Source organism: Acetomicrobium sp. UBA5826, from assembly GCF_002433005.1.
In the GTDB taxonomy this organism is placed as follows: domain Bacteria; phylum Synergistota; class Synergistia; order Synergistales; family Acetomicrobiaceae; genus Acetomicrobium.
In genome coordinates, this window is record NZ_DJHF01000017.1 from 230,686 (window position 1) to 278,086 (window position 47,401).

The 47,401-nt window shown below is 44.4% G+C and carries 49 protein-coding genes and 7 tRNA genes (1 of these 56 cut by a window edge); 4 read left to right on the top strand and 52 right to left on the bottom strand.

Going from position 1 to position 47,401, the window contains the following annotated elements; all coding sequences use genetic code 11:
- From B3N34_RS05545 to prxU, 35 genes are all read right to left on the bottom strand, one after another.
- Positions 1-275: the 5' portion of an amidohydrolase gene (locus tag B3N34_RS05545; RefSeq protein ID WP_286975606.1), read on the bottom strand. The gene continues 1,060 nt to the left of window position 1, outside the view; 275 of the gene's 1,335 nt are visible here — the first part of the coding sequence; its start codon is at positions 273-275; its stop codon lies beyond the left edge, outside the window.
- The gene (locus B3N34_RS05550) at positions 272-1,516 is read right to left on the bottom strand and encodes an adenosylhomocysteinase (protein ID WP_286975609.1); all 1,245 of its coding nucleotides are present in this window, start codon (positions 1,514-1,516) and stop codon (positions 272-274) included. Before B3N34_RS05550 ends, B3N34_RS05545 begins: the two co-directional genes overlap by 4 nt.
- Before the next feature lie 41 nt (positions 1,517-1,557).
- Positions 1,558-2,670: an S-methyl-5-thioribose-1-phosphate isomerase gene (gene mtnA / locus B3N34_RS05555; protein WP_286975611.1), complete on the bottom strand. Its 1,113-nt coding sequence runs from the start codon at positions 2,668-2,670 to the stop codon at positions 1,558-1,560.
- A 27-nt stretch (positions 2,671-2,697) separates the two neighbouring features.
- Entirely contained in the window at positions 2,698-3,942 is a 1,245-nt protein-coding gene (gene xseA / locus B3N34_RS05560) for an exodeoxyribonuclease VII large subunit (RefSeq protein WP_286975614.1), read from the bottom strand.
- Positions 3,917-4,378 (bottom strand): transcription antitermination factor NusB, encoded by a 462-nt coding sequence (gene nusB, locus B3N34_RS05565; protein ID WP_273002815.1) that lies wholly within the window; start codon positions 4,376-4,378, stop codon positions 3,917-3,919. The genes xseA and nusB overlap by 26 nt, the downstream gene beginning before the upstream one ends.
- Positions 4,379-4,396: 18 nt before the next feature.
- Positions 4,397-4,873: a hypothetical protein gene (locus B3N34_RS05570; RefSeq protein ID WP_286975619.1), complete on the bottom strand. Its 477-nt coding sequence runs from the start codon at positions 4,871-4,873 to the stop codon at positions 4,397-4,399.
- 69 nt (positions 4,874-4,942) lie between these two features.
- A complete protein-coding gene (locus B3N34_RS05575; RefSeq protein ID WP_286975621.1) occupies positions 4,943-5,455 on the bottom strand; it encodes an Asp23/Gls24 family envelope stress response protein in 513 nt (170 codons plus the stop codon).
- A 14-nt stretch (positions 5,456-5,469) separates the two neighbouring features.
- On the bottom strand, positions 5,470-5,886 hold the full coding sequence (locus B3N34_RS05580) for a hypothetical protein (RefSeq protein WP_286975624.1): 417 nt from the start codon (positions 5,884-5,886) through the stop codon (positions 5,470-5,472).
- Between the two features lie 2 nt (positions 5,887-5,888).
- Positions 5,889-6,470 (bottom strand): elongation factor P, encoded by a 582-nt coding sequence (gene efp / locus B3N34_RS05585; protein ID WP_286975626.1) that lies wholly within the window; start codon positions 6,468-6,470, stop codon positions 5,889-5,891.
- A gap of 81 nt (positions 6,471-6,551) precedes the next feature.
- Positions 6,552-7,604 carry a flavodoxin-dependent (E)-4-hydroxy-3-methylbut-2-enyl-diphosphate synthase gene (gene ispG, locus B3N34_RS05590; RefSeq protein WP_286975629.1) on the bottom strand — a complete coding sequence of 351 codons (1,053 nt, stop codon included), beginning with the start codon at positions 7,602-7,604 and terminating at the stop codon, positions 6,552-6,554.
- A 5-nt stretch (positions 7,605-7,609) separates the two neighbouring features.
- Positions 7,610-8,647, bottom strand: coding sequence for an RIP metalloprotease RseP (gene rseP / locus B3N34_RS05595; protein ID WP_286975631.1), 1,038 nt, complete (start codon positions 8,645-8,647; stop codon positions 7,610-7,612).
- A gap of 7 nt (positions 8,648-8,654) precedes the next feature.
- A complete protein-coding gene (gene dxr, locus B3N34_RS05600) occupies positions 8,655-9,824 on the bottom strand; it encodes a 1-deoxy-D-xylulose-5-phosphate reductoisomerase (protein WP_286975633.1) in 1,170 nt (389 codons plus the stop codon).
- On the bottom strand, positions 9,821-10,624 hold the full coding sequence (locus B3N34_RS05605; RefSeq protein ID WP_213697781.1) for a phosphatidate cytidylyltransferase: 804 nt from the start codon (positions 10,622-10,624) through the stop codon (positions 9,821-9,823). The genes dxr and B3N34_RS05605 overlap by 4 nt, the downstream gene beginning before the upstream one ends.
- On the bottom strand, positions 10,625-11,320 hold the full coding sequence (uppS, locus tag B3N34_RS05610) for a polyprenyl diphosphate synthase (protein ID WP_286975694.1): 696 nt from the start codon (positions 11,318-11,320) through the stop codon (positions 10,625-10,627). It abuts the gene before it with no gap.
- The gene (locus tag B3N34_RS05615; RefSeq protein ID WP_286975637.1) at positions 11,320-11,958 is read right to left on the bottom strand and encodes a uracil-DNA glycosylase; all 639 of its coding nucleotides are present in this window, start codon (positions 11,956-11,958) and stop codon (positions 11,320-11,322) included. Before B3N34_RS05615 ends, uppS begins: the two co-directional genes overlap by 1 nt.
- On the bottom strand, positions 11,951-12,787 hold the full coding sequence (locus B3N34_RS05620) for a hypothetical protein (protein WP_213697779.1): 837 nt from the start codon (positions 12,785-12,787) through the stop codon (positions 11,951-11,953). Before B3N34_RS05620 ends, B3N34_RS05615 begins: the two co-directional genes overlap by 8 nt.
- Positions 12,771-13,886, bottom strand: coding sequence for a histidinol-phosphate transaminase (gene hisC, locus B3N34_RS05625; protein WP_213697778.1), 1,116 nt, complete (start codon positions 13,884-13,886; stop codon positions 12,771-12,773). The genes B3N34_RS05620 and hisC overlap by 17 nt, the downstream gene beginning before the upstream one ends.
- A gap of 26 nt (positions 13,887-13,912) precedes the next feature.
- Positions 13,913-15,208, bottom strand: a complete 1,296-nt coding sequence (gene murA, locus B3N34_RS05630) for a UDP-N-acetylglucosamine 1-carboxyvinyltransferase (RefSeq protein ID WP_286975643.1) — start codon at positions 15,206-15,208, stop codon at positions 13,913-13,915.
- A gap of 18 nt (positions 15,209-15,226) precedes the next feature.
- Positions 15,227-16,345 (bottom strand): non-hydrolyzing UDP-N-acetylglucosamine 2-epimerase, encoded by a 1,119-nt coding sequence (wecB, locus tag B3N34_RS05635; protein ID WP_286975646.1) that lies wholly within the window; start codon positions 16,343-16,345, stop codon positions 15,227-15,229.
- A gap of 46 nt (positions 16,346-16,391) precedes the next feature.
- Entirely contained in the window at positions 16,392-17,279 is an 888-nt protein-coding gene (locus B3N34_RS05640; protein WP_286975649.1) for a glycosyltransferase family 4 protein, read from the bottom strand.
- Positions 17,280-17,293: 14 nt separating this feature from the next.
- On the bottom strand, positions 17,294-18,391 hold the full coding sequence (gene upp / locus B3N34_RS05645) for a uracil phosphoribosyltransferase (protein ID WP_286975651.1): 1,098 nt from the start codon (positions 18,389-18,391) through the stop codon (positions 17,294-17,296).
- Between the two features lies 1 nt (position 18,392).
- The gene (meaB, locus tag B3N34_RS05650; RefSeq protein WP_286975653.1) at positions 18,393-19,337 is read right to left on the bottom strand and encodes a methylmalonyl Co-A mutase-associated GTPase MeaB; all 945 of its coding nucleotides are present in this window, start codon (positions 19,335-19,337) and stop codon (positions 18,393-18,395) included.
- 41 nt (positions 19,338-19,378) lie between these two features.
- Positions 19,379-20,026, bottom strand: a complete 648-nt coding sequence (locus B3N34_RS05655; RefSeq protein WP_286975655.1) for a hypothetical protein — start codon at positions 20,024-20,026, stop codon at positions 19,379-19,381.
- A 65-nt stretch (positions 20,027-20,091) separates the two neighbouring features.
- Positions 20,092-20,319 (bottom strand): flagellar biosynthesis protein FliR, encoded by a 228-nt coding sequence (locus B3N34_RS05660; RefSeq protein WP_286975657.1) that lies wholly within the window; start codon positions 20,317-20,319, stop codon positions 20,092-20,094.
- 32 nt (positions 20,320-20,351) lie between these two features.
- Positions 20,352-20,537 (bottom strand): hypothetical protein, encoded by a 186-nt coding sequence (locus B3N34_RS05665; RefSeq protein ID WP_286975659.1) that lies wholly within the window; start codon positions 20,535-20,537, stop codon positions 20,352-20,354.
- A gap of 149 nt (positions 20,538-20,686) precedes the next feature.
- On the bottom strand, positions 20,687-21,667 hold the full coding sequence (locus tag B3N34_RS05670; protein WP_286975661.1) for a Gfo/Idh/MocA family protein: 981 nt from the start codon (positions 21,665-21,667) through the stop codon (positions 20,687-20,689).
- An 87-nt stretch (positions 21,668-21,754) separates the two neighbouring features.
- A complete protein-coding gene (locus tag B3N34_RS05675; RefSeq protein WP_286975662.1) occupies positions 21,755-23,089 on the bottom strand; it encodes a bifunctional folylpolyglutamate synthase/dihydrofolate synthase in 1,335 nt (444 codons plus the stop codon).
- Positions 23,079-25,766, bottom strand: coding sequence for a valine--tRNA ligase (locus B3N34_RS05680; RefSeq protein ID WP_286975665.1), 2,688 nt, complete (start codon positions 25,764-25,766; stop codon positions 23,079-23,081). Before B3N34_RS05680 ends, B3N34_RS05675 begins: the two co-directional genes overlap by 11 nt.
- A 56-nt stretch (positions 25,767-25,822) precedes the next feature.
- On the bottom strand, positions 25,823-27,106 hold the full coding sequence (clpX, locus tag B3N34_RS05685; protein ID WP_286975667.1) for an ATP-dependent protease ATP-binding subunit ClpX: 1,284 nt from the start codon (positions 27,104-27,106) through the stop codon (positions 25,823-25,825).
- Between the two features lie 132 nt (positions 27,107-27,238).
- A complete protein-coding gene (clpP, locus tag B3N34_RS05690) occupies positions 27,239-27,817 on the bottom strand; it encodes an ATP-dependent Clp endopeptidase proteolytic subunit ClpP (protein ID WP_286975668.1) in 579 nt (192 codons plus the stop codon).
- Entirely contained in the window at positions 27,783-29,291 is a 1,509-nt protein-coding gene (gene tig / locus B3N34_RS05695; RefSeq protein WP_286975669.1) for a trigger factor, read from the bottom strand. Before tig ends, clpP begins: the two co-directional genes overlap by 35 nt.
- Before the next feature lie 75 nt (positions 29,292-29,366).
- Positions 29,367-29,450 (bottom strand) — tRNA-Leu (locus B3N34_RS05700).
- Between the two features lie 264 nt (positions 29,451-29,714).
- Positions 29,715-29,790, bottom strand: a tRNA-Lys gene (locus B3N34_RS05705).
- A 19-nt stretch (positions 29,791-29,809) separates the two neighbouring features.
- Positions 29,810-29,885 (bottom strand) — tRNA-Arg (locus tag B3N34_RS05710).
- A 330-nt stretch (positions 29,886-30,215) separates the two neighbouring features.
- Positions 30,216-30,869, bottom strand: a complete 654-nt coding sequence (prxU, locus tag B3N34_RS05715) for a thioredoxin-dependent peroxiredoxin (RefSeq protein ID WP_286975670.1) — start codon at positions 30,867-30,869, stop codon at positions 30,216-30,218.
- 435 nt (positions 30,870-31,304) lie between these two features.
- Between prxU and B3N34_RS05720 the strand changes: the two genes are divergently transcribed.
- Positions 31,305-31,991: an AzlC family ABC transporter permease gene (locus B3N34_RS05720; protein WP_286975672.1), complete on the top strand. Its 687-nt coding sequence runs from the start codon at positions 31,305-31,307 to the stop codon at positions 31,989-31,991.
- On the top strand, positions 31,988-32,299 hold the full coding sequence (locus tag B3N34_RS05725; RefSeq protein WP_286975673.1) for an AzlD domain-containing protein: 312 nt from the start codon (positions 31,988-31,990) through the stop codon (positions 32,297-32,299). Before B3N34_RS05720 ends, B3N34_RS05725 begins: the two co-directional genes overlap by 4 nt.
- 81 nt (positions 32,300-32,380) lie before the next feature.
- Here B3N34_RS05725 and B3N34_RS05730 read toward each other — a convergent pair whose 3' ends face one another.
- The 16 genes from B3N34_RS05730 to thrS form a co-directional block, all read right to left on the bottom strand.
- Positions 32,381-33,052, bottom strand: coding sequence for a M48 family metallopeptidase (locus B3N34_RS05730; RefSeq protein ID WP_286975697.1), 672 nt, complete (start codon positions 33,050-33,052; stop codon positions 32,381-32,383).
- A gap of 180 nt (positions 33,053-33,232) precedes the next feature.
- Positions 33,233-33,388 carry a hypothetical protein gene (locus B3N34_RS05735; protein ID WP_286975675.1) on the bottom strand — a complete coding sequence of 52 codons (156 nt, stop codon included), beginning with the start codon at positions 33,386-33,388 and terminating at the stop codon, positions 33,233-33,235.
- A 115-nt stretch (positions 33,389-33,503) separates the two neighbouring features.
- Positions 33,504-33,580: transfer RNA gene (locus B3N34_RS05740), tRNA-His, on the bottom strand.
- A gap of 33 nt (positions 33,581-33,613) precedes the next feature.
- Positions 33,614-33,689: transfer RNA gene (locus B3N34_RS05745), tRNA-Arg, on the bottom strand.
- Between the two features lie 84 nt (positions 33,690-33,773).
- Positions 33,774-36,140: an endonuclease MutS2 gene (locus tag B3N34_RS05750; protein ID WP_286975676.1), complete on the bottom strand. Its 2,367-nt coding sequence runs from the start codon at positions 36,138-36,140 to the stop codon at positions 33,774-33,776.
- A complete protein-coding gene (locus B3N34_RS05755) occupies positions 36,140-36,688 on the bottom strand; it encodes a CvpA family protein (RefSeq protein WP_286975677.1) in 549 nt (182 codons plus the stop codon). Before B3N34_RS05755 ends, B3N34_RS05750 begins: the two co-directional genes overlap by 1 nt.
- A gap of 12 nt (positions 36,689-36,700) precedes the next feature.
- Complete coding sequence (locus B3N34_RS05760) at positions 36,701-36,940, bottom strand: cell division protein ZapA (RefSeq protein ID WP_040348530.1); 240 nt, start codon at positions 36,938-36,940, stop codon at positions 36,701-36,703.
- An 11-nt stretch (positions 36,941-36,951) separates the two neighbouring features.
- On the bottom strand, positions 36,952-37,266 hold the full coding sequence (locus B3N34_RS05765; RefSeq protein WP_286975678.1) for a hypothetical protein: 315 nt from the start codon (positions 37,264-37,266) through the stop codon (positions 36,952-36,954).
- A 16-nt stretch (positions 37,267-37,282) separates the two neighbouring features.
- The gene (gene pheT / locus B3N34_RS05770; RefSeq protein ID WP_286975679.1) at positions 37,283-39,676 is read right to left on the bottom strand and encodes a phenylalanine--tRNA ligase subunit beta; all 2,394 of its coding nucleotides are present in this window, start codon (positions 39,674-39,676) and stop codon (positions 37,283-37,285) included.
- A complete protein-coding gene (gene pheS / locus B3N34_RS05775; RefSeq protein WP_286975681.1) occupies positions 39,676-40,719 on the bottom strand; it encodes a phenylalanine--tRNA ligase subunit alpha in 1,044 nt (347 codons plus the stop codon). Before pheS ends, pheT begins: the two co-directional genes overlap by 1 nt.
- A gap of 36 nt (positions 40,720-40,755) precedes the next feature.
- Positions 40,756-41,412, bottom strand: coding sequence for a potassium channel family protein (locus tag B3N34_RS05780; protein WP_213697749.1), 657 nt, complete (start codon positions 41,410-41,412; stop codon positions 40,756-40,758).
- A 17-nt stretch (positions 41,413-41,429) separates the two neighbouring features.
- A complete protein-coding gene (locus B3N34_RS05785; protein ID WP_349679693.1) occupies positions 41,430-42,704 on the bottom strand; it encodes a TrkH family potassium uptake protein in 1,275 nt (424 codons plus the stop codon).
- Positions 42,705-42,745: 41 nt separating this feature from the next.
- Entirely contained in the window at positions 42,746-43,105 is a 360-nt protein-coding gene (gene rplT / locus B3N34_RS05790) for a 50S ribosomal protein L20 (protein WP_009201219.1), read from the bottom strand.
- Between the two features lie 30 nt (positions 43,106-43,135).
- Positions 43,136-43,336: a 50S ribosomal protein L35 gene (gene rpmI, locus B3N34_RS05795; RefSeq protein ID WP_040348064.1), complete on the bottom strand. Its 201-nt coding sequence runs from the start codon at positions 43,334-43,336 to the stop codon at positions 43,136-43,138.
- A 36-nt stretch (positions 43,337-43,372) separates the two neighbouring features.
- Entirely contained in the window at positions 43,373-43,879 is a 507-nt protein-coding gene (infC, locus tag B3N34_RS05800) for a translation initiation factor IF-3 (RefSeq protein ID WP_286975684.1), read from the bottom strand.
- A 269-nt stretch (positions 43,880-44,148) separates the two neighbouring features.
- The gene (thrS, locus tag B3N34_RS05805) at positions 44,149-46,023 is read right to left on the bottom strand and encodes a threonine--tRNA ligase (RefSeq protein WP_286975685.1); all 1,875 of its coding nucleotides are present in this window, start codon (positions 46,021-46,023) and stop codon (positions 44,149-44,151) included.
- A 186-nt stretch (positions 46,024-46,209) separates the two neighbouring features.
- Between thrS and B3N34_RS05810 the strand changes: the two genes are divergently transcribed.
- Both B3N34_RS05810 and rsmA read left to right on the top strand, forming a co-directional pair.
- A tRNA-Pro gene (locus B3N34_RS05810) sits at positions 46,210-46,287 on the top strand.
- A 96-nt stretch (positions 46,288-46,383) separates the two neighbouring features.
- A complete protein-coding gene (rsmA, locus tag B3N34_RS05815; protein ID WP_213697745.1) occupies positions 46,384-47,220 on the top strand; it encodes a 16S rRNA (adenine(1518)-N(6)/adenine(1519)-N(6))-dimethyltransferase RsmA in 837 nt (278 codons plus the stop codon).
- A 53-nt stretch (positions 47,221-47,273) separates the two neighbouring features.
- Here the strand turns inward: rsmA and B3N34_RS05820 are convergent.
- Positions 47,274-47,348, bottom strand: a tRNA-Ala gene (locus B3N34_RS05820).
- Positions 47,349-47,401: the final 53 nt, after the last annotated feature.

Here is a 47,401-nt window from a genome sequence, read left to right on the forward strand (position 1 = left end):
GCCTCTTCGCCAAGGCCACGCAACAGCGTCATAGCCACATGGGTATGGGCGTTCACGAATCCCGGCAACAGTGCCTTTTTACTTTCACACAAACATTCTTCTCTGGCCTTTATCTTCGTCCCGTGGCCTTTCGGCAATATCGATGAGATACGACCTTTGGACACTGCAACATCACATATTTCCGCCCTCTCACGATCTCCATCCAGTACTACAGCATCCCTAAAAACTATGTCAGCTTCTAAGCAACTTGCGACATTTGGGCTGTAAGTCGTCATTCTTCCCACCTTCCAAGATATTGCTCTTGTTCGGGGGTCATCTCTTCCAGTCTAATACCTAAAGCTTCTAGCTTATAGGAAGCCACTGCCCTATCTATCTCGGAAGGAACTGGGTAAAGTCCAGGTTCGAGATCGTTCTCATGAATATAAAGAACCGATAATAGCTGAAGTGCGAAGGATAGATCCATGATTTCGATGGGATGGCCATCTCCACCGGCAAGGTTTACCAGCCTTCCCTCGACCAACAGATGCAAAGATCTCCCATCATGGGTCGTGTATGTCGTTACGCCGGGGCGCGTTATTGACTTTTTAGCCGCTATTTCACCCAAATCTATACAGGATATCTCGACGTCGAAGTGACCTGCATTTGCCAAAATTGCTCCATTTTTCATGACGGCAAAATGTTCTTTTCTGATCACATTAATGTTTCCCGTGGTAGTTACGAATATGTCCCCTGTTCGGGCTGCAGTAGCCATGTCGGTTACGTTGAAACCATCCATATAAGCCTCTAAAGCTCTATGGGGATCCGATTCGACAATCGTCACTCGCGCTCCAAGCCCCGATGCCCTGGAGGCTACCCCCCTTCCGCACCATCCGTACCCGCATACGACGACTTCCTTTCCGGCAATCAACATATTGGTCAGCCTGCATATAGCATCCCATACAGATTGGCCTGTTCCGTATCGGTTATCGAAGAGATGTTTGCTCAACGCATCATTGACCGCTAGCATGGGAAAAGCCAGGATCCCCTCATTTGACATCGCCTTCAGCCTCTTAATTCCTGTAGTTGTCTCCTCACAACCGCCCTTTATATAAGGCAGGAGATCGGATCGCTCCTTGTGAATAAGCGTCACCAAATCTCCTCCATCATCTATCAATATTTGTGGAGACCAGGCAAGCAGGGCATGCAGGTTACCATAATATTCGTCCATTGTCATTCCGTGCCAGCTGTAAACCCTTATGCCGTTGGCGACCAGCGCTGCGCAAATATCGTCCTGTGTTGATAGGGGATTGCTCCCGGCAGCCATGACTTCGGCACCCAAAGCCTTAAGAGCCATCAGAAGACACGCCGTCTTCGCCTCAAGATGCAGGCAGGCAGCTACCTTGACACCGTTTAAGTGGCGTTCTGGTTTAAATTTCTCTTGAAGAAGCTTTAAAACAGGCATAAAATTCCATGCCCATGCAATCTTTATTTTGCCTTGGTCTGCCAAAGCTGGATTTGCTATTCGGTATTCCTCCATAATATTATCCGCCTCCCAGATTTGTTATTTCGTTGCAAATTTTAACGTCCCTTTCTCCATTTTCCAATTGACTCTTCGGCCTTCTTTATATCTTCCAAACACAAAGACTTGGAAGCCGCTTCAAGTATCGATCTTTTATAAGGTTTCTCTAGTATACCAACTTCTGTTACTATGCCAGAAACCATGTCGTTTGGAGTAATGTCGAAGGCAGGATTCCATACGGAAATATCATCGAGGAAGATTTTTGCACCGCCAAAGGAACGCACCTCTTCGGGTTTTCTTTCTTCTATCGGTATGGCTTCCCCATCGACCAAATCCATATCTATGGTGCTCCTTGGAGCTGCCACATAAAAAGGAATTCCGTGATGACGACATAAAAGGGCCAGATTATAAGTACCTATCTTATTTGCCGTATCGCCATTTGATGCTATTCTGTCGGCACCCACTATTACAAGATCCACTCCGCCCTTTTTCATCAAAAAGGCTGCCATGTTGTCGCATATCACAGTTACATCCAGACCTTCCGTCCATAGCTCCCAAGCCGACAACCTGGCTCCTTGGAGCAAAGGCCTTGTTTCGTCGCAGTAAACCCTTATATCCTTTCCTATAGCCTTGCCCATCTTTATGATTCCAAGAGCTGTGCCCACAGCTCCCGTGGCAAGGGAACCTGCATTACAATGCGTTAGAACATTACAACGTTCAGGCAAAAGGCTTTGACCATAAAAGGCGATTAAGTTCTCTATTTGTATTTCTTCTTGGTGAATTTTGTTAGCTGTTTCAAGCAAATGATCTTTTAGCTTTGCTTCGACCGATTCGCTGCTCGAGTATTTGCAATCTGTCGCCTTTAAAAAACTTGCCGTTGCCTCCTCCATTTTCTTAAGAGCCCAAAACAGATTCACTGCAGTGGGTCTGGTCTTGGAAAGGCGCTCAATGGCACTTTGAACCCCACAAATTCCCCCTTCGGCAGCCAGAACCACTCCATAACCTGCTGCTATCCCTATTGCCGGTGCCCCTCTAACTATCATATCTTCAATGGCTTCAGCAACATCTGTGTAGTGTACACATTTAACGTAAGATATCTCAAACGGTATTTTCCGTTGATCTAACAGATATAATGAGCCGTTCTCCCACTTTATTGGCTCGGGCGTGGACAATTGAAGTCACTCCTTGTTTTCAAATTGTTATTCTTCTTTAAAATAGATGGATGTTATCTCAGCATTGGCCCTTCCGTCTATCATACAGAGGGAAACTTCATCTCCAACCGCAACCTGAGATAGGGAGACAACCGTTTCGCTATCTTTGGAAAGGCAAGTTATCCACCCTCTAGAAAGACATTTTAAAGGTGACAAAGCATCCAGAGAAGCCGCTGCATGAGTCAGTCGCTCTTTCAAAGAGGATATAATCTTGTTCATGTTCATCGAAAGGCTTTGGGTAAGCCGCGTGATCTCAATACCGGAGGGATGAATATAGAGGTTTTTAAGTATGTTTTGTAATCTAGCCAACTGTCTCTCGCACAAATTAGATTCCTGTTGGCATTTATGTAAAACAAGGGAGAACAGCCTGGCCTTCATGTGCCTTATTTGTTTATAAAGCTCTATGCGATCGGGAAAGACGTTTTCTGCGGCCGCCGAAGGCGTAGGAGCACGCATATCGGCAGCTAAATCGGACAACGTCCAGTCGATTTCATGACCTACCCCTGTGACGACCGGAAAGGGGCAGGCCCTAATGCTTCGCACTACTCTCTCGTCATCGAAGGGAGTCAGATCGTCCCGGCTTCCTCCTCCTCTGACCAAAAGCAGGATGTCCAGCTCCTTCGTTGCAGCCAATTGCATTGCCCTAACTATATCCTGTGGGGCTTCTATTCCCTGTACCAACGTAGGAAATACGTATATTCGGCATTGTGGAAAACGTTTTTTTGCGACCTTAATGACATCTTTTACGGCAGCACCAGTTTGTGAGGTCACAACTCCAACCTTATTCGGATAAGGAGGCAACTTTCTTTTGACGCGAGGATCAAACAAGCCTTCCTTCTCCAGCCTTTTTTTTAATTCTTCCTTTGCCCTTGTTTGAGCTCCCTTTCCCAGAGGAAGGATATTTCGAGCATATAACTGATATGCACCTTGAGGAGGATAAAGACCAATGTACCCTTGCACTATCACCTCATCGCCTGCCTGAGGCCAAAGGGGAATGTAGTTAGCATTGCTTTTAAACATCACGCAAGATAATCTGGATTGCTTGCTCCCGATCGAAAAATATACGTGGCCGCTATTATGTCTTTTTATTTCGATTATTTCTCCTTTAACGGCAACGTTCCGGAGAATCGGATCCTTTTCGATCAGATCCTTTATATACAACGTAAGTTCATCTACAGATATTACATTAGATGTCTTTGGCAAATTGTTAAGCAGAGGCATTTCCCTCGACATCTTTGCCATCCCCTTCGACTTCGGCAATGGATCTAACAATCTTGCCCAATACGCCGTTAACAAAACGTCCCGAATCCTCAGTCCCGAAGCGTTTAGCCAATTCTATAGCTTCTGAAATGGCTACGGGTATGGGAACGACCTTGCTATAGACGCCCTCGAACAATGCCAATCTTATAGCCTCAAGATCGACGGTAACCATTCGTTCAGGTCGCCATCCAGTTATATGCATCCGTATTAAATTATCAATTTCAACCCTCTTTCCCCATATCCCCTTGACAAGCCAAATTGCATAATTCACGACCTCTTCCGATTCTCCATCGAAAGGAAAAAGTGCCATGGCTTCGTCGGGCGTTTGGTCATTTCTAAAATCTAGTGCATACAACAATTGTAAAGCTATTTCTCTCGCTCTTCGACGTTGCTGTTGAAGCAAAGACAAGCTATCTTGCCTCCCGTCTTAGTGTCTTCTGTCCATAATAGATGAAAAAAGATCGCTCAATTTACCGCTTATTACTAAACCGGCAATTGCCCATCCTATGAAACCGAATAAAATACAAAGGCCCAGGCCTTTTAAACCAAGTTGCGATATACCTGCTATGATTGCAACCACAGATCCCCAAAAAATTGGATATTTTCTGAGCCTATTCATCAATGCAGGGGCATCGAAGCTTTCTTCTTTGGACGTCCATGAAATCTTTACCTTCAAGCCTAGAGGGACAAAAAGGTTAACTAGTTTATCCTGCAGCTCCTTCTTAACTGCGAGATCTCCGGAATGCGGAGCGACTACGATGACGTTAGCAACACTGTCATCTCCTTGCAACGTAGCCTCTCTGGCTTTATATTCCGGCGGCATTACAGTATTTGCCAAGGAAGTAATAGCCTCCTTCGATAGCCAGAGTTCCCCCAATTTGCCCCGACGCCACAGATATTCCATATCTTATATGGCTCCTTTTAAATATTTAATTTAATCTGCAAATCCAAGTATCCTGTATCGAAGTTGCTGCTATTGGATATTATCCGCATATTGATCCTGTTGCTTATTTTCCGCAAAATGGATTCCCTGCACATGGACATTCACTGCTTTAACGATATAACCGGTATAATTTTCGATCTGGTTTTTTATGGCCTCTTGCACGTCCCAAGCTATATCAGGGATTCTTAATCCATACTTGACCGATATATACGTATCAACCACTACCTCGTTTGGAGTACCTTCTTCGATGGTTATCTTAACTCCGCTAGTTGGTCTTCGCCCCAAGCGCAGATTAGCCACCAATCCAGAACTGGCGGGTAAAACGCCGGAGACGCTTTTTAGAGCCTCAATAGCCATTTGTGATATTACCTCTTCCGCAATAACTACTTCGCCCTGGGGTTGCGCTTCCTCTAAAACTGGCTCTTCCTGAGCCGTTTCTTCTTCAGTGCCATACTCATTGACATTCTGAATTTCGTCATCGTATGTGTCTTTATCGGTGCCTTCCTTCAATTCGCTTAAATTTTTCTCTCTTTCTTCGTCCATAACTATATCCCTCCTTATTTATTTAATCCATCAGGGTCGATTGAAAGGCCGCAATTGGGACATATTAGGAATTCGTTTTCATCAAGAAGCATTGGATTAAACATGAACACCTGCTCACATCCGGGACAGCTCATCGATTCATAATAATCAGGCTCCACGTCTTCCACATCTGCATCTTCTTCAAAGTATTCATATAAGGCATCAACTGCTTCCTCTAAATTATTTAAATCCGTATCGAACTCGGAACAAAGGGATGTAAGTTTTTCGATCTTTTCATCTTGATTTTTAATTTTTACGTGTAAAGATTCTATTTCATTCAAAAGAGCATCAAGGAGCTCTATCCAGGCTTCTTTTACGTCTTTACATGTCTCCGGCACGGAGATTTCAGATAACAACATTTGCATCCTTCGAGCCTTTTCTTCTAAATTCAAGGCTATACCCCCTTGCTCTTATCGCGTTCTAAATATTCGCCGGTACGGGTATCTATAAGCACGACATCTCCAACCTCGACAAACATTGGAACAGTAACAGTCAGGCCCGTCTCCAGAGTCGCCGGCTTTCCTCCCCCTGAAACAGTATCGCCCTTATAGCCCGGAGGAGTATCGATAACTTTCAAGGCGACAGTATTCGGAAGATCCACTCCAACTACATTGCCTTCATAAAGCCTCAACGTAACCTCTAAATTATCGCTCAAATACATCCCCTTGTCACCAAGCAGTGTGGCAGGAATATATATCTGATCGTAATTTTCCAAATCCATGAAGATGTAGTTATCTCCTTCTTTATATATGTATTGGGCCTCCCTTTCGTCAAAGACAACCCTCTCAAACCTTTCTCCAGCTCTAAAAGAGGTTTCGATTATCGTTCCGGAATATATGTTTTTAAGCTTCGTCCTGACTATTGCCCCTCCTCGGCCCATTTTATGATGCTGATAGTCCACAATTTCCCAAATGCTGTCTTCCCACTTTATCATCATTCCCTGTCTAAAGCTATTGGTATCTACAATTTGTGCCATACGCTATCCTCCTAATGTTCAGTTTAGAGTTTTATTGATTTTATCTTATATGTGTTTTACACATTGTCAAGATATAATAATCTATAACAACTCTCTGATGATTGCACTTACCTTCTCTATGCTAAAATCATCCCTATCTATTTGTTCAATCACCTTTCCTTTTTTAAATATCACAATTCCGTTAGGAGTTCCTGCTATTCCCACGTCGGCTTCCTTGGCTTCCCGCGGTCCGTTTACCGCGCATCCCATAACGGCAACAACCAAACCATCCGGAAGCCCCTTTAATAAGGGACTTATGTCTTCCACAATTTTAGCTACATCTAAATGCTTTCTTCCGCACGTCGGACACGAAATGATCTCCACTCCTTTTTTTCTCAATCCAAGCGACCTAAGCAAGGCGTAACCGGCCTTTACTTCCTCTACAGCAGGAGCGGACAAACTTATCCTCATCGTGTCCCCAAGGCCTTGCGTCAGAAGCAATGCCATACCTGCAGCCGATTTGACCAACCCATCGGGCATTACCCCGGCTTCCGTGATCCCGATATGAAGGGGGTATTTGGGAAAATGCTTGGAAAGCAATAAATTTGCGTTGACCGTTTCGGTTATTGATGTCGATTTACAAGAAAGAATGATATCTTCAAATCCCATGTCCTCAAGCATTTGGAGTTGCTCCTTAACGGCCAAAAAAAGAGCCTTAGCCTTATTTCCTAAAGACTGCCTCATTTGGTCATTGCTTAACGAACCGCTGTTCGATCCTATCCTTATAACGGCTTTTCTCTCCCTTGCCAAGTTGACTATATCAACGAGGCCCTCCTTCGGCATATTTCCAGGGTTAATCCTAATAGCCATACAACCGGTCTCAAGAGCTGCAAGAGCTAGCTTGAAATCGAAATGAATATCAGCCATTATCGGCACTTTCGAGAATTGCAAAATATCCCTAAGGTATGGAAGGCAATTAATATTAGGGAAAGCCACCCGAAGAAGTTCACACCCCTCCTCAGCCAGCGAATCAATCTCCTTCTTACATGCTTCTACATCGGTAATTGGAGTTTTGAGCATACTCTCCACTCGGACGGGGAAACCGCTCCCTATGATTAGGTTTCCTATAGCAACCCTCTTCCGTAGTGTTGACATCTGGATCACCTGTTAAATATCCTAGTTATATCTTGCCATGTGATTAATGCTATTAAGGCAAGAAGCACCATCATTCCTATAAAGTGTACTTTTTGTTCGATGTATTCAGGAACTTTCTTACGAAAGATCATTTCGATGGTGACGAAAAGCAACCTACCACCATCAAGAGCCGGAAAGGGAATCAGGTTGAATAAACCCAGGTTCAAGTTGATTATTCCCAGGAAAAATAAAAATGTCCATACACCGCTTTTAGCTGCCTCGCCCGCCATTTCTGCTATCCCAACTGGCCCGGTAACATCTATCTTCTGCCCGCCTAATGCCCAATTTACAAGGGAGCTGAAAATGTTTTTCGTCATCTCCCATAAATATTTTAGCGAGTATTGAATGGCGGAGAGCCCTTCGTATTTTATCTGCCCAGGTTTTATCCCCAATATATAAGCTCCGGTGACAGGATCGGGTTTTAGCAATACATTCCGAAAGACGAGCCGTCCCACTTCCGGACGCTCCACTTCGATCGTTACCGGATTGTCTGCGTTGCTCTTTAAACTTGTGGCCATTTCCAACCATGTTGTAACTTTTTTGTCGTTTATAGACACAATCGTATCTCCCGGTAGAAGCCCCATCGACTCAGCAGGATAACCGGGCATGAGCTCGCCGATTCTGGCGTGTTCCATGTCTAACACTCCATGGCCCCAGAGGAAGAGGGTGGCAATAACAATTGCGAGTAAAATGTTGATTATGGATCCGGCCGCCAAAATAAGCCATCTTCGTGCGGGGCTTTTGGCGCTAAAGCTCCTTTCAGGATCTTCAACTTCGCCCTCCACAGCCTCTCCCATCCCAGCTAACCGCACAAAACCGCCTATGGGAAATGCCCTTATAGACCAGAGCGTTTCCCCTTTTCTTTTTCCATATACCGCAGGACCCATGCCAAAGGCAAATTCATGGACCTGAACTCCCAGCAACCTGGCCGAAATAAAGTGTCCAAATTCATGGGAAACTACGCACACACCTATTACTATTATGAAAGAAACAAGGGCAAACATTAAATTTTTATCTCCTTTCGCTAAAAAGGCGACATAGTTCTCTAGCTATACGTCGACCAAATTCAACAAGAGAAATCGCTTCTTCCAAGCCGTTTAAATTTGACGGTCCATTATAAGACAAAAGAACTTTTTCCAACAGAGGGAAAATATCAACTATAGAAATTTTTCCTTCTACAAAGGCTTCAACGGCAACTTCATCGGCGCCGACAATTATGGGCGGATAGGCATTCCCCATCTGCAATGCCCTCCTTGCCAGGGAGTAACATGGAAATTTATTTTCATCCAGTCGTAAAAAATCCAATGTCCATTTCTCAGTGATGGCCAATCTATGGAATAGATGCCCTATCTTTAAACGTTTTGGGTACGAAAGGGCAAAGGATATTGGAATCCTCATATCGGGCTCACTTAAAAACATCTTCACACTCCCATCGCTAAACCTCACACAGCCGTGTGCAAGGGAGTCGGGCTGAACTACTGCATTTATCTTTTCGATTGGCAGGGCGAAAAGATAACTTGCCTCTATTACCTCAAATCCTTTGTTAAGTAACGTGGCACTATCTACGGTAATCTTTGAGCCCATGCTCCAAGTAGGGTGTTTCAATGCCCTTGAGGGTGTGGCCTGCTTCATTTCTTCATAGGAAGAGTGAAGAAAGGGACCTCCGCTGGCCGTCAGTATAACCTCCTCAATCTCATTCAAGTCTTCTCCAAGCAAGCACTGCCAAAGGGCATTATGTTCGCTGTCTATGGGACGCAAGGGATCTGCAAGGGAGGCTTTTTCCATTATCCAGGGACCGCCGACTATCAAGCTTTCTTTATTGGCCAATGATACTTCTATTTTTCGATCTAAAGATGCCGATAAAGCAGCTATGGCTTCCGTTCCGGAAGAAGCAAAAACAATGTGATCCATTCCTTCGTCTATAAGCTGCATCAGTCCTTCATGTCCAACTAAAACCTTTACGCTTTCGTCATGTGCAGCGAAATTCGATGCAGCGACATCGTCGTAGATCACTACGTATCTAGGCTTAAATTCATCGACAAGTTTTTTAAGCTCCTCGATATTAGACCTCACTGCCAAGGCCCTGACGTCAAACTCTTCCGGAAATCGTCTGCAAACATCTAATGCAGCCCTTCCAATGGATCCCGTGGCACCAATGACGGCTAATCTTTTTTGGCTCAATTTAATATCACCTCAAAGGCCAGAAAGATCAATGTTGAGTTAATCAAAATGCTGTCAAACCTATCCAAGAAACCTCCATGTCCGGGTATGAGAGAGCTGCTATCTTTAGCACCCGCCTCTCTCTTGAAAAGGGATTCGAAAAGATCCCCTACCTGACCTGCAACGCCAACCATTGCCCCCAACAAAATCCACGGCACAGGGGGTATTTTATAATAATATGAAATGATAGCAGCACATAAAATGCTTCCCGAAAGACCTCCTATGAACCCCTCCAGTGTCTTTTTAGGGCTTATGTAAGGAGCAAAAGGTGTTCTTCCGAATTTGCTGCCAATTAAGTAAGCAAACACATCGCAGCTCCAGGTGCATAAAAAAAGAGAAAACAATAATTGTATACCTATTGGCCTCTGTCTAAGTAGGACCAGGAAAGACCATGGAAGGACAACCAACATGAGGCCGCTTAATACTCCCCCTACGTTTAAGAGTGCATAGCTTTTATTTATGGTGATTTTCCTGATTAATTCGATAGCCAACACGACGTACGATTGTAAAATAAGCAATAATGTAAGGGCCGTAAAGGAACACCCTTTATAGGCCAAATATATCGCTATCGCTCCTGCGATCAAGCCTATGCCCTTGGATATATGAGAGAAACTGGAGAAAAGTCCATAATATTCCCATAAAGAAATCAGGGCGATCGCCGAGGCTATCAGAAGCCAAAAAATCCCACCGATACGGATTCCCCCAAGTATGCAAGCAACTATTACGATGCCGCTAATTGCGCGTGTTTTTAGTTCTCCCATTTATGATCTGATTCCTCCGTAACGTCTCTCTCTCCTCTGATATTCTTCGACAGCTTCACGTAATTTGCCCTCATCGAATTCAGGCCAAAGGCAATCGGTAAAATAAAGTTCGCTATAAGAAGACTGCCAAAGCCAGAAATTGCTCAACCGCTTCTCTCCGCTAGTCCTAATTATTAAATCAGGATCGGGAACATCGGGAAGGTAGAGATAGCCTCTAAAACAATCCTCGTCGATCTCCAAAACATCGTCGCAATCTGTTTTGGCAGCCAAAATTTTATTTACGGCATCTATGATTTCCTGCCTTCCGCCGTAATTTAAGCACAGGATGAGATCCAGTTTATCTCCTGCCTCCGTCTCTTTCTCGGCCCAAAGGGCCAAATCCCTCAGATCCTCCGGAAGTTTATCTATGCGTCCAGAAAATCGAAGGCGAATGTTTTCTTCTGCAAGCTTTTTGACCTTGCATTTAATGTAATATCTAAAAAGCCCAAATAGGCCTAAAACCTCCCCCTTGGGACGTCTCCAATTTTCAGTAGAAAAAGCAAAAAGGGACAGATACCGTATACCTATTTCAAGAGCAGCCATTACAGTCTTCTCCACGGCCTTTACTCCTGCGTAGTGTCCCATTATCCTGGGTAAATGCCGCTGTCTCGCCCACCGCCCGTTGCCATCCATAATTATGGCAACATGGGAAGGCATTATTGCTTCGCCGCTTGTCTTATCTCGTCCCACCGAGCTTTTACCTCCTGGATATCTTGCCACGTCAAATGCCTAGGACTGCCAACCTTGCGCGATTGATTTCTGAGCAAGTAGCTGGGATGAAACATCGGCATAAGTTTAATCCCATACCAATCGAACCACTTTCCCCTCAGCTGTGTAATTCCTTCCTGCGTAGTCTTAAGCAACCACTTAGTTGGCGTATTCCCTAAAGTAACCAAAATTTTCGGCTGTACTAAGGAAATTTGAGCAAAAAGATAATCGTTACATGCCGAACACTCCTCAACTGTGGGAACTCTGTTTTGGGGAGGCCTGCACTTGACGACATTTGTGATATAAACTTCACTCCTATCGATGCCTGCCGCAACGAAGATCTGATTCAACAACTGTCCGGCTTTTCCAACGAAAGGCAAGCCCTGTAAATCTTCATCAGCTCCAGGCCCTTCTCCGACGAACATCAGTTCGGTTTTTTTTGATCCCTCCCCGAATACGCTTTGAGTCCTGTTTTCCGAGAGAGGACATTTTCTACATTCCTTGACTTTTTTTTCAAGAAATTTCCAAGTTTCGTCTATTTTTTTGTCGATCTCCTTCCCCGATAAAAGGTAGAGAATTTCAGACATCGCTTTTCCTCCATCCTTCGATCAAAATGTCAATTTCACCCAAATCCAATCCAGTCAAAAATGGCAAAACCGAAAAAATTCTACGTTGCACCCTTCGGCCGACTTCAATGAATTTGTATTTGCCAATAGACACAACTAAAGAGACGTTTAGGGATACCCTTCCATCGTTGTCAGACTTTACTCTTACCTCTTTAACTTCACACACTTGCGCTCCAAGAGAGGCCACTCGTCTAACAATTTGTTCTATTGCTAAAGGCCCTATCTCGACTTCTCCATAGTAACTAAAAGGAGGTCTGACTATCGTTTTCTCCGCGTCATCCGATCCTCGCATATGAGAGGACCAAAAGGTCCTAAGTCGACCCACCACCTTGCCCGCGAAATTTCTTCTCACCTGGACATACGTTACTGGAATAACATGTTGCCTTTTTACATGACGTTCCCTTAAGGCCTGTTCTATTTCCTCCCTCGTAGCGATCTCCTCAATGTAGATATAACGCTCCGGATTGGGCAACGAAAGTTGTTTGCTAATTTTTAAAGCCATGCCTGGCGATGTAGCGACAATCAATATGGTGCCGGGTGCAGATTTTTCCAGGACCTTAACGACCTGATCCCTATGATCGGAAAACTCGAACAAAGCCCTTCTAATCGCTCTGACCTGATTTTGTTCGGTCTTGGCACTTTTGCCGCACAATATTTTCCCATTTTTTATTAAAAGCCCGTCGTCAATTATGTAGTCTGCCCCGAATTGTCTCGCTATAAAGTGCGCTCTCTGGCTTTTGCCAGTTCCTGCGGGACCTACAAAGGCAAGTACTTTAAACCCTGTCGCCAAGTCTTCTCATCAACTTTCTTAAAGTACTTATAAACTGTTCGTTTTCCTCGGGCAACCCGATAGACACGCGTAAATATCCCTGCAGACCCAAATCACTGGCCGGTCGTACGATTATGCCTTCTTTCAACAATTCGTTAAACATCTTTTGCTCGTCATTGACTTTTATCAGAATAAAGTTTGTAACCGTTTCTCTAACCTCCATGCCCATATTCACAAGGGCACGTGTAACTTTTTCCTTTTCAAGCAAAGTCAACTCCCGGATCTTTTCAACGTAATTGTCTTCTTTTAAGGCTGCAATGGCAGCAGCTTGGGCTATAGAGTTGACGTCGAAAACGCGCCTTACCTTGGCGTAGGCATTCGTTATGGGTTTTGGGACGATACCATATCCGACTCTCAACCCGGCCAAACCGAAAATCTTGGAAAAGGTCCTCAGTATCACAACATTTCCAATTTCATGGAAAAGCTCTATGCCAGAAAGATATTCTGGGTCTGTAACGAATTCAGCATATGCTTCGTCCACTACCAGCAAAATGTTCCGTCTATTAAGGAACGAAGAAAGAACCAACAGATCATTCCGCGGCAAGAAAAGGCCTGTGGGGTTGTTGGGATCGCATAAAACCAATAACTTTGTTCTCTCCGTACAGGCTTCCATGATATCGGTCACGCTAATTCTCATATCGTGGTCTACGGGAACTTCGACACAATTAGCTCCACATGCCGATGCAGCTAACTTGTAAAGGGGGTATGTCGGTTTGGAGATTACAATTTCGTCATCTTCCTCGAGCAGTGCTTGAAAAAGCGCGAAGGTAACGCCTTCGGTGCCAGCGCCGACAATTACTTCCTGCACGGAAACGCCTAATTTTCTGGCAATTGCCTTTCTAAGGGAATAAGCCTCAGCATCAGGGTATCTGTTTAGCATTTTAGAAGCATTGTCGATTGCACTTAGAACGCTATTCGGAAGAGGCCACGGGTTCTCGTTAGAACAAAGTCTCACTACGCGAGTTAAACCCAATTCACGCTTTAATTCCTCTATCGACTTTCCGGGTTTATAGGGTTCAACGTCGGCAATTGACCTACGAATGAAATTTTCTAACCACATGATAACATCTCCTACCGTTTTGCTTTTTATTGTTTTCTCTCTTTAATTTTATCCTTTCCCTCACAGACCTCTGCGCCGAGAAGGGTCAATTTTTCGGCCATATTCTCATAACCCCTCTCGAGATGATGAACATCGTAAACAACGGTTTCACCTTCGGCCGCCAACCCTGCAAGCACTAAAGCCGCTCCTCCACGCAAGTCTGTTGCAAATACCTCAGCGCCAATTAACGAAGATTGCCCGTGTATAATAGCGGTATTACCTTGGAGTTCAATTTGGGCGCCCATCTTTTGCAGTTCGCTGGCGTGGAGAAAGCGGGATTCAAAGATAGTTTCATAAATTACACTCGTACCCTCTGCCAGTGAAAGCAAGGCCATCATCTGCGGTTGCAGATCCGTGGAAAAGCCCGGATAGGGCATGGTCTTAACCGTAAGGCCCCTTGGACGGTCCGGAGAGTTGACTTGCAATTCGTTTTCTTTATTTATCACTTCTATTCCGGCTTCATCAAGCTTAGCCAGGAGAGCATTGAGGTGTTCGGCAACCACACCTTTTACAGTGACATCTCCTCGGGTAATTGCACCAGCCAAAAGGTATGTTGCCGCTTCAATACGATCAGGTATAATATCGATGGTTGCGGGGTTCAGTTCCTTTTGCCCTCTGACGCGCAATATCCCGGTACCCTCTCCTTCTATGGCAGCACCCATGGACTTTAAAGCTCTGACAAGGTTGTCAATTTCGGGCTCCCTTGCGGCGTTTTCGATCAGCGTCTCGCCTTCTGCCAAAACAGCCGCCATGAGAAGATTTTCCGTGGCGCCGACGGAAGGAAAATCAAGGTAAATCCTCGCTCCAACCAATTTATCGGCCCTGGCAATTACTGCTCCTTTATCAAGTTCTATTTGCGCACCCATCTTAGAAAGACCCTTAAAGTGCAGGTCCATGGGCCTGCTACCTATAGCGCACCCACCCGGAAGGGGCAAAATCACTCTTCCGCATCGAGCAAGCAGAGGGCCCAAGACCAAAGAGGAAGCTCTCATCTTTCTGACAAGAGATGACGGTGTTTCCCAAGCTGGTTCGCCTTCAATTTCTATCGTCATCGTATGATCGTCGCGTTCGACAACTGCTCCTAAACTGACGAGCAACTCGCTCATCGTTTGCACGTCCAGCAATTTGGGCACATTTCGAAGATGTACTTCACCACTATCCAACAAAAGCGCGGCAGCCATGACCGGCAGGGCCGCATTTTTTGAACCCTGGACCTTTACCTTTCCCTTAAGAGGGGTCCCCCCTTTTATCTTCAAAAAACCGGATTCTTGATTAGTCTTCACTTTCTCTCACTCCCTAAATCAATACTTACCAGTTTTTATGTAATTACTCAAGACATCAACTATGATTTCGGCTGCCCTTCCCTCTCCGAAAGGAGAGCCCGCTTTTGCAAGAATACTTGCCTTGAACTCATCATCCCGCAATATTTTAAGCGATAGCTCGATAATTTTGGGCGGTTCCCTGCCGGCCAGCAACGCGGTCCCTGAGCTCACTGCTTCAGGCCTTTCCGTAACATCCCTAAGAATTATTACGGGTTTTTTAAGGGTCGTCGCTTCCTCTTGGATACCACCGCTATCAGTCAATATCAAAGAGCTTCTATCCATTGTCCACACGAAATCATCGTATTCCATTGCATCGCATAAAATCACTCTCGAATGGCATCCCAAATGTTTTTGCCATATTTCACGAACCAGGGGATTTTTATGCATTGGTACGACAACATAAAGTTCCGGCAAATCATCTAATATCTTAATTAAAGCTTTACAAATCGCTTCGAGAGGTTCACCCCATGATTCTCTTCTGTGAACGGTAGCAAGCAACATCGGAGCATCGGCCGGCAATTTGTCCAATAAAAACTTTGGGGCCCTTGCGGCCTTTTTTACAGCCATAAGAGCATCCACCACTGTATTCCCTGTAACCCATATTCTCGATGGATCGCAGCCATCGTTGATGAGGTTCTCCCTTGCCAATTTCGTTGGGGCAAACCAAAATGTAGCGAGCTTATCGGTCATTATCCTATTGGCTTCCTCAGGGAATGGCAAATACATATTGCCGCTTCTGAGTCCCGCTTCGACGTGGCCTATTTTAACTTTTCTGTAAAAAGCCGCTAGGGCCGATGCAAAAGTTGTCGTAGTATCTCCGTGCACCAAAACGACTCCTGGTCTTATATTGTCTAGGACCTCCCCCACCTTCGTCAGCACAGATGACGTGATGTAATCCAGGCTTTGTTTTTCCTTCATGATGGATAAATTACAATTTGGCACAATATTGAACACTTTTAATGCTTGAGTTAAAAGGTCTGTATGCTGTCCTGTTGCCAGAACATAATAGGGCATATCACGCTCTTTCAATTTCATTATAACAGGAGCCATCTTTATGGCTTCCGGACGAGTGCCTATTATACAGCAAATTGAAGACATTGCGACAACCTCCATGCACACAGATACTCCGACTAAAAATATCGGGTTAAAAAAACCTTATGCTTATAAACAGCATTGCTAAATGGAAAGACACCATTAAGACTAACACAAAAGGAGGCGTGAACCCTCTCCGAAGAAGACGATGATGTATATGCCCCTTATCGGGGTAAAAGGGAGAGACACCTTTCACAGTTCTTCGCAGTATAGCAAAGCACATGTCAATAAAGGGAATGCCCCCGGCAAAGGCCAAAAATAAGCAAAGAGGTATAAAGGATTGTGTCAAAGGTGTATACGAAAAGATCGAATACAATAAAATAGAGGCATGAAAAAATCCAAGAAGCGTACTGCCCCCATCCCCTAAAAAAGTCCTTGCCTCGGGGAAATTCCAAGGGAGGATCCCGATAGCGATGCCAAAGCCAAAGGCCCAAAAGATATTGTGGAATACGACCATAAACATGCATGAACTTGCCGCGAATATGACCAAAACCAAGCCATTCATGCCATCAATCATATTATATGCACTTATCATGGCGGCAATCCACAAAGATGCTGTAAGCCAACCCCATAGGGGAAAATTGCCACTTGTGTACAGAGGAATTAAAGCTACTATTGAAGCAGCAATATGGACTAAAAGCCTAACTTTTGGAGATAGGCTTCTCATATCGTCCAGATATCCGACTAAAAATGTCGCGCTCGCACACCACGCAAAAAACGAAGGATCGAATTCAAAATGATCTCTCGCAAACAAAAGAAACAGAAGCAGACCGCTCCACAAGACAATGCCCCCACCGCGTGGCGTAACTTCGTTGTGGAGCTTTCTGGATTCGGGCATATCCAAAATACGATATCTAAAAGAGAGGGGAATGGAGATCTTTGTAATCCCCCATCCCCACATAAAGGACAAAAAAACATAGAGGACCATTTCACTGTTCATAATGCAATTATCAGTTATTTTGTTCCGAATAAACGATCGCCGGCATCGCCCAATCCGGGCACTATATAGCCGTGTTCGTCCAAGCGATCATCCAACGCAGCCATGTAGATGTCGACATCCGGATGAGCTTCCTTCACTTTCTGCAAACCTTCGGGTGCACCTATCAGACATACCAATGAAACTTTTTTACCTCCCCTTCTTTTTACTAAATCGATCGCCAAAACAGAAGAACCCCCCGTGGCCAACATAGGATCGACGATGAGAATGTCCCTCTCTTCTATATCACCGGGCAACTTACAATAATATTCAACAGGCTGAAGCGTCGTTGGATCTCTATATACCCCGATATGGCCTACTTTTGCGTTAGGTATCAGCTTAAGAATGCCTTGAACCATCCCGAGCCCTGCCCTTAAAACGGGTACAACTGCCATTTTTTTACCGGAAATGGTCTTGGCACGCGTCTTCGCCAGAGGTGTTTCGACCTCTATCTCCTCGACAGGAAGATCTCTTGTTATTTCATAAACCATTAAACCGGCTATTTCTTCTACTAACTCCCTGAACTCTTTAACGCTTGTCGAGGTATTCCTGATAATTCCTAATTTATGCTGTATCAGCGGATGATCCATTATCACCAGTCGTCCCTTCGAATGGCTACCCTTTCCCTCGATATCCTTGTTTTCATAGGCCCTTATTTTTTCAATGCGCCTAAAATGCCGACCGCCTTCAAAGGGTGTATCAAGCCACACTCCTACCATTTCCATTGCCCGCTCGACGCTTACAACCCTTCCTCCAAGGACGAGGATATTAGCATTATTATGGAGGCGACTCATCTTAGCCATAAAGCTGTCGGTACAAAGAGCAGCATATGCTCCCCGTACTTTATTTGCGGCTATCGACATGCCTATGCCGGTCCCACAGGACAATATTCCGCGATCGCACTCGCCGGCAGCAACCATTTCGGCTGCCTTTATCCCGATATCAGAATAATCTACAGGCTCATCGTCCGAATTGACACCCAAATCGATAACATCTATATCCCTTTTTAAAAGATATTCCTCAGCTGCGTTCTTTAAAGCGCATCCCGCATGATCGGCTCCGAGGACTATTTTCACGTTATAACCCCCTTGAGAATATTTCGCCTAAAATCTTTCCCGCTACTGTATATGGGTCGATACTACGAGAGGCAAGAGATCGGATCAGAGTGTCATCACAATTTTCTTTCCATTTCTCTTCAACTACTTTCGCGATTTCTCTTCTTAAGATTTCTTCAACTTCCATCTTTATTCTCGATATAAATCTTTTTTTGCCCTCTTCACTCTCGGATAAATATTTTTTATGGTACGCTAAAGCTTTACAGAGAGCATCTATACCCTCTCCCCTTTCCGCCACGGTCTTTACAATTGGCGGTCTCCATGGTTTACTGCCATAAAGATCAAGCATTATGTTAACTTCGGCTTCCAGCCTGTCAGCACCGTCGCGATCTGCCTTATTGATCACAAATATATCTGCAATTTCCATTATACCCGCCTTCATGACCTGAACATCGTCGCCCATGCCCGGAACGAGAAGCAGGCAAACCGTATCCGCTATCTTTACTATATCAACCTCAGATTGTCCCACTCCCACGGTCTCGATAAAGATGACGTCCTTGCCACAGGCATCCAGTATCATGGCAGCTTCATAGGCTGCCCTGCTCAGGCCTCCTAACGATCCCCTTGTGCCCATGCTCCGGATAAAGACATCGGGCTCAAGAGCATGACTTTGCATTCTTAGCCTATCGCCTAGTATTGCACCGCCGCTAAAGGGACTCGTAGGATCCACTGCTATGACACCGATCTTTTTCTCCATTCTTTTTAGGTTATCTATCAACTTGTCCAGCAAGGTGCTCTTGCCTGCACCCGGGCTTCCAGTCACTCCAATTATATGAGCTTTTCCCGTATGGGCATATAAATTAGCCATTATCTGGCTTGCAAAGGGCGATTCGTTTTCAACAAGCGAGATTAGTCGCGCAATAGCTCTATGATCTCCCTCTAAAGCCTTCTCGACAAGATGATCCATTGATAAACCTCCAATCAATTTTATTGATAATTTATTTTTAGTTAATAATCCGATAAAAGGTCTATTGGGGTCCAATCCCTGAAGGGAATGCCTCCTACATTACCAAAGACTGCCAATAGCGGCTCGAAGGTCATCTCTTTGAACAATGCATTTCTTTCAGGCAACATTACAACCAGCTCTCCCTGAAGGCCAATTTTTTCTATCGATTTCTCCCTTTGAAAGGGATAAAAATAAATTTTGCCCCCCGATACATGGGAAAGCATTATTAAACTCAGCGGCAAAGGGCCATCTTTCATAAGTAAATCCACCGCAATCCCTTCCCTCAAACAAAACCCAGCCAACATTAACACAAAATCATCACTTATTCCAGAAACGATGGGGTTTTGCTCTATGACGAGCCTTGAAGACCAGGCATCATTTGTATGATAAATCCCCCTCATAAATTTTTCGTAATCCCCTAACTCAGTAACATTGACTACGCTCCCTATTTTAACGTGGGTTGTCTTTTCCCACTTGGTGGGAAGAATCATTTCCCCAAATGCGGCCGCTAAAAACGGCGGATCTTCTCCGTATTCATCTAGAACAGGAATATTTAAACCTGCTTTAAAGCGAATGACGCTTAAGTCGGCGGCGTCTTTGCTTATTTTGCTCATAATGACATGATTTGCAAAAGCCATAAGGTCAGTCAATTCCGGTGTTATCCGTATCGAATAATGGCAACAACTCCTTTTCTGGAAAATCTTGATGAAGAGCATTATCTAGTATTTATTATAGATATTCCGGCAAAGGCATAAAAACCCATGATCGCCGATGCGGCCAAAGTGAACCCCAGAAGGACACGTAAGTAAAAAACCCATAAAGTACCGCCGGGCCATTTCTTTGAAGTTATATTGTTTATAATCCTTGCTATCATCAAGGAGACCATAAAAAGAGCCAATGCTAATAGGGCTTGAACATTTACATCCGGAATAGAGTCAAACATAGTATAAATTTGCACCTCTGCTTTTTAAAGTTTTAAGGTTGTCCCTTTGAATGTTTCTCATAAATCAGCTTTATAATAACGTTTTCCATGAAAATTCTGTCGGGCCTTGAATAAGTACAGGCAATAATGACAAAGGAAAGAGCAGCGATGATGACGATCAAGAAAATTATAATCTGGCGTGCAAGGTTATCGCGATGTTTTCTCGCTTTTTCTTTCATTATCCCATCACCCCATAAAAATAGAGGGAGCTTTTCTCCCTCTATTTTACAATAATCTTAATTATAAATTAAAATTTCGACTATGTTTGGGGGTACTTCATGACACATAACAATATATTACATAAATACAACAACCATGTCAGCCTGCTTTAATGTAAAAGACCTTCAGGACTCTCAACGAAATCAGCTGATCTGTTTTTGTTTATCTGCCTTAGAACCTCAACCGCTATCTCTAAAGCTCTCTTGCCGTCAGCAATACCGACCATCGGCTGTCTTCCTTCCTTGACACAAGATATGAAATGTTGCAATTCCATCTTCAGAGGTTCGTGTTTTGGGAAGACGGGATGCTCAATTACCTCCATTAATCCCATGCCATTATTCCTAATGCATCTATGAATGGAAACATCTTGAGTTTCGTAGTTTAAGGTTATGTAACGCTCTCTTTCCATAATCTCCAACGTCCTAAGCCTCTTTTCGGAAGCCCTGCTGACCAGAATATGAGATATTGCCCCATTCTTAAACGTAAGGTGAGCCGAGGCTATGTCTTCATGCTCTGTGAAGACGGACCTTCCATAGGCCGAAATTTCGCTTATCTCACTACCAACCAACGATAAAATTATATCGATGTCATGGATCATCAAATCTAAAACAACGCCGACATCCGCAACCCTGGAAGAAAAGGGACCCAGCCTTCTAGTTTGAATATAAAGAGGAGGTTTACAAATTCCCCTGACGTACTGAACTGCACTGTTAAAGCGCTCAATATGTCCTACTTGTAAAACGAGGTTTTTTTGAGCTGCCATCTTGAGCAACTCCTCTGCCTCATCGACTGTCTTCGTAACAGGTTTTTCTATGAGCACGTGAATGCCTCTTTCCATTACCTTTTTGGCCACTTCGTAATGAGCAACCGTAGGCACAACAATGCTCAAAGCATCTGGGCGAGCTTTTTCCAGGAATTCATCTAAATCACTGAAATAAGGCACTTGCAACATCTCGCCAACGGAGACAGCTCTCTGATCGTCTATGTCCATAACCCCGGTAAGTCTGGTTTCCAGCAACTCCGAATATATCCTGGCGTGGTGATATCCCAGATGTCCCACCCCAATGACGCCTACCCGCAACGCATTCATGATCTTCACCTCTTAAATCGCATATACACTTAATATTTAAAATTCCTCTTAATTATTATCACTTGATATGAACTATTTTGGCATTCCTTAAAGATTGGATCTCAAAATCTTTTTTATCGCCCCTATAAGGTAGAGGCTGCCGCAAATTGCGATATAACTGGAATGGCTATTAACCGCTTCGCACAGCGCCGTATTTAATTCGGCTTCGTCCCCTATAAAGGCCTTGGTAAAGATATTCCTTGCTATATCCGCCAAGGCATGAGAAGATTCGCTTCTGTCCAGTTGAGGCACTTGTGTACATACAATCTTTTCGATGGGCAGATTGCATAGTTTCTTTAATGTTTCCCGGATATCTTTGTCCTTCATCATTGCCGTCATAAAGGTAATATTTTCATGGGGACGCAAAACTTGTTTAAGCGATTGCGCAAAGACTGCCATTCCTTCCGGGTTGTGCGCACCATCCAGTATTAATACCTTTCCATTTTTTAACCTTATAATTTCAAAGCGGCCGGGCCATGAAACAGAGAGCAATCCCGATCTGATCGTTTCATCGGATATTCCTGGAAAGATATCTTTTAAAAGAAGAGCCGCAAAGACAGCTAATGCAGTATTGCCGATTTGATAAGCAGCTGTAAGCTTCGTTTCAAGGGAATCGAAAAAGTATCCCTTGGATGTCCAAAAGTCATAGATAACGCCGTCCAAAGAAAAATGTGCGGGTTTGACTAAACATTCTCTTGAGAAAATGTGTCCCTCGGAAATCATCTTTGCGCAGCTATCAATAAACAGTTCTTCCAGACCAAAGTCTCCACCCACATAAATTGCCCTTTTACCGGGCCTGATTACTGAAAACTTCTCCTTCGCTATTTGGGAAATAGTGTCTCCTAAAAAATTCGTATGATCCAACGAGATAGAGGTAATCACTGAAAGTATAACTTCTCCCAGAAGATTCGTGGCATCGAGCCTTCCACCCATTCCTGCTTCTACAACGGCTACATCGACCTTTTCTTCGGATAAAATTAAGAAAGCCACTGCCGTCATAAGCTCAAAAGCAGTCGGAGGCGTCCCAGCAATGAAATTTTCCCTTAGCACCAATTTTACCTTTTGCCATGTTTCCATCCACCTTTGCGGACTTACAATCTTGCCTTCAATTTTCAGGCGCTCGCCCATGTGCAACAGGTGGGGGCTAGTATACAGCGCAGTTTTAAGCCCCGATGAAGATAAGATACTTGCAATAGTCGATGCAGTAGAACCTTTGCCATTAGTACCGACTACATGGATGGCCTTGAAATCCCTTTGAGGATTACCCAGCAAACCGAGGCACTTAGCCATCCGAGATAAGCCCGGGCGAATGCCCGGGCTTGCACTATTTAAAATGTCTTGTTCTAAAAGGTCAAAGGCTTCGGCATTTTCTTTACCGACCATCCGCTTCCTCCGAGCTGCGCTCAAGAGATGCAATATTATCGTCGATCCTCTTCATGCGTTCCCTGGCCTTTTTTAACCTATTTTGCTCCTTTTCGACGACTTCCTGCGGCGCCTTCTCTAGGAAGGACTCGTTAGAAAGCTTCGAAAGACTTTTCTGCTCCTCCAAAAGCAACCCTTCTTTTTCTTTTCGCAACCTCTCTATTTCCGAAGAAATGTCAATAATATCGCCCACGATCAGATAGACATTACACCAGGGCAATACAGAAACCAGTGAGCCACCAGGCCTACTCGACTCGAAACTTATCTCTCCTACCTTGGACATCAATCTAATTATATCTTCATTTTCAGCTAACACTTCAAGAACAGATCTATCCGTTGGATTGATCATTAAGTGAGGAACCACGACCTGGGGTGTGAGGTTAGCCTCGGCTCTCAGGTTTCTTATCGAACGTATGGTTTCCTGAAGGACAAAAATATTCTTTTCTAACGACTTATTTGTCGTGTAATCGAACATCTCCTCCGTACCAGGCCAAGGCTCTTCTTCGATTGACATTTGGCTGAAACCGAAGGAATGCCACAACTCCTCAGTTATGAAGGGAATAAAGGGATGGAGAAGAAGGAGAACCTTTTTGAAAACATAATAAAGCACCTTTTGCGAAGCGATCTTTCTTTTGCTCCCCTCGTCTCCCTTTAAAGCCGGTTTCGACATCTCTATGTACCAGTCACAGAGCTCTCCCCACACGAAGTCATAAAGTATTTTGCTTGCTTCGCCGAAAAAATATCCTTCTATCAAGTCTGTAACTTCTTTGGTCACCTGATTAACGCGCATGACGATCCATCTATCGTGAAGCCTCAAAGAATCGTCGAATTCCATTGTCCAACTTTCATTAAAATCGCTCAAATTCATCAAAGCAAAACGGGCAGCATTCCAAATCTTATTCATGAAATGCCTGCAGGATTCGATCTTCTGGGTGCTCAAAAATATATCACGGCCTTGTACTGTCAACGATGATAAGGTAAATCTCAAGGAATCAGCCCCATATTGATTTATTATGTCCACAGGATCTATAACGTTGCCTTTGGATTTACTCATTTTTTGACCCTTTTCATCACGGACCAAAGCGTGAATATAAACGTCTTTAAAGGGCACGTCATCCATAAATTTAAGGCCCATCATTATCATTCTTGCCACCCAGAAAAATATTATGTCAAAGCCGGTAACCAGCAATGAAGTCGGATAAAAATATGTGAGCTCTGGAGTTTGTTCAGGCCACCCCATAGTGGAAAAGGGCCAAAGAGCGCTCGAAAACCATGTATCCAAAACATCTTCGTCCTGCACAATGGCTCTTGAGCCACAATTTTCGCACTCCACCGGATCAATTTCCGACACTGTTATGTGATTGCAGTCCAGACAGGTCCAAGCCGGTATTCTATGCCCCCACCACAGCTGTCTCGAGATACACCAATCGCGTATATTCTCCATCCACTGATAATAGGTGTTCACCCAGCGCTCAGGTATCCAACGAATTTTGCCTTCTTTTACGACCTCAATGGCTCTTTTTGCCAAAGGCTCGGCGCGGACGAACCATTGTTCCGAAAGATAGGGCTCTAAAATTGTATTGCATCTATAACAATGACCGACGGCATGCTCGTATTCCTCGATCTTTACCAACAAACCTGCAGCCTCTATGTCTCTTACGATTGCTTCTCTGGCATCAAATCTGTTCATTCCTTTATAACGACCGGCATTTTCATTCATGAAACCATCGGCATTTATTACCTGGATTGGTTCCAGATCATGCCGCTGCCCTACCAAAAAATCGTTGGGATCGTGGGCAGGCGTTATCTTAACCATTCCGGTTCCAAAGGATGGATCGACCATCTGGTCCTCTATTACGGGCACAATTCTGTCTACTATGGGAACTCTAACCTTTGTTCCAATGTACTTTGCGTTATTTGAATCATCAGGATGAACTGCTATGGCGACATCTCCTAAAATTGTCTCCGGACGTGTAGTAGCAACGACCAGAAATCCATCTTCCTCCACAAAGGGGTAGGCTACGTAATAGAGCTTCCCCTTTTCCGTCGCATGTTCTACCTCCAGGTCCGAAAGTGCTGTGTGACAGCGAGGGCACCAATTTATAATGTATTTGCCTTTGTATATAAGCCCTTCTTTATACAAACGGACGAATACAGCCCTCACAGCTTTAGATAAACCTTCATCCATTGTGAAGCGCTCTCTATCCCAGTCGCAAGAGGCACCAAGTCTTTTTAATTGCGAGATGATTCTGCCGCCATATTCGGACTTCCATTCCCATACCTTCTCCAGAAAGTCCTCTCTGGTCATATCCTTTCTATCTATACCCTTTTTGGCCAATTCTCTCTCCACAACATTTTGCGTGGCAATGCCGGCGTGGTCCGTCCCCGGTATCCACAGCACGTTAAATCCCTTCATTCGCTTGTAGCGACATACAATGTCCTGTAGGGTATTGTTCAATGCATGCCCCATGTGAAGCGAGCCTGTCACATTGGGCGGTGGTATCACTATGCTGAAGGGTTCTTTGGTTTCGTCGACTTCAGCATGGAATAAACTGCGATCCTGCCACCAGTCATACCATTTTCGTTCCAGTTCTTTGGGTTCGTATTCCTTCGAAACAAGTTTGTCGTCGACAGGCATTTATTTAGTCTCCCCCTATAGGTTCGAGTTTACGATGTATCATCGCACGAGTTTCTCTAAGCCACTTCCTCATCCCTTGATATGTAAATAGGAGATGCTCCATCTAAAACGCACTCGCCTGTGATCTTGACCTTGGCTACGTCGCCTGCAATGCTAGGTAATTCATACATAATATCAAGCATGAGGTTTTCCATTATTGACCTTAATCCCCTAGCTCCCGTTTTTCTCTCCTGAGCTTGATGGGCAATCGCTTTTAGGGCGGCTTCGGTGAACTCCAACTCCACGCCTTCATAGCTGAAAAGCTCTTGATATTGCTTTACCAGGGAATTTTTGGGTTCCAACAGGATATGCACCAAAGATTCTTCGTGCAGGCCCTCGAGAGGGACGATTACGGGAATTCTCCCTATGAATTCAGGAATAAACCCATACATCATCAGATCTTCAGGCTGAACTTCCTTCAAAATTTTCCAAGAAGCTTCCACTTTATTGCCTATAATATCTCCACCGAAACCTATAACTCTTTTGTTGATCCTCTTGGCTATTATGTTTTCGATTCCATCAAAGGCACCCCCACAAATGAATAGGATGTTGGATGTATCGACTTGAATGAAATCTTGATAGGGATGCTTTCTGCCGCCCTTAGGAGGAACATTTGATACCGTTCCTTCCAAAAGGCGAAGAAGGCCTTGCTGCACACCCTCTCCTGAGACGTCTCTGGTGATCGATGGAGAATAGCTCTTGCGGGCAATTTTATCTATCTCGTCTATGTAGACAATTCCTCTTTCAGCCAGCGCTACATCGTAATCGCAGTTTTGCAACAACCTCACTAATATGTTTTCCACATCCTCACCAACATAGCCAGCCTCTGTCAAAGTAGTAGCATCAGCAATAGCAAAGGGCACATTCAGCATTTTAGCCAAAGTTTGTGCCAACAGAGTCTTTCCGCAGCCAGTGGGGCCTAAAAGAAGGATATTGCTTTTTTGAACTTCAACGTCGTCTTTGCCCTTTTTGCTCTTAAAAATACGCTTATAGTGATTGTGGACAGCCACAGAGAGAACCTTTTTGGCGTACTCCTGCCCGACGACATATTGGTCCAGATATGATTTTATTTCACTTGGTTTAGGCAATACAAAATTCTGAGTCATATCCCTGTTTTGACAATCTATGCTGTGCAGGATTCCTCTCTCTTCGTTCAATATAATATTACATAGGTGTATGCATTCGTTGCAAATGCAGACTCCCGGTCCCGTTATAATCTTCTTGACATCTTCCTGATCCTTTCCGCAGAAGGAACAGCGCAAGCCCTTCTTTCTAGGGTCCTTTTCGTTGCTTTTCGACATTTCCTCTTATTTCCTCCTTGGGCTCTTATAAAAATATTATTGCATCTTACCAAATTACAAGGTCCTTATAAACAAACGAGAGAGCTCAGCTTTGCCCCCTCGCATGTTTATAAGCAAGATTACACCGATAAACTATCTTTTTTCTATGACTTTGTCAACTATTCCATAGGCCAGAGCTTCCTCTGCGGACATAAAGAAATCACGATCGGTATCCTTGGCAACCTTTTCGATATCCTGATTCGTATGAAAGGCTATTATCTCATTTAGCCTGTCCCTAATCTTCTTGATCTCCCTGGCATGAATTTCGATATCCGTAGCCTGACCTTGTACTCCTCCCAAAGGCTGATGAAGCATAACCCTGGAATTTGGAAGAGCTATCCTCTTTCCCTTCGCACCTGCAGCCAAAAGCACTGCAGCCATGCTCGCAGCCTGACCAACGCATATGGTCGACACGGGGCATTTAATGTATTGCATGGTGTCGTATATTCCCAACCCGGCGGTCACGGAACCACCGGGACTGTTTATATAAAGGTTTATATCCTTATCTGGATCCTCGCTTTCGAGGAATAACATTTGAGCTACTACCAGATTTGCGAGATGCTCTTCTATCACATCTCCTAAAAATATTATCCTGTCCTTTAACAGCCTGCTATATATATCGTAGGCTCTTTCCCCTCTACCCGTCTGTTCTATTACTATCGGTACCAACATCTTCATGACCTCCTCTTGCATCGTTACCATCGTCTTGTAACGCCTTTTCAGGCTCCTCTTCGACTTTTTCTTGCATTTCCTCCTGGATTGCCTGGACCTTGCCATGATTATTCATAATAACCTTCAGAGCTTCTTCGTATTCCTCTCTCTCGAGCTCTTTAACCTTTACATGGTCTAAGATTTTTCCCAATGTCTTCTCAGCCATAATATCATAGCTCAATCTATACAATCTGTCCTGGTCGGAGGCTATAAATGAAGATAGCTTCTCGGCACTTATGTTATATGTACCTGCCATCCTTTCCACATATGCTTTGATATCTTCCGGGTTTACTTTGATCTCAAAGCGTTTGGTGAGCTCCTCCAACACTAATGAATTCATGACTCTTTTGTAAGCCTTTTCGCGTAACCTGTTCTTATATTCATCTAGATCCATCCCGGATTGTTTTACATATTCTTCAAACGTCATCTCGCCAGCCTGCCTCATTTTCTCTTCTTCTTCGTGGAGCAGGCTGTGAAATTCTCTCTCAACCATGCTTTCAGGAACTTCGATTTTCGCCTGATTTACAATTTGCTGTAATGCTAGATTGATTGCCTCATTTTTAGACCTGTTTTCCAGATTTTTTATCAACTGCTCTTTAATCTCTGCCCTAAACTCTTCTAAGCTTTTGTCTTCCGCTCCTACTTTTTTCAAAAACTCCTCGTCCAGCTCCGGAAGGACTTTTTTCTTTATGCCCTTTATTTCCATCGAATACTTAATACGCTTTCCAGACAAATTGCTGCCATCTTCCGGATGAGTCACTGTAGTCGTAACGGTGTTGCCAACATTCTGGCCAATCAGATCTCTCTTTACGTTTTCGTCCAAATAAGGAACCGAAAGGTCTATCATATCTTCCATCTCTTTGCCTTCGAAGTCGAATTTCTCAGCATCATCGTTTTCTTCTCGTTCAACTTCGGCAATGGCGTTAACTACAACAGTATCTCCTTCATCAATTGGCCTATCTTCGTTTACTTCGACGTATTCGGCATTTCGCTCCCGCAAATCATTGATGACTTCATCGACCATTTCATCAGTCACCGTTGCCTTCAATTTTGGCACTTCGATTTGGTTCAAATCGGGCAATTCGATCTCGGGCATAACTTCGTATTCTATCTCTAAAACGAGCGGTTCGCCTTCTTTTAATTCGCCAATTGATTTTATCTTAGGCTCGGCCACCAACTCGAGCTCGTATTCATCCCGAATTTGCTCTATAACTTCAGGAATAAGATTTTCTAATGCCTCTCTATACAATCTTTCCCTGCCAAAATAGAGTTCGATGACATTACGCGGGACTCTTCCCTTTCTAAAACCCTTTATATTGGCCTTGTGACTGATCTCTTTGACCACATCCTGAACTGCTTTCTCAAACCTCTCTGCCTCAATTTCCGCTTTTATCCTTACGATATTTTTCTCCTGAGATATAAGCTCAGACCTCATTGCCACCAAACCCCTTTCTTCGACATGAAAAAGCCTCGGTGTTAAATATACACCGAGGTCGCACTTATGTTCTTCTGGTGCGAGAGGTGGGATTTGAACCCACACGGCCGAAGCCACGGGATCCTAAGTCCCGCGTGTCTACCGTTCCACCACTCTCGCCCCTTAAACAAACATTTAAGGCGGGTTGCAAACTTAAATTTTAAAAACCCACCAAACATATAAATTGCCACGACACATCTTCGCGCGATCCTCGTCGCTAGCGTATATTACCATGCCCTTAATTTGAAAGTCAATGCCGATTTGACTTTAACAATTTCAAAGAACACAAACAAAAGACATTGCTCGCACATAGCATTAACTTCTTGCAAGCAATGTCTTTTTATTTTTTATAACGGGCCAAATAATCGGTAAACTTAAATATAATGGTGGGCCGTACAGGAATCGAACCTGTAACCCCAGGATTAAGAGTCCCGTGCTCTGCCAGTTGAGCTAACGGCCCACATATATGGCCTTTTCCATGGCGCGCCCGGCAGGATTTGAACCCGCGACCAACGGATCCGAAGTCCGCCGCTCTGTCCACTGAGCTACGGGCGCTTACGCTTTATAACCAAGCGGCAATAGGAAAGTTATCACAGCTTGGCCAAATAGTCAACAGGTTTTCGGCTCTATTTCAAACAATACAGGAAACTTCCTGAGATAAGGACGCCAGCAGCTCTCTTTGAAAGAGTAAAATAATATATTACATTTTAACCCCGGCCAATCTTACTAACTCTGCAACATCCGAATATTTAAAGACTCCCCTTAATTTTACATCCGGTTACCTGGCAATCTTTATAGGGGAGAGACAATTTTAAAGTTGCCCTCTCCCCTGTTTTTTTAAAATAATTTATTTAGTCCCTCGCACGGAGGAATGGCCTATATCCCTCAGCATCCTCCGGGAGGCGTAGGTTGCTGGGTCTTGGAGCCACCTGGGGATCCCTTTTGTTCTTCAACGAATTGCCATACTTTACCAACCATATCCGGGCTTGGCTTCAAGGTAGAACATCCCGGTCTCCAATCAGATGGCGTAACCTCTTTAGCAGATGTAGCCCTTATGTGCTGAAGAGCCTGAATGCGACGAATAATTTCATCCACACTTCTTCCACATGGAGCCGGAAGTATGTCTATACATTGAAGTATGCCATCGGGATCAATTATGAATGTTCCGCGGATGTCGATGCCGTCAGCCTCGCTATAGACCCCAAATTTTTCTCCGATCCTGCCGCCTGCGTCAAATAACATTGGGAAGGGCACTCCCCTGGGAACTGCTTTAGAAATTTCCTGCTCAACCCATACTTTATGAACCCAAGGCGAATCTACGCTTATACCGTATACTACAGTCCCTAAGGCCTCAAATTCATCGTACCTCTCGGCAACCGCCGAGATTTCGGTTGTTCACACGAAAGTAAAATCGCCGGGGTAGAAGAATAACACTAACCACTTCCCCCTGGCCTCGGCATGCGATACTTCCCTGATATTGCCCCTATCGAAAGCCATTGCTTTAAATTCCGGGACCGGACATCCTATTTTTGCTTCCACTGTTTCATCCCTCCTATTTTGTTATCAATCTCTGTTTTTAAGTTAAATATATTCTAAAACGATTTTAAATAAGAAGCAAGTTGCATACTTTATACTTGTCGCTATATTCAAATAACCCATCATCTATCCTTGCTGACATATTTTAAACCATTAGATTGCTCTCTACGCAGACAACATGAAGCGATCATTTGATTGCATCAGAAATCTCATCTCAAACAAATTTTAGCGTGTACAAGCGGTATTTCGTCATAGCTTTTACTCCAAATCGCCATTATGTCGTGTCCCAAATTTCCCATGAATTTTTTTAAAGAACTAAATATTGCTTAACCAAATTTCCAGAGCTATAATCGGGGATCAAAACGGGTTATGTCCTAATACGAATCCTGATATTTTATTTACAATGCTCAAATTAGGCCGAAATGGGGGATACTATAATTGAAATTACAAACATTCCTTAAAGGGGTACGTGACGAAACGCCACTCCTCCTTGCCGTCATGCCCTTCGGGGTTATATACGGTATTATGGCATTAGAGGCCGGCTTAACCAGGTTTCAGGCTCAGTCAATGTCCTACATCGTATTTGGCGGTTCTTCGCAATTTGTGGCAAGCAAGTTATTTGCCGAATCCACCCCCTGGTCGATAATCGTATTAACCGTGGTCATGGTGAACTTGCGACACCTGCTATACAGCGCCTCGGTGGCACCCTACCTAAAAGAACTTCCCTTAGGATGGAAGGCGACGCTCTCCTATCTGCTGACGGATGAAGCTTATGCTGTAACTATAAATCACTATCAAAAAAGACCTGACGACAGATACGGCCATTTTTACTTTTTAGGCGCGGGCCTGATTCTGTGGTTAACATGGCAGATGAGCACAGCAGCCGGGATTTACTTGGGAAAGATGCTCCCATCAAATTGGCCGCTGGATTTCTTTCTACCCCTGACCTTCATAGCCATCCTTGTTCCCTCTTTGAATAACTTTCCCGCCATAGCCGTTGCATTGACGGCCGGAATATGTTCGATCTTTTTTTACGGATTCCCCTATAAATTAGGATTGATTGCCGCAGCCCTCGTCGGTATGACCACAGGCTTTATTATAGACATGAGGAGGCGCAGGGCATGAATGTATGGTTGGTCTTGCTTCTGGGAGGAATTTTCACCTATCTTACGCGAGCATTCTTCATATTTCTTTTTGGCCTTTGGGAAATACCTTCTTGGGTAAAAGAGTTTTTGCGCTTTGTGCCTCCTGCAGTTCTGTCGGCTCTTATTATTCCCGAATTATTTGTGCAATCGGGAAAGGTTTTTATTTCCCTCGAAAATGTCAGGCTATTGGCAGGCATTGCCGCCATATTTACCGCACTGCTTACCAAAAATACCCTTTTGACAATACTGACGGGAATCGTCTTTGTGTTTATCTTTAACACTTTTTAAAAATCGTGATATCATAATCAACCAATACAAACCATTGGTTTTGTCATGCAAAATAAAAGAGGGTTAATATTATTTATTACTTCATAATGTTAGTAAACACCCATTCTCCTTGAGCCAGTCTCTTCGACTCTCGAAATCGGGCATCAGCATTTTTACTTTATCCCAAAAGGATTTTGCATGGTTTCTTTCTTCCAGATGAACGAGTTCGTGGATGACGACGTAGTCCAAAACTGGCATGGGAGCCATTACCAAGCGCCAGGAAAAGTTCAAATTTCCCCTAAAAGAGCACGAACCCCATCTTTTTCGAGCATCGGTTATGCCTATTTTATTGTATTTATATCCTCGTTTTTCGGCATAGAGACGAACCCTTTCGGAGATTTTTTCATAGGCTTTATCTTTATACCACTGGATAAATGTTTCTTTTGCGCGTGGAAGCGCATGTCTTGAAAGATAAAACGCGCCTTCAAATTTCAACGCTTCCCTTTGGTCTTCTGCTATATTTAATTTGTAGTATCTGCCTAAATACAGAAATCCTTCCCCGTTTACGAATTCTTTATGAGAAAGTTTGTAATTTCTGGCCTCAATAGCTTTTTTCTTCTCTTCGATCCACCGTCTGTTTTTTGAGACTATCTCCTTGATCCTCTCGTCATCAAGACTAAAGGGCGCCCTGACGATCAATTTAGCATCGTCCGTCACTTGCAAAGCTATCGTCTTTCTTTTAGTTCGGATTATTTTCTCGATCTGCACGTCCATGGGCTCCATTTTATTTTTCTACAAAAATGTGATAAGCAAGCTCGATCAATTTCTGCGCTATCTCGTTTCTTTTTTTTTGAACAAAGTTTCCTGTTTTTCATTCAAGATGCAGTCCTTATCGTTTGTGCAATTAATGTGCAATGGTATAAATGGACCCCGCTCCCCTTTTCCCGCTTTCTTCTACAATCTTTCTTTTCCATCTAAGAAACGTGGGATGTAATACCTGTAGTCATTGAGCGTTCGAGGCCTTAGGCCCTCCAACTCCTTTTGGAGCAGAAATTCTTCAAAGTAATCTTCCCAGCTTTTAAGTTTACAAAACCTCAAGACTTTTCCCATTTCAATCCCCCTTTTCATGGACACTGGACTCGTACATTTTTGGGGGAGATTATGTGAAAAAGCACAAAAGGGGGAAAGTTTGAAAAGCCTTGCTGTTACTGGATTTGCATAAAAATGGGGTGAGCGAGGGGACTTGAACCCCCAACCCCTGGAGCCACAGTCCAGTGCTCTAACCTATTGAGCTACGCTCACCATATCTTTGCGGTATTCATATTTTTCGTTTCTTGGCGTGCCCGGGGAGACTCGAACTCCCGACCTTTGGATCCGGAGTCCAACGCTCTATCCACTGAGCTACGGGCACCTGTTCCGTTTGCCCATATAATATAACCAATTAAGCACGATTGCGCAAGTACTTGCCTTGGGATCTTAAGCTTAAGGAATTATCTCAATTTATCCCCTTAAACCTCACAATAGTAACACCATATCCGCCTTCTCCCGGGCCCCCGAGGCGATATTCCTCAACATAGGGCAGCCTTCTGCATAAGTCGTGAACTTCGCGGCGCAATATTCCTTCCCCCCGCCCATGTATAATTGTGACTTCCCTGTATCCCGCTCTGAAAGCTTTATCCAAATAGGCCTCCACCATCGGCATAGCCTCATCGACAGTCATTCCTCTTATCATTATTGAGCTGGAGATATTTTGCGGCCTTTCGACACTGATCTTTATGGAAGGTTTATCCTTCCTTTCTTTCCCCTCCTCCAACACCTTTAACCTCTTAAGAGGAACATCCAAACGGATAGGCCCCGCTTGAATTGTGGCTTTATCATTATCCACCTTTTCTATAATTCCAGTGGCATTCGTCCCAAGGACTTTAACTTTATCCCCCGTTTTTGGTACCTTACCCTCAGATATCGAAGACTTTTTTTCGATACGAGCAGCTTCCCGCTCTTCGATTGCTCTCAATATATCATCAGTTCGTTTTTTTAAACTTGAGAAAGTCCTGTGTGCTTCTTTCGAACTTGCTGTCTTGCTTATTTCTTTAAGAAGCAACTTAGCTGATTCCTGAGCTTCTTTTATCAGCCGCTTAGCCTTTTGTTCCGCCTCAGTTATAATACCCTCCCGCTTCTCTTCTAAGGCGGCTAATCTTCTATCGAGCTCTCTTTTGACAGCCTGGACTTCGGCCCTTTCACTGGCAAGTTCTCTCGCCTTTTCCTCCAGATCTGACAGCTTTGCCCTCAAATTAGATACGAGCTTTTCCAGCGAGGTATCGCTGGTCTTTAGCTCTCTTTTGGCTATCTCAAGAACGTCTTCGGGCATGCCCAATCTTCTTGCTATCAAGAGAGCGTTACTTTGCCCCGGGATTCCGAGGAGCAATTTATATTTGGGCAAAAGGGTTTCCGGGTCAAAATCTACGCTGGCCGTTTCGACATTTGGCGTCGTTAGGGCATACCTTTTTATAGAGTTATGATGGGTCGTGGCCAACAGAGAAGATCCGCGTTTCAAAAAAGTTTCAAGTATTGCTATTCCAAGGGCTGCCCCCTCTTCCGGATCTGTCCCCGCTCCAAGTTCGTCTATCAGAAAAAGAGAGGTGTCGTCAGCCTGATCGAGCATTTCAATTATGCGCTTTATATGACCGCTAAAGGTCGATAGATTTTGTTCGATGCTTTGTTCATCGCCTATATCGGCTTCAACGCGAGAAAATTGACCGACTCGAGAACCTCCTTTTACAGGAATGGGAAGCCCGCACCAAGCAAGATATATGCAGAGTCCCACTGTCTTCAACGCAACGGTTTTCCCGCCCGTGTTGGGCCCCGTTATGACCAGGGCTTTAAAATTCCTCCCACAATGCACATCAATAGGAACTGCCTTGACACCTAACAATGGATGCCGTGCATTGATGAGATAAAAACCGCTTTTATCTTCTATTTCAGGAAAGGTCCAGTCGTTTTTTTGAAGAAAATAATATATACCCCACATCATATCGAATTGTCCAACCAGATCCTGAGCCCTTGTTATGGCTTTTTCTCTTGAAATGAGCATGCTCGTAAGTTTTTGACATATTCGACGCTCTTCACGCCTCTCGTCTTCTAATAGCATGGCAATCCTGTTATTCACGGCGACTAATGAGTGAGGTTCCATGTAAAGGGAATTACCTGAGCTTGAATAGTCTACAAATACACCCGGGAAGGAAGATGCGCTTTCTTTTCTGACCAACAAAACATAACGGCCATTGCGCAAAGCAATTACCTGGTCTTGAAGTTTAGAGGAGAGGGACGGATCAGATATTATATTTTGACCTATCGCTCTGGCCTGTCTTTTGGCTGACTCCAGCTCCCTCCTTATCTCGGCAAGTTTCGCTGAGGCGCTGTCATATAACCTTCCATCTTCATCCAAAACGGACAGGGCCTGTTCTTCATCGCTGAAGTCGCCAAGTTCGCCGGCTTTTTCGGCCAACCTATCGTAGCCCTCTCTCAAAAAACTCGGGCTCAAATTTTTGATCTTCACGACAAGGCTGATCAAAAACTTAAAGGGCAAAAGCTCTTCGCCAAAAAGAATCCCCTTTGATTTTCCCTCTTCCAAAAGGCCATCAAGGGAAATTAAACGATCATCCCATGGGAAATCGCCCTTTGAGTCAATATATCGCTCAAATTCTCTGAACAAATTTTGTCTATCGTTGAGTCCATTTACATTTTGGGAAGGCTGGACATTTTTCAGATAATTTTTCCCAAGTTCGGTACGAACATATTTATCGTAAAATTTTAATATCTTATGGATTTCAAGGAGCTGTACAGTTTGATTGCTGGATATCATTACACACGTACCTTTGCTATAAGATTTGGAAGGGAAATATGATTTATTATTCCTTTATTGAAAAGCCAGGAACTAACGTAACTCCACAGATCGCCCGCAAATGTCATGGCCTTGCTTTGATGCATCCAAGACATTTCAGAATTTCCCAAATAGCCAGATGCCATTTCAAAGGCTAGATAAATTAGAATTAGTATTAGCGAAGCTTTCGCAAAACCGCAAAAAGCCCCAATAACCTTATCTACCAACGAAAGATGCCCAAAGTAAACGACCTTTCTGACCAGCCTGCCTAACAAGGATACCACTAAATTGGCAGCCAAAAAAATTGCCACTATCGCAATTACATAGGCAATTACATCGTTTATTCCGAGCTTAAATTTTAAGAAACCTGCAAGATCAGGGGAATACTTCCAAAGTAGGACAAAGCCGGCTAGAGTACCCAGTAGACCAGAAAGTTCGTTTACGAATCCACGGGCAAAGCCTTTAAACATAAAAAAGATCATTATCAGAAGAGCCAAAAAATCAGCAATTATTGAAACATTGAGGGTCATTTAACTCACCACTTATCCTTCCGTATCCTTCAAAGCATCCTGCAGTCGCCTTTCGAGAAAGACCATATTATAGGCCAAATGCAACGATGTCAACAAGAACCGCTCTTCTTGGCCTAAGCGATTAGAAGTCTGTGAAAAGGCCTCCTGAAGTATTTCAACAACCCTCCTGGTCGTCTCGTCATCCAGGCTGGTCTTTATGTTATAATGCCTTCCCCCTAGGTTTAATTCAACGGTCCTTTTATCTTCATCCATTCCCACTTTGATCAAGCCTGCTTTTCTGTATTATTACTCTTGTTTTCATGGGGCATCCCCAGCGAAGCAGACAATTTTTGATGTAACCTTGATAACTTTTCCTCGTATTCTGACCTTTCTTTCTTAAACCTCATCAGCTCTCTCTCCATCGTCTCTATTTGACGCTGGTGCTCTTTTTTCAGTCGTATTATCTCCAAATCCTTCTCCTGCAATTGTTCCTTTATGGTCTCTACCTGCTTAGAGAGCCTTTCGTTTTCTTCTCTGGTTGCTGAGAACTTCTCGCACAAGGTATCGATCATCTGTTCGATTTTCTCTAAAGCCTGCATGCTACTCTCACCATCCTTATCTCAGTTTTAGTCCCCTGGACTCGATTTGGGCCCTAAGTCTGGTGTGAAGTTCGTCAACTTCCTCATCGCTCAACGTTTTGTCGGGGTGGCGATATTCCAGAGTAAAAGAAAGACTGCGATGTCCTTCGGGAATGTTTTTGCCCTTATATATATCAAACAATCGGATCGAGGTGACCAAATCCGAAGAAAGATCGCCAATGAGCTCACCGATTTCTTTGACCGTAACGTCCTCAGGAACTATCAAAGATATGTCCCTATAGACGGAAGGAAATCTATGGACTTCTCCAAACCTGGGAGGTTTAGCCATCAAAAAGGGTTCGAAGGTAACCTCGAAAACATAAAGCGATGCGGGTAATTCAAGGCGGCGTTCAATAGATGGTTTGATCTTAGCCATAAAACCTATCTTACGTCCGTCGGATATAACATCTGCCGTCTGACCGGCATGTCCAAAGGGCTCGCTACCGGGAAGAACGTCAAATTTAAGCCTAAAAGCATCTGCTAAGGCGAGTATATCACCTTTCATAGTGAAAAAATCATCCCTAACTGCATCTCCATAGGGAGACCTGTCGTCCTTGCCCAAGAATATTGCACCCGCTATGTGCTTTTCTTCTATCAGATTCGCACCCTCTCTGAGAAAGATATTTCCAATCTCAAAAATCCTGACGGGGAAGCGCCAACCCTTTCTCAAATTATCGCATATTACATTTACCATTCCGGGCAGCAGGAAGGTCCTTAAAAGGGATTGATCCATACTCAAAGGATTCGCCAGGGCAAAGGGATTGGCCCGACTGTCTGAAGCGGGTATGGACAAATCCGCAATGAATTTAGGCGAGATAAAGCTATAGTTTAGTATTTCAATATAACCCCTTGCCATTAAGGTTTCTCTGATCTTTCTCTCGGTTCGGGATTCAAGCCCTATGGTCGCCGAATCGTGAATCCTGCCCGGAAGACGAGCCGCCAGCTCGTCGTACCCCTTAATCCTGGCCACTTCTTCGATCAGGTCTTCCTCAATTTCCACGTCCATTCTATAGCCCGGAACTTTGTAGATGGCTTTTTCCTCTGAACAGGACTTAACCTCAAACCCAAGGGGTATAAGTATACTGGAAGCCTCCGACAAGTCCCCGGCGCCTGTATATGTTTTTAATTTTTTTGCCGTTAGAGGCACGAATTTCTCTACAGGAGCGGCATCTCCCTCTCGGATAACGGATGTATAAACTTTGCCGCACTTCCATTTCTTCATCAGATCCAATGCACAGGACAAGGCCAGCGGCGCTTTAGCTTTATCCACTCCTCTTGCATAACGATAAGCTGCTTCGCTGTTTATGCCAAGGCGTCTCGCTGTTGTGCTTATTCGAGCCGGCAGGAAATGTGCCGATTCTATCAGTATTCGCCTCGTATTTTCGTCTATTTCGCTGTTGGCGCCTCCCATCACTCCCGCCAATCCGATAGGCAGCCCTCCGCTTGTTATCAAAAGATCGTCCGAAGACAATATGTGCTCCCTACCATCTAATGTGGCGATCTTTTCGCCATTACGTGATGACCTCACGGTTATCTCCGGCGCCGGAAGTTTGTCCAAATCAAAGGCGTGCAACGGTTGCCCCAATAACAACATCACGTAATTGGTTACGTCGACCACGTTACTGATTGGACGAACCCCGCATAATGCCAGCCTAACGCGGCACTTAATAGGAGAAGGTGCTATCTCAAGCTCTTCGGCAAAGCCCAAACAATATAAGGGACATCCCGAATCTTCTAAAGTAACCCCCTCGAAACTTACCGGCCAATCGGAAAGCTCTGTAGTGGAAGAAAAATTTAATTCTTTTAAGCGGGACCCAGTAAACAAAGCATGAGCTTCCCTAGCCATACCGACCATGCTCAGTAAGTCGCCTCTGTTCGGCGTTACGGACACATCTAAAACCACGTCCTTTATCCCGAGCCAGGAAGCAGCATCTCCGCCTAAGGGTGCATCTTGGGGAAGGATTAAAATACCCTCTTCTTGCGACAACAAAGGAAGCCCTATTTCATCGGCAGAAAGCATCATGCCAAAACTTTTCACTCCATCAAATTCCTCTATTCCGAGAACGGAACCGTCGGCTATAGTGGCGCCCGGAGGAGCGTAGGGCACGATGTCCCCTTCTTTTACGTTTTGGGCTCCCGTAACGCAGATTGCCCTTTCATCTCCCCAAACCAACGTGACCACCTGTAAGTTTTTTCTCTCACGATGGGGGGCCATTTCCAACACCTTGGCAATAATGATGCCGTCGAGCTTTTGTGCTGTATAGGACAAGTTCTCAACTTCTGCACCGGCCATTGTCAATTTTTCGGCGAAATCATTGACATTTATCTGAAGATCAACGAGTTCTGTCAACCAATTCCATGATACAAGCACTAATTAACACCCCCTGCGAGAAAAGCAATATCACCGAAAAACAATATTCTTAAATCACTTAAACTGTATTTCAGCATAGCCACCCTGTCTATTCCCAATCCCCAGGCAAAGCCATTATAAACTTCGGGGTCAATACCGCCCGCCCGAAGAACCTTGGGATGCACCATTCCCATACCGCATATTTCAAGCCACCCCGTACCCTTGCATATCCTGCAGGCAGGATCTTTGCCCGAACATGCAATACATTCGACGTCCATCTCCAAAGACGGTTCCGTAAAGGGAAAATAGCTTGCTCTGAACCTCGACTTTAACGGTCTTCCAAAAACCTTATCTATGAAATGGACCATGCATCCCTTCAAATCCGATATCGATACATCTTCATCGATCAAAAGCCCTTCCAATTGATGAAACATAGGCGAATGAGTGGGATCGCTGTCTCTTCTGTAAACCTTGCCCGGACAGACTATCCTCAGCGGTGCCCCATACTTCAGCATGGACCTCACTTGGACAGGAGAGGTATGGGTCCTGAGCAGAAGCTCATTGCCCTGAAGATAAAAAGTATCCTGCATATCCCTTGCCGGATGATGGGGCGGGATATTGAGAGCCTCGAAATTATGAAAATCATCTTCAACCTCAGGTCCTAGCGCTACGGAAAAACCAAGCCCTACAAATATATCCATGAGTTCGTGCATGACTTCAACGACAGGATGAAAACCGCCCCAAGGCCTGCCTTTTGGCGGTTGAGTGACGTCAATGGCATCCTTTCTCTCCTGTTCCCGCTCCTCCAAAAGAGCAAGCTCTTCCATTCGCCTTTTAAGCATGTCTTCAATGGTTGACTTTAAGTCATTAATTGCCTTACCCATGGCAGGTCGATCCTCTGGTGGGAGGGTTCCCAAACTCTTCAACATTTGGGTAACTATTCCCTTTCTTCCTAAATACCGAATTCGAAGCTCGTTCAAGTCTTCCGACCTTTTGGCAAGTTTCAACTCTTTTATAAAGGCATTTTTAACATCTTCGGTGTCATTAGTTTTCGGATTCACCATTTCCCCTCCTTACCAGACTGGCATGTTGTCGTTAAATTAAAGGCTCTTGAGCTTATCAATGTCTTCACGTTCTCCGATGACTGTAAGAACGTCCCCCTGCTGCAAAACGGTATCGGGGCTAGGAATCAATTTTGTCCCCTTTCGTTCTAGTAGCAATACAGTTAAATTATATCTCTGTCTGAAGTTCAGTTCCGCCAAGGTTTTCCCCCACATCTCTTCCTTCGCTTCAATGGAGCCTACCAAATAGGAACTGCCGGGCAACGCAGCAAATTCGCTAAGCCAGGGGAAAACAATGTTTTCGGCAATCCTGATGCCCATATCCCTCTCTGGAAATATGACCCTGTGCGCTCCAACCTGCGCAAGCACTCTGGCATGAAGTGAGTTTTGTGCCCTAGCTATGATATGTTTGACATCCAAACCTCTCAATATAGAGGTGGCCAATATGCTGGCTTCGATGTTCTCTCCTATAGCTACGATAGCGACGTTGGCCTCTTTTGCTCCGACTTTAATCATAGCTTCCTCGTCTGTAGCATCGACCTGCGCAGCCAAATCCACTATATCGGCAACTTCCTCGACGCGGTGCATATTTCGATCAACGGCCACAACCTCCTGTTTTAGGGCAACAAGCCTGCGACAAACGGATTGTCCGAACCTTCCCAGACCAATTACGATCACTGTATTCTTGTCATTCATTATATCATAGCACCTCTTTAACCGATGGGGATGTATGCGCGAGGCAGGTTAATGTTTTCCTTTTCTCGCTTCTTAAACACCCCGTACATGAAGGTAACAAGTCCAACTCGTCCCCAAAACATCAGTATTACTAACACTAGTTTTCCCGCAGACGATAGATGTGGCGTTATTCCTAACGACAATCCTACGGTTCCCAAAGCCGATACCACTTCAAAAAGGATCTGGTCGAAGGAAAAAGGCTCAAAGAGGGACAGAAGAACTACGCTAACAAAGATAGTCGTTAAATATAGGGTAATCAAAGTAGTGGTATTAACGATCAGATCAGATGAAATAGACTGATTAAAAAGAAAGGGTTTTTTGCCCCTCAAATTCGATTTAACGGTACACCACAAAATTCCAGCCGTCGTCGTCTTAATGCCCCCTCCCGTAGAAGCAGGCGATGCACCGATAATCATGAGAAGAACGACTATAATGTACCCTGCCTTGGAAAAGCTAGACGGACTAATTGTATCAAAACCGGCTGTCCTTGGAGTTACTGCCATAAAGAGAGCATTCCACAGCTTTAATGGCAGGTTATACTCTGCAAACGCCCCCTTCCATTCGGCAAAAAGAATTAAAAGGGAACCAAATATTATCAACATCGAAGTGGTCGATAAAACCAGTTTAGCGTAAGGCGATAACTTTTTACGGGATTTCGCTTTGGAAACCCACTCCATGTAAAAGGGAAACCCCAACCCTCCTGATATTATAAGAAACATTATAGCCCCAGGTATCACAAAGCTTGTGCTATAGCTTTCCAAATTATTTGAAAACAATGAAAAACCGGCATTGCAAAAGGCACTGATGCTATGGAATGCAGCTGTGAAGAGTGCTTCTTTATGAGACATTTCCTCTGAGAATCTAATGAAAAGAGGGACGAAACCAATGGCTTCAAATAATATCGTAACCTTTAGGATCTGAATCAACAGTTTGACTGCCCCGGAAGGATACTCCAGGCCCTTTTCCTTTATAAAATAAAATCGCTGCCGTATCCCAATCCGCTGCCCCATTAAAAAGGGCACAATAGTCATCGCAGTCATTATCCCCAGACCGCCAAGCTGAATAAGGGCCATTACGACAATTTGGGACATAAGCGTCAAATCGCTACCGGTGTCGACAACGATCAGGCCCGTAACGCAAACGGCAGATGTTGCGGTAAAAAGCGCATTTATCAAAGAAATGGGCTTTTGGGATAAATTAAAAAGCCATATCAAAAGGGTCCCCACCGCTATGAGCGATAGGAACCCGAACACTATAGTTTTTTCAACCTTGAGAGAACTATAGGTTTTGATATCTATCGGACCAGCGCCTCCTTTGCTTTTTCAACCAGCTGTCCGAAGGCTTCGATATCCGATACGGCAAGTTCTGCTAGCATTTTGCGATTGATCTCGATGCCGGATTTGCGCAACCCGCTTATAAAGGTGCTGTAGTTCATACCATACACGTGAGCCCCCGCGTTTATTCGCATGATCCAAAGTTTCCTGAAATCGCGTTTTCTGTTGCGCCTGTCCCTGTAAGCATAGCTCAAGGACCTGAGCATTGCTTCCCTTGCTCTTTTAAATACATTCTTTCTGCGGCCGTAATATCCTTTGGTCAGCTTAAATAGCTTGGCCCTTTTATTTTTAGTGGCAGTTCCACCTTTTACTCTGGGCATTATCTTTCACTCCTTCTTTGAATCTTGCTATTAATTGGAATAGGGCATCAACTGTTTAATTTTTCTGGCAAATGCCTCATCGAGGTAGCCCTTTTGTTTTAATGCTCTAATGCGTTTTTGATTCTTCTTTCGAAGCAAGTGCCCCCGGTTGACTTTTTTGTAGGCCACTTTTCCGGTGGCTGTTATTTTAAATCTTTTCTTAGCTCCGCTGTGAGTTTTGATTTTTGGCATTGCCATTCCTCCCTTTTGGTTTCATGAATGTAGAAATCAGCTTTGAGACTGCGTATCTTTCGCTGCCTTGCTCTCTGACTTTTGCAGAATAGGTGCCAGCATCATGCGCATATAACGGCCTTCCATCTTCGGGTCCGAATCAGCTTTTCCCAAGCCTTCACAGTCTTTCTTCACCCTTTCGAGCACCTCTCTGCCCTTATCCAAGAAGGCCATCTCTCTGCCGCGGAAAAATATGGATACCTTTACCCTATGGCCACTACCCAAAAAATCCTTGATGGCCTTAACTTTGAAATTATAATCGTGCTCATCGATCTTCGGACGCATCTTTATTTCCTTGACCGTCTGAACTTTCTGTTTTTTGCGAGCCTCTTTGTCTCTCTTTTGTTGTTGATATTTGTATTTGCCGTAATCCATGATCCTACATACGGGAGGATTCGCCTGAGGAGCAACTTCCACCAAGTCCAATCCTCTCGTCTCGGCCATCTCCAGAGCCTGTTGGATGGGAATTACCCCTACCTTGGATCCATCGGCATCGATCAGCAAGACCTCAGAAACCCTTATCTCCTCATTTACCCTTGGTTCGTTTACTTTCGCTATAACTGGTCACCTCCACAATAAAATAGGGACTGGCAAACAACGCCCAGTCCCTCACAGTCTCTGTAGCAGTCAAACACTACCAGCTACTAACTTTAAGACTTAACCCGAAAGGCAACTTTCGCGCCACCAGGTGAGAGGGGCGGGCCCTCTGCTTATCGCAATACGAAACGTTTTTGCAATATATCACGAAAATTGCTCGAAAGCAAGCAGTCTATTTAAAAATCGTCTTTCAACGGGTAATATTCGTTGCTCAAAAGTTCTTTCAGAGCTTCCAAGCTCATACTACCCAGATCTCCCTTGCTGCGATCCCTAACTGAAACCACCTCATTTTCGACTTCACGATTGCCGATGATTATCATATAAGGAGTTTTTTGCATCTGGGCATCCCGTATTTTTTTGCCCAGTGTCCCCTCCTTGCGATCCACCTCGACTCTAACGTCCTGTTTTTGCAAAAGAGAGGCCACGCTTTTGGCATATGTCAAATGTTCATCCGATACAGGCAATATCTTGACCTGAACGGGGGCGAGCCAGTACGGAAAAGCTCCTGCGTACTGCTCTATCAATATACCGAGAAACCTCTCCAGGCTCCCAAGCACCGTCCTGTGTATCATAACCGGCCTGTGGGGCTCTCCATCCGGACCTATATAGGTGATATCAAATTTCTCCGGCATCTGGAAATCCAATTGGATCGTGCCGCATTGCCATGTTCTGCCAATGCAGTCTTCTAGGTGAAAATCAATCTTGGGCCCGTAAAAAGCGCCATCGCCCGGATTCAGCTTGTATTCCACCCCTTGATCGTCGAGCGCTTCCTGGAGAGCTTGTTCAGCCCTGTCCCAAAGGGCCTTCTCTCCCATTGCATTTTCAGGCCTGGTCGATAACTCCACGTGATAGGGAAATCCGAAGACACCATAAATATATTTGACTATGTTCATTATGTCAATTATCTCTTCTTTGATGTGATCCTCGGTGGTAAAAATATGCGCATCATCTTGAGTGAAGCATCTAACGCGCATGAGACCATGCAGAACACCGGACCTTTCGTGTCTATGAACCACCCCAAGCTCGGCCAACTTCAACGGAAAATCGCGATAACTTCTGAGCTGAGATTTATATACCAAAATTCCACCGGGACAGTTCATGGGTTTTATGGCAAAGGGCTTGCCATCTATTTCCGTAAAATACATATTTTCCCTATAGTGATCCCAATGCCCCGATCTGATCCACAAATCCTGATCCAATATTAAAGGAGTTTTTATCTCCTGATAGCCCCTTTGGATGTGAACCTTTCTCCAAAAATCAACCAAGACATTTAAAACTACAACTCCCTTGGGATGAAAGAAGGGAAACCCCGGGGCTTCGTTTTGCATGCTAAATATATCCAGTTCTTTCCCAAGCCTCCTGTGATCTCGGCGTTTTGCCTCCTCAACCTTGGCAAGATAAGCCAAAAGATCCTCTTCCGTAGGGAAAGCGGTGCCGTATATGCGCGTAAGCATGGGATTCCTCTCGTCCCCTCTCCAATAAGCACCGGCAACAGACAGGAGCTTAAAATGCTTGAGATATGATGTGTTCGGCACATGGGGACCTCTACACAAATCTATAAACTCGCCTACCTTGTAAAGGGATAGGGTATCATCTTCTATTCCATCTATAAGTTCCAGTTTATAAGTATCGCCACGCTCCTTGAATATGCCTATAGCTTCGTCTTTGTTTACTATCAACCTTTCAAAGGGAATAGCCTCAGCCGCAATTTTCTTCATCTCTTCTTCTATTTTCGGGAGATCGTCTTCGGTTATGGTATTAGGAACGTCCATATCGTAATAAAAACCGTTCTCAATGGCCGGACCAACTCCATATTTAGTTCCGGGATAAAGTCTATATACAGCCTGCGCCATTAAATGCGAGGTGGAATGCCTGAGCATCTCAATGCCTTCGGGGCTATCCATTTCTACCGGCTCTATATTGGCATTTTCTTCCACTGTCGTGTCAAGATCGCATAACTTTCCATCTATCTTTACGGCAATCACTTTGCCGTCTATTCCTCGTTCCCTGATAATTTCCGAGGCTTTCTTTGGATATTCATTTACAGACACTCATATCCCCTCCCTGTCTTATTTGAAATTATTTAAAATTATATCATAGCTTGTTCACTTTTTAAGTATACGCCTTGCCTTTTGATAAGAAAAGCCAACAAACTCCCGCATAAAAACCTGTCGGTAAAGATAATATCACAATTTGCTTGACCCTATCCTCCATGCAGGTTAAAATATGTCATGCATCGGGACGTAGCGCAGCATGGCTAGCGCACCTGCATGGGGCGCAGGGGGTCGGAGGTTCAAGTCCTCTCGTCCCGACCATAGCGAGTTAAGGCGGGGTTAGGCCCCGCCTTTTTTGCATCATTATTTAATATTTAATTTATTATTTGGAACAAGAAGGTGAAATTCAAGCCGATTATGAGAAATATGACAAGAAATACACAAAAGGGACATAAAGCGAAAAAATCTCTGGGACAAAACTTCCTTGTAGATCCCAATATAGCTCGCTGGATGGTGGAAAATGCAGGTTTAAATGAAGATGACGTCGTCTTGGAAGTAGGTCCCGGAAAAGGCATGCTTACGAAGGAGATTCTAACCAGCCAATGTCGTTTTTTGCACGTCATTGAAATTGATAAAACACTTGCCCCTTTTCTCGAGCCCATAGTTAAAACATCCAAAAATAGAATGTCCGTAATTTGGGGAGACGTGTTGACGATAAATTTAAAGGAACTCTCTCCACTTCCAACCAAAGTCTTGGCCAATATACCCTATAACATCACAACTCCTCTAATATGGCAGATTCTCGAGCATCTGGTGCCATTGGGCACAAGAGAACTTCTTTTAATGCTTCAGCTCGAACTGGCTCAAAGGTTGTGTGCCAAGCCAAAGACTAAAGACCGTTCGCCTATTGGCATAACCATAGAAAAGATGGGCAAAGCTCAAATAGTCAAAAAGGTGCCACCCAACGTCTTCTGGCCAACTCCAAAGGTGGAGTCCGCAATTGTACATATCATCATAGACAAAGATCTGAAATCAGCCTCCGATCACACGTGGAGGAGATTATTGCGCGTTGCCTTCGCCCGAAGGAGGAAGACGCTAGCAAATAACCTGGCTTGTGTTTACGATTTCTTTAAAGACAAAGATAAAACATCAAAGCTCCTGGATGACTTGAAATTGCCCACCACCGTTCGCGCTGAAGAATTAACCGTCGACGACTGGCACCATTTGTATGAGTTTATATCAAAGATAGACTAAAAACATCAAAAATAGAAAAAGACGAGCCGTCAGGCCCGTCTTTTTTATTATCCTGGTGGAGATGAGCGGACTCGAACCGCCGACCTCCTGCTTGCAAGGCAGGCGCTCTCCCTCTGAGCTACATCCCCAAAATATGGTGGGCCGGAGTGGATTCGAACCACCGACCTCACGCTTATCAGGC

Excerpts from the sequence above, each read along its gene's own strand:
- B3N34_RS05550 (WP_286975609.1), bottom strand. The coding sequence starts at position 1,516 with ATGGAGGAATACCGAATAGCAAATCCAGCTTTGGCAGACCAAGGCAAA.
- xseA (WP_286975614.1), bottom strand. The coding sequence starts at position 3,942 with ATGTCGAGGGAAATGCCTCTGCTTAACAATTTGCCAAAGACATCTAAT.
- B3N34_RS05570 (WP_286975619.1), bottom strand. The coding sequence starts at position 4,873 with ATGGAATATCTGTGGCGTCGGGGCAAATTGGGGGAACTCTGGCTATCG.
- B3N34_RS05575 (WP_286975621.1), bottom strand. The coding sequence starts at position 5,455 with ATGGACGAAGAAAGAGAGAAAAATTTAAGCGAATTGAAGGAAGGCACC.
- efp (WP_286975626.1), bottom strand. The coding sequence starts at position 6,470 with ATGGCACAAATTGTAGATACCAATAGCTTTAGACAGGGAATGATGATA.
- ispG (WP_286975629.1), bottom strand. The coding sequence starts at position 7,604 with ATGTCAACACTACGGAAGAGGGTTGCTATAGGAAACCTAATCATAGGG.
- rseP (WP_286975631.1), bottom strand. The coding sequence starts at position 8,647 with ATGTTTGCCCTTGTTTCTTTCATAATAGTAATAGGTGTGTGCGTAGTT.
- B3N34_RS05605 (WP_213697781.1), bottom strand. The coding sequence starts at position 10,624 with ATGGGAGAACTAAAAACACGCGCAATTAGCGGCATCGTAATAGTTGCT.
- uppS (WP_286975694.1), bottom strand. The coding sequence starts at position 11,320 with ATGCCTTCCCATGTTGCCATAATTATGGATGGCAACGGGCGGTGGGCG.
- B3N34_RS05615 (WP_286975637.1), bottom strand. The coding sequence starts at position 11,958 with ATGTCTGAAATTCTCTACCTTTTATCGGGGAAGGAGATCGACAAAAAA.
- hisC (WP_213697778.1), bottom strand. The coding sequence starts at position 13,886 with ATGTGGTTAGAAAATTTCATTCGTAGGTCAATTGCCGACGTTGAACCC.
- wecB (WP_286975646.1), bottom strand. The coding sequence starts at position 16,345 with ATGTCTTCAATTTGCTGTATAATAGGCACTCGTCCGGAAGCCATAAAG.
- B3N34_RS05640 (WP_286975649.1), bottom strand. The coding sequence starts at position 17,279 with ATGAACAGTGAAATGGTCCTCTATGTTTTTTTGTCCTTTATGTGGGGA.
- meaB (WP_286975653.1), bottom strand. The coding sequence starts at position 19,337 with ATGGATCATCTTGTCGAGAAGGCTTTAGAGGGAGATCATAGAGCTATT.
- B3N34_RS05660 (WP_286975657.1), bottom strand. The coding sequence starts at position 20,319 with ATGTTTGACTCTATTCCGGATGTAAATGTTCAAGCCCTATTAGCATTG.
- B3N34_RS05665 (WP_286975659.1), bottom strand. The coding sequence starts at position 20,537 with ATGAAAGAAAAAGCGAGAAAACATCGCGATAACCTTGCACGCCAGATT.
- B3N34_RS05670 (WP_286975661.1), bottom strand. The coding sequence starts at position 21,667 with ATGAATGCGTTGCGGGTAGGCGTCATTGGGGTGGGACATCTGGGATAT.
- B3N34_RS05675 (WP_286975662.1), bottom strand. The coding sequence starts at position 23,089 with ATGGTCGGTAAAGAAAATGCCGAAGCCTTTGACCTTTTAGAACAAGAC.
- B3N34_RS05680 (WP_286975665.1), bottom strand. The coding sequence starts at position 25,766 with ATGCCTGTCGACGACAAACTTGTTTCGAAGGAATACGAACCCAAAGAA.
- clpX (WP_286975667.1), bottom strand. The coding sequence starts at position 27,106 with ATGTCGAAAAGCAACGAAAAGGACCCTAGAAAGAAGGGCTTGCGCTGT.
- clpP (WP_286975668.1), bottom strand. The coding sequence starts at position 27,817 with ATGTTGGTACCGATAGTAATAGAACAGACGGGTAGAGGGGAAAGAGCC.
- tig (WP_286975669.1), bottom strand. The coding sequence starts at position 29,291 with ATGAGGTCTGAGCTTATATCTCAGGAGAAAAATATCGTAAGGATAAAA.
- B3N34_RS05725 (WP_286975673.1), top strand. The coding sequence starts at position 31,988 with ATGAATGTATGGTTGGTCTTGCTTCTGGGAGGAATTTTCACCTATCTT.
- B3N34_RS05730 (WP_286975697.1), bottom strand. The coding sequence starts at position 33,052 with ATGGACGTGCAGATCGAGAAAATAATCCGAACTAAAAGAAAGACGATA.
- B3N34_RS05735 (WP_286975675.1), bottom strand. The coding sequence starts at position 33,388 with ATGGGAAAAGTCTTGAGGTTTTGTAAACTTAAAAGCTGGGAAGATTAC.
- B3N34_RS05750 (WP_286975676.1), bottom strand. The coding sequence starts at position 36,140 with ATGATATCCAGCAATCAAACTGTACAGCTCCTTGAAATCCATAAGATA.
- B3N34_RS05755 (WP_286975677.1), bottom strand. The coding sequence starts at position 36,688 with ATGACCCTCAATGTTTCAATAATTGCTGATTTTTTGGCTCTTCTGATA.
- B3N34_RS05760 (WP_040348530.1), bottom strand. The coding sequence starts at position 36,940 with ATGGATGAAGATAAAAGGACCGTTGAATTAAACCTAGGGGGAAGGCAT.
- B3N34_RS05765 (WP_286975678.1), bottom strand. The coding sequence starts at position 37,266 with ATGCAGGCTTTAGAGAAAATCGAACAGATGATCGATACCTTGTGCGAG.
- pheS (WP_286975681.1), bottom strand. The coding sequence starts at position 40,719 with ATGGTGAATCCGAAAACTAATGACACCGAAGATGTTAAAAATGCCTTT.
- B3N34_RS05780 (WP_213697749.1), bottom strand. The coding sequence starts at position 41,412 with ATGAATGACAAGAATACAGTGATCGTAATTGGTCTGGGAAGGTTCGGA.
- rplT (WP_009201219.1), bottom strand. The coding sequence starts at position 43,105 with ATGCCCAGAGTAAAAGGTGGAACTGCCACTAAAAATAAAAGGGCCAAG.
- rpmI (WP_040348064.1), bottom strand. The coding sequence starts at position 43,336 with ATGCCAAAAATCAAAACTCACAGCGGAGCTAAGAAAAGATTTAAAATA.
- rsmA (WP_213697745.1), top strand. The coding sequence starts at position 46,384 with ATGAGAAATATGACAAGAAATACACAAAAGGGACATAAAGCGAAAAAA.